This window comes from Mycobacterium sp., assembly GCF_052144515.1.
Lineage (GTDB): Bacteria > Actinomycetota > Actinomycetes > Mycobacteriales > Mycobacteriaceae > Mycobacterium.
Genome location: NZ_JBKQQD010000307.1, coordinates 1 through 44803, shown reverse-complemented (window position 1 = coordinate 44803; position 44803 = coordinate 1). Strand labels below are relative to the sequence as shown.

The 44803-nt window shown below is 64.1% G+C and carries 50 protein-coding genes and 2 pseudogenes; 32 read left to right on the top strand and 20 right to left on the bottom strand.

The window, feature by feature from the left end; all coding sequences use genetic code 11:
* From ACLP9N_RS21090 to ACLP9N_RS21075, 4 genes are all read left to right on the top strand, one after another.
* A partial coding sequence (locus ACLP9N_RS21090; protein ID WP_442409243.1) for a phosphorylase family protein occupies positions 1-290 on the top strand: 290 nt, incomplete at its 5' end.
* Between the two features lie 71 nt (positions 291-361).
* Positions 362-778, top strand: coding sequence for a Fur family transcriptional regulator (locus tag ACLP9N_RS21085; protein ID WP_442371785.1), 417 nt, complete (start codon positions 362-364; stop codon positions 776-778).
* A gap of 36 nt (positions 779-814) precedes the next feature.
* Complete coding sequence (gene katG / locus ACLP9N_RS21080; protein WP_442409242.1) at positions 815-3022, top strand: catalase/peroxidase HPI; 2208 nt, start codon at positions 815-817, stop codon at positions 3020-3022.
* A 138-nt stretch (positions 3023-3160) separates the two neighbouring features.
* On the top strand, positions 3161-3736 hold the full coding sequence (locus tag ACLP9N_RS21075; RefSeq protein WP_442409241.1) for a hemerythrin domain-containing protein: 576 nt from the start codon (positions 3161-3163) through the stop codon (positions 3734-3736).
* Between the two features lie 33 nt (positions 3737-3769).
* Here the strand turns inward: ACLP9N_RS21075 and ACLP9N_RS21070 are convergent, their stop codons facing one another.
* Together ACLP9N_RS21070 and ACLP9N_RS21065 are read right to left on the bottom strand one after the other, a co-directional pair.
* The gene (locus ACLP9N_RS21070; RefSeq protein ID WP_442409246.1) at positions 3770-4018 is read right to left on the bottom strand and encodes an acyl carrier protein; all 249 of its coding nucleotides are present in this window, start codon (positions 4016-4018) and stop codon (positions 3770-3772) included.
* Between the two features lie 14 nt (positions 4019-4032).
* Positions 4033-4593 carry a carboxymuconolactone decarboxylase family protein gene (locus ACLP9N_RS21065; protein ID WP_442409240.1) on the bottom strand — a complete coding sequence of 187 codons (561 nt, stop codon included), beginning with the start codon at positions 4591-4593 and terminating at the stop codon, positions 4033-4035.
* Positions 4594-4631: 38 nt separating this feature from the next.
* Here ACLP9N_RS21065 and ACLP9N_RS21060 point away from each other — a divergent pair, with 38 nt between their 5' ends.
* Both ACLP9N_RS21060 and ACLP9N_RS21055 read left to right on the top strand, forming a co-directional pair.
* Positions 4632-4982, top strand: a complete 351-nt coding sequence (locus ACLP9N_RS21060) for a winged helix-turn-helix transcriptional regulator (RefSeq protein ID WP_442409239.1) — start codon at positions 4632-4634, stop codon at positions 4980-4982.
* 121 nt (positions 4983-5103) lie between these two features.
* Positions 5104-5979 carry an alpha/beta fold hydrolase gene (locus ACLP9N_RS21055; protein ID WP_442409238.1) on the top strand — a complete coding sequence of 292 codons (876 nt, stop codon included), beginning with the start codon at positions 5104-5106 and terminating at the stop codon, positions 5977-5979.
* Between the two features lie 22 nt (positions 5980-6001).
* On the opposite strand, the gene ACLP9N_RS21050 is transcribed toward ACLP9N_RS21055, so the two are convergent.
* Together ACLP9N_RS21050 and ACLP9N_RS21045 are read right to left on the bottom strand one after the other, a co-directional pair.
* A complete protein-coding gene (locus tag ACLP9N_RS21050) occupies positions 6002-6787 on the bottom strand; it encodes an LLM class flavin-dependent oxidoreductase (RefSeq protein ID WP_442409237.1) in 786 nt (261 codons plus the stop codon).
* A complete protein-coding gene (locus tag ACLP9N_RS21045; RefSeq protein WP_442409236.1) occupies positions 6784-7053 on the bottom strand; it encodes a hypothetical protein in 270 nt (89 codons plus the stop codon). Before ACLP9N_RS21045 ends, ACLP9N_RS21050 begins: the two co-directional genes overlap by 4 nt.
* Positions 7054-7101: 48 nt before the next feature.
* Between ACLP9N_RS21045 and ACLP9N_RS21040 the strand changes: the two genes are divergently transcribed.
* Positions 7102-7815, top strand: coding sequence for a TetR/AcrR family transcriptional regulator (locus ACLP9N_RS21040; RefSeq protein ID WP_442409245.1), 714 nt, complete (start codon positions 7102-7104; stop codon positions 7813-7815).
* A 171-nt stretch (positions 7816-7986) separates the two neighbouring features.
* Entirely contained in the window at positions 7987-9030 is a 1044-nt protein-coding gene (locus tag ACLP9N_RS21035; RefSeq protein WP_442409235.1) for a class I SAM-dependent methyltransferase, read from the top strand.
* 9 nt (positions 9031-9039) lie between these two features.
* Here ACLP9N_RS21035 and ACLP9N_RS21030 read toward each other — a convergent pair whose 3' ends face one another.
* The gene (locus ACLP9N_RS21030; protein WP_442409234.1) at positions 9040-9921 is read right to left on the bottom strand and encodes a DUF1906 domain-containing protein; all 882 of its coding nucleotides are present in this window, start codon (positions 9919-9921) and stop codon (positions 9040-9042) included.
* 192 nt (positions 9922-10113) lie between these two features.
* Between ACLP9N_RS21030 and ACLP9N_RS21025 the strand changes: the two genes are divergently transcribed.
* The 3 genes from ACLP9N_RS21025 to ACLP9N_RS21015 are packed head-to-tail and all read left to right on the top strand — an operon-like array spanning position 10114 to position 13185.
* Positions 10114-11370, top strand: coding sequence for a glycosyltransferase family 4 protein (locus tag ACLP9N_RS21025; RefSeq protein WP_442409233.1), 1257 nt, complete (start codon positions 10114-10116; stop codon positions 11368-11370).
* Complete coding sequence (locus ACLP9N_RS21020; RefSeq protein ID WP_442409232.1) at positions 11364-12122, top strand: class I SAM-dependent methyltransferase; 759 nt, start codon at positions 11364-11366, stop codon at positions 12120-12122. The genes ACLP9N_RS21025 and ACLP9N_RS21020 overlap by 7 nt, the downstream gene beginning before the upstream one ends.
* The gene (locus ACLP9N_RS21015) at positions 12109-13185 is read left to right on the top strand and encodes a prenyltransferase (RefSeq protein WP_442409231.1); all 1077 of its coding nucleotides are present in this window, start codon (positions 12109-12111) and stop codon (positions 13183-13185) included. Before ACLP9N_RS21020 ends, ACLP9N_RS21015 begins: the two co-directional genes overlap by 14 nt.
* On the opposite strand, the gene ACLP9N_RS21010 is transcribed toward ACLP9N_RS21015, so the two are convergent.
* Together ACLP9N_RS21010 and ACLP9N_RS21005 are read right to left on the bottom strand one after the other, a co-directional pair.
* Positions 13166-13819, bottom strand: a complete 654-nt coding sequence (locus ACLP9N_RS21010; RefSeq protein ID WP_442409230.1) for a class I SAM-dependent methyltransferase — start codon at positions 13817-13819, stop codon at positions 13166-13168. The genes ACLP9N_RS21015 and ACLP9N_RS21010 overlap by 20 nt on opposite strands.
* Before the next feature lie 50 nt (positions 13820-13869).
* Complete coding sequence (locus tag ACLP9N_RS21005) at positions 13870-14712, bottom strand: class I SAM-dependent methyltransferase (RefSeq protein ID WP_442409229.1); 843 nt, start codon at positions 14710-14712, stop codon at positions 13870-13872.
* A gap of 85 nt (positions 14713-14797) precedes the next feature.
* Between ACLP9N_RS21005 and ACLP9N_RS21000 the strand changes: the two genes are divergently transcribed.
* Complete coding sequence (locus ACLP9N_RS21000) at positions 14798-15811, top strand: NADP-dependent oxidoreductase (RefSeq protein ID WP_442409228.1); 1014 nt, start codon at positions 14798-14800, stop codon at positions 15809-15811.
* Between the two features lie 69 nt (positions 15812-15880).
* Here the strand turns inward: ACLP9N_RS21000 and ACLP9N_RS20995 are convergent, their stop codons facing one another.
* The gene (locus ACLP9N_RS20995; protein ID WP_442409227.1) at positions 15881-16087 is read right to left on the bottom strand and encodes a hypothetical protein; all 207 of its coding nucleotides are present in this window, start codon (positions 16085-16087) and stop codon (positions 15881-15883) included.
* A gap of 34 nt (positions 16088-16121) precedes the next feature.
* Positions 16122-16376, bottom strand: coding sequence for a hypothetical protein (locus ACLP9N_RS20990; RefSeq protein WP_442409226.1), 255 nt, complete (start codon positions 16374-16376; stop codon positions 16122-16124).
* A 109-nt stretch (positions 16377-16485) separates the two neighbouring features.
* Between ACLP9N_RS20990 and ACLP9N_RS20985 the strand changes: the two genes are divergently transcribed.
* The 8 genes and pseudogenes from ACLP9N_RS20985 to ACLP9N_RS20950 all read left to right on the top strand — a co-directional run bounded on the left by ACLP9N_RS20985 (position 16486) and on the right by ACLP9N_RS20950 (position 22459).
* Positions 16486-17268 (top strand): sulfite exporter TauE/SafE family protein, encoded by a 783-nt coding sequence (locus tag ACLP9N_RS20985; protein ID WP_442409225.1) that lies wholly within the window; start codon positions 16486-16488, stop codon positions 17266-17268.
* Between the two features lie 153 nt (positions 17269-17421).
* Positions 17422-18881, top strand: a pseudogene (locus tag ACLP9N_RS20980) (amino acid permease).
* A gap of 139 nt (positions 18882-19020) precedes the next feature.
* Positions 19021-19275, top strand: a complete 255-nt coding sequence (locus ACLP9N_RS20975) for a hypothetical protein (protein ID WP_442409224.1) — start codon at positions 19021-19023, stop codon at positions 19273-19275.
* 99 nt (positions 19276-19374) lie between these two features.
* The gene (locus ACLP9N_RS20970) at positions 19375-20682 is read left to right on the top strand and encodes a hydroxyacid-oxoacid transhydrogenase (RefSeq protein WP_442409223.1); all 1308 of its coding nucleotides are present in this window, start codon (positions 19375-19377) and stop codon (positions 20680-20682) included.
* A 123-nt stretch (positions 20683-20805) separates the two neighbouring features.
* Complete coding sequence (locus tag ACLP9N_RS20965; RefSeq protein ID WP_442409222.1) at positions 20806-21051, top strand: hypothetical protein; 246 nt, start codon at positions 20806-20808, stop codon at positions 21049-21051.
* A 7-nt stretch (positions 21052-21058) separates the two neighbouring features.
* Positions 21059-21283 carry a hypothetical protein gene (locus ACLP9N_RS20960; protein WP_442409221.1) on the top strand — a complete coding sequence of 75 codons (225 nt, stop codon included), beginning with the start codon at positions 21059-21061 and terminating at the stop codon, positions 21281-21283.
* A complete protein-coding gene (locus ACLP9N_RS20955) occupies positions 21280-21462 on the top strand; it encodes a tautomerase family protein (protein WP_442409220.1) in 183 nt (60 codons plus the stop codon). The genes ACLP9N_RS20960 and ACLP9N_RS20955 overlap by 4 nt, the downstream gene beginning before the upstream one ends.
* Positions 21463-21622: 160 nt before the next feature.
* Positions 21623-22459, top strand: a complete 837-nt coding sequence (locus tag ACLP9N_RS20950) for a glycoside hydrolase family 16 protein (protein WP_442409219.1) — start codon at positions 21623-21625, stop codon at positions 22457-22459.
* 10 nt (positions 22460-22469) lie between these two features.
* Here ACLP9N_RS20950 and ACLP9N_RS20945 read toward each other — a convergent pair whose 3' ends face one another.
* Positions 22470-23372 carry an NAD-dependent epimerase/dehydratase family protein gene (locus ACLP9N_RS20945; protein ID WP_442409218.1) on the bottom strand — a complete coding sequence of 301 codons (903 nt, stop codon included), beginning with the start codon at positions 23370-23372 and terminating at the stop codon, positions 22470-22472.
* 61 nt (positions 23373-23433) lie between these two features.
* Here ACLP9N_RS20945 and ACLP9N_RS20940 point away from each other — a divergent pair, with 61 nt between their 5' ends.
* The 4 genes and pseudogenes from ACLP9N_RS20940 to ACLP9N_RS20925 all read left to right on the top strand — a co-directional run bounded on the left by ACLP9N_RS20940 (position 23434) and on the right by ACLP9N_RS20925 (position 26885).
* Positions 23434-24453: a cation diffusion facilitator family transporter gene (locus tag ACLP9N_RS20940; protein WP_442409217.1), complete on the top strand. Its 1020-nt coding sequence runs from the start codon at positions 23434-23436 to the stop codon at positions 24451-24453.
* An 88-nt stretch (positions 24454-24541) separates the two neighbouring features.
* Entirely contained in the window at positions 24542-25288 is a 747-nt protein-coding gene (locus ACLP9N_RS20935) for an alpha/beta fold hydrolase (RefSeq protein WP_442409216.1), read from the top strand.
* A 201-nt stretch (positions 25289-25489) separates the two neighbouring features.
* On the top strand, positions 25490-25876 hold the full coding sequence (locus ACLP9N_RS20930; RefSeq protein ID WP_442409215.1) for an NYN domain-containing protein: 387 nt from the start codon (positions 25490-25492) through the stop codon (positions 25874-25876).
* An 89-nt stretch (positions 25877-25965) separates the two neighbouring features.
* Positions 25966-26885: pseudogene (locus ACLP9N_RS20925) on the top strand (NAD(P)H-dependent flavin oxidoreductase).
* Between the two features lie 54 nt (positions 26886-26939).
* On the opposite strand, the gene tpx reads toward ACLP9N_RS20925, so the two are convergent.
* Positions 26940-27437, bottom strand: a complete 498-nt coding sequence (gene tpx / locus ACLP9N_RS20920) for a thiol peroxidase (protein WP_442409214.1) — start codon at positions 27435-27437, stop codon at positions 26940-26942.
* A 113-nt stretch (positions 27438-27550) separates the two neighbouring features.
* On the opposite strand from tpx, the gene ACLP9N_RS20915 reads away from it, so the two are divergent.
* Together ACLP9N_RS20915 and ACLP9N_RS20910 are read left to right on the top strand one after the other, a co-directional pair.
* On the top strand, positions 27551-28501 hold the full coding sequence (locus ACLP9N_RS20915) for a GlxA family transcriptional regulator (RefSeq protein ID WP_442409213.1): 951 nt from the start codon (positions 27551-27553) through the stop codon (positions 28499-28501).
* Positions 28502-28517: 16 nt separating this feature from the next.
* On the top strand, positions 28518-29246 hold the full coding sequence (locus ACLP9N_RS20910) for a DJ-1/PfpI family protein (RefSeq protein ID WP_442409212.1): 729 nt from the start codon (positions 28518-28520) through the stop codon (positions 29244-29246).
* 7 nt (positions 29247-29253) lie between these two features.
* Here ACLP9N_RS20910 and ACLP9N_RS20905 read toward each other — a convergent pair whose 3' ends face one another.
* Positions 29254-29730 (bottom strand): nuclear transport factor 2 family protein, encoded by a 477-nt coding sequence (locus ACLP9N_RS20905; protein ID WP_442409211.1) that lies wholly within the window; start codon positions 29728-29730, stop codon positions 29254-29256.
* A gap of 173 nt (positions 29731-29903) precedes the next feature.
* Here ACLP9N_RS20905 and ACLP9N_RS20900 point away from each other — a divergent pair, with 173 nt between their 5' ends.
* Positions 29904-30671, top strand: coding sequence for an SDR family oxidoreductase (locus tag ACLP9N_RS20900; protein WP_442409210.1), 768 nt, complete (start codon positions 29904-29906; stop codon positions 30669-30671).
* Between the two features lie 8 nt (positions 30672-30679).
* On the opposite strand, the gene ACLP9N_RS20895 is transcribed toward ACLP9N_RS20900, so the two are convergent.
* Positions 30680-31453 carry a YqjF family protein gene (locus ACLP9N_RS20895; protein WP_442409209.1) on the bottom strand — a complete coding sequence of 258 codons (774 nt, stop codon included), beginning with the start codon at positions 31451-31453 and terminating at the stop codon, positions 30680-30682.
* 180 nt (positions 31454-31633) lie between these two features.
* Between ACLP9N_RS20895 and ACLP9N_RS20890 the strand changes: the two genes are divergently transcribed.
* On the top strand, positions 31634-32113 hold the full coding sequence (locus tag ACLP9N_RS20890; RefSeq protein WP_442409208.1) for an MPT63 family protein: 480 nt from the start codon (positions 31634-31636) through the stop codon (positions 32111-32113).
* A gap of 14 nt (positions 32114-32127) precedes the next feature.
* Here the strand turns inward: ACLP9N_RS20890 and ACLP9N_RS20885 are convergent, their stop codons facing one another.
* The 4 genes from ACLP9N_RS20885 to ACLP9N_RS20870 all read right to left on the bottom strand — a co-directional run bounded on the left by ACLP9N_RS20885 (position 32128) and on the right by ACLP9N_RS20870 (position 38007).
* Positions 32128-32814, bottom strand: coding sequence for a hypothetical protein (locus ACLP9N_RS20885; RefSeq protein WP_442409207.1), 687 nt, complete (start codon positions 32812-32814; stop codon positions 32128-32130).
* A gap of 36 nt (positions 32815-32850) precedes the next feature.
* On the bottom strand, positions 32851-33453 hold the full coding sequence (locus tag ACLP9N_RS20880; protein ID WP_442409206.1) for a GAP family protein: 603 nt from the start codon (positions 33451-33453) through the stop codon (positions 32851-32853).
* Positions 33454-33565: 112 nt separating this feature from the next.
* Complete coding sequence (locus ACLP9N_RS20875; RefSeq protein ID WP_442409205.1) at positions 33566-35896, bottom strand: arylsulfatase; 2331 nt, start codon at positions 35894-35896, stop codon at positions 33566-33568.
* 266 nt (positions 35897-36162) lie between these two features.
* Complete coding sequence (locus ACLP9N_RS20870) at positions 36163-38007, bottom strand: fatty acyl-AMP ligase (RefSeq protein WP_442409204.1); 1845 nt, start codon at positions 38005-38007, stop codon at positions 36163-36165.
* A 77-nt stretch (positions 38008-38084) separates the two neighbouring features.
* Between ACLP9N_RS20870 and ACLP9N_RS20865 the strand changes: the two genes are divergently transcribed.
* The gene (locus ACLP9N_RS20865; RefSeq protein ID WP_442409203.1) at positions 38085-39491 is read left to right on the top strand and encodes a TIGR00366 family protein; all 1407 of its coding nucleotides are present in this window, start codon (positions 38085-38087) and stop codon (positions 39489-39491) included.
* Between the two features lie 157 nt (positions 39492-39648).
* Complete coding sequence (locus ACLP9N_RS20860) at positions 39649-40116, top strand: SRPBCC family protein (protein WP_442409202.1); 468 nt, start codon at positions 39649-39651, stop codon at positions 40114-40116.
* A 32-nt stretch (positions 40117-40148) separates the two neighbouring features.
* Here ACLP9N_RS20860 and ACLP9N_RS20855 read toward each other — a convergent pair whose 3' ends face one another.
* On the bottom strand, positions 40149-40520 hold the full coding sequence (locus tag ACLP9N_RS20855; RefSeq protein WP_442409201.1) for a hypothetical protein: 372 nt from the start codon (positions 40518-40520) through the stop codon (positions 40149-40151).
* Between ACLP9N_RS20855 and ACLP9N_RS20850 the strand changes: the two genes are divergently transcribed.
* Positions 40504-40698: a Tn3 family transposase gene (locus tag ACLP9N_RS20850; protein ID WP_442409200.1), complete on the top strand. Its 195-nt coding sequence runs from the start codon at positions 40504-40506 to the stop codon at positions 40696-40698. The two genes, ACLP9N_RS20855 and ACLP9N_RS20850, sit on opposite strands and share 17 nt — an antisense overlap.
* A gap of 440 nt (positions 40699-41138) precedes the next feature.
* Positions 41139-42233: a YncE family protein gene (locus tag ACLP9N_RS20845; RefSeq protein ID WP_442409199.1), complete on the top strand. Its 1095-nt coding sequence runs from the start codon at positions 41139-41141 to the stop codon at positions 42231-42233.
* A gap of 230 nt (positions 42234-42463) precedes the next feature.
* Here the strand turns inward: ACLP9N_RS20845 and ACLP9N_RS20840 are convergent, their stop codons facing one another.
* Positions 42464-44350 carry a hypothetical protein gene (locus tag ACLP9N_RS20840; RefSeq protein ID WP_442409198.1) on the bottom strand — a complete coding sequence of 629 codons (1887 nt, stop codon included), beginning with the start codon at positions 44348-44350 and terminating at the stop codon, positions 42464-42466.
* 283 nt (positions 44351-44633) lie between these two features.
* The coding region (locus tag ACLP9N_RS20835) for a transposase (RefSeq protein WP_442409244.1) at positions 44634-44803 on the bottom strand (170 nt) is incomplete at its 5' end.

Here is a 44803-nt window from a genome sequence, read left to right as displayed (position 1 = left end):
CGCGCGGTGTCGTGGCTCTGGACATGGAGACGGCCGCGGTCGCGAAGGTGTGCGAGCAGCGCGGTGTCGCGTGGTCCGTGGTGCGGGCAATCAGCGACCGGGCCAGCGTGGACGCCGAGATCGCGGGCCTCATCCACTCGGATGGCACGGTGAACCTGGCGGCCGTGGCCGGCTTCCTGGTCCGGCGCCGCGGCGCTCTCCCCCGCCTGATCCGGCTCGGCAGACACGCCACGCTGGCGACCAGGAGGGCGGCCGAGGCCGCGATCATCGCGGTTGCTGAAAAGTCTTGACTGATTCCAGATAAGAGCGGCATATTGGGTTCGTGTCGTCGACGTCGACGGATTACTCGGCACAGCTGCGGATGGCCGATCTGCGGGTGACCCGGCCCAGGGTCGCCGTCTTGGAGGCGGTCCACGCTCGTCCGCATGCTGACACCGAGACGATCCTGTCGGCGGTGCGGACCGGGCTTCCCGATGTCTCTCGCCAGGCCGTGTACGACGTTCTCAACGCGCTGACCGCCGTGGGTCTTGTTCGGCGGATCCAGCCGTTAGGCATGGTCGCCCGCTATGAATCGCGGGTCGGCGACAACCATCATCACGTCGTGTGCCGATCCTGCGGGATCATCGCCGACGTCGACTGTGCAGTCGGTGAGGCGCCGTGCCTGACCCCGTCGGACGATGACAACGTGCTGGATGGTTTCGTTCTCGACGAGGCCGAAGTCATCTACTGGGGTCTATGCCCCGACTGCTCGACGGCAAATTCCGGATCACAGCCGTGATCACAGCTCAATTCACCTAACCCTGAAAGGAATACTGTGTCATCCGATACAACCCATGGTGGCAGCGAAAGCGAAAACCCGGTGATCTCCGCCCCCACACCGAAGGCGCATGCTCCCCTGACGAATCGCGACTGGTGGCCTAACCAGATCGACGTGTCGAAGCTGCACTCGCACCCGCTCCAATCCAACCCGCTCGGCGAGGACTTCGACTACGCCACGGAGTTCGCCAAGCTCGACGTCGAGGCGCTCAAGGCTGACGTAATCTCGGTGATGACCACCTCGCAGGACTGGTGGCCCGCCGACTACGGTCACTACGGCGGCCTGTTCATCCGGATGAGCTGGCACGCCGCGGGTACCTACCGCATTCACGACGGCCGCGGCGGCGGGGGCCAGGGCGCCCAGCGCTTCGCCCCGATAAACAGCTGGCCGGACAACGTCAGCCTGGACAAAGCTCGCCGGCTGCTGTGGCCGGTCAAGCAGAAGTACGGCAACAAGATCTCCTGGGCGGACCTGATCATCTTCGCCGGCAACGCAGCCCTGGATTCGTTCGGGTTCAAGACCTTCGGCTTCGGCTTCGGCCGCCCTGACATCTGGGAGCCCGAAGAAATTCTCTTCGGCGAAGAGGGCACCTGGCTGGGCACCGACAAGCGCTACTCCGGTAAGCGGGACCTCGCGCAACCCTACGGTGCGACCACCATGGGTCTGATCTACGTGAATCCCGAAGGCCCCGAAGGCAAGCCGGATCCAGTCGCCGCGGCAGTAGACATCCGCGAGACGTTCGCCCGGATGGCAATGAACGATGAAGAGACCGCCGCACTCATCGTCGGCGGCCACAGCTTCGGCAAGACCCATGGCGCCGGCGACGCCGATCTGGTCGGCCCCGAGCCGGAGGCCGCCCCGATCGAACAACAGGGTCTGGGCTGGAAGAGCTCCTACGGCACCGGCAAAGGCAAGGACGCCATCACCAGCGGCCTGGAGGTCGTCTGGACCACGACCCCGACCAAGTGGGGCAACGGGTTCCTGGAGAACCTGTACGGCTACGAATGGGAGCTGACCAAGAGCCCCGGCGAGGCGTGGCAGTTCACCGCGAAGGACGGCGCCGGCGCCGGCGCCATCCCCGACCCGTTCGGCGGGCCGGGCCGCGCCCCGACGATGCTGGTCACCGACATCTCGTTGCGCGAGGACCCGATCTACCGCGAGATCACCCGGCGCTGGCTGGACCACCCCGAGGAGCTGTCCGAGGCCTTCGCCAAGGCGTGGTACAAGCTGCTGCACCGCGACATGGGCCCGATCAGCCGCTACCTCGGGCCGTGGATTCCCGAGCCACAGTTGTGGCAGGACCCGGTTCCGGCCGTGGACCACGCGTTGGTCGACGACCAGGACGTCGCCGCGCTGAAGGCCAAGGTGCTCGACTCCGGTCTGTCCGTTTCTCAGCTGGTCAAGACAGCCTGGTCAGCGGCGGGAAGCTACCGCAACACCGACAAGCGTGGCGGTGCCAACGGTGGACGGCTTCGCCTTGAGCCGCAAAAGAACTGGGAGACCAACGAGCCCGCCGAACTGGGCAAGGTGCTGCCGGTCCTGGAGAAGATCCAGCAGGACTTCAACGGTTCGGCCTCCGGCGGCAAGAAGATCTCGCTGGCGGACCTGATCGTGCTGGCCGGCTCGGCGGCCGTGGAGAAGGCGGCCAAGGACGCGGGTCACACCGTCACGGTGCCGTTCACGCCGGGTCGCACCGACGCCTCGCAGGAGAACACCGACGTGGAGTCCTTCGCCGTGCTCGAGCCGCGGGCCGACGGGTTCCGCAACTACGCTCGGCCGGGCGAGAAGGCTCCGCTCGAGCAGTTGCTGCTGGAACGGGCCTACCTGCTGGGTGTGACCGGTCCGGAGCTGATGGTGCTCATCGGCGGTCTGCGTGCCCTCGGCGCCAACCACGGCGGCAGCAAGCACGGCGTGTTCACCGACAAGCCGGGCCTATTGACGACCGACTTCTTCGTCAACCTGCTCGACATGGGCACCGAGTGGAAGCCGTCGGAGACTGCGGAGAATGTCTACGAGGGCCGCGACCGGGCCTCGGGCGCTCTCAAGTGGACGGCTACCGCGAATGACCTTGTGTTCGGCTCGAATTCGGTGTTGCGCGCACTGGTCGAGGTGTACGCGCAGGACGACAACGCGGGGAAGTTCGTGGAGGACTTCGTCGCGGCATGGGTCAAGGTCATGAACAACGATCGGTTCGACGTCAAGTAACACCGGCCTGTTCGTCGACAACGGTGCGACACCCCCGCAAGCCAGTGGCTCGCGGGGGTGTCGTCCTCTGTTCGATTGACTGGTTCCGTCAGCATGGAACAGGATGACCCCAAGCGGTCAGGGGAGGCTGGGAGTCGAATGGCTGACATCACCACGTTGATCCTCGCCGACCATGATTGGTTCCGCGAACAATTCGCCGAGCTGGATTATCTGCAGGCGCAGACGCCGGTTAACCGCGCTGCACTCGAACGGGTTTGGCGTCCGCTTGCCGACAAGCTGGATGTGCACGCCTACATCGAAGAGAAGATCTTCTACCCGCAACTGCTGAAGCGGGGCGCCGACGATCCCGAAGGCGAAACGCTCGATGCCATCGGTGATCACAATGACATTCGCGATGGAGTCCGCACCGCCAACGCGGCCCGGGTCGGCACTGAACAGTGGTGGACGGCGGTCGGCCGCACCCGGGTGGCCAACGACGACCACATGGGCGAAGAAGAACGGCAAGGACTCTCGGACTTCCGTCGCCATGCCCCCGTAGGCCTTCGCGAAGCACTCGGACGGCAGTACAGCGAGTTTATGGATCAGCACCCCACCACCGAGGGATTGCCGATCGTCGATCGCGACCCGCAGCGCTACGTCGAGGACCTCGAGAACCCCTCGCCGAAGCGCACCGACGGTTCCCTTAACATCGGCAGCCTGAAGGGCGTCAAATAGCCCCAAATAGCGCGAGCCGCAGCAGGTTTCAAATTACGACGACGTCAACTCGGCAAGAAGCTCATGACAGTGGTGCGCCCGTTGTGAGTCTTGGGACATGACATCTTCAAAAAACGAGGCAACGTCATCCAGCCCAGCGTTTTTCGCATCACGGACATAGTGTCCGTAGTCATGGCCGGCTTTGAGTGAGTGACATTGCAGTGGGATGAGGTCGAACGTGACGTCGCTCAATCCGGCTGACCCAGTGGTGCGTCCCGTTCGTCGATGACCTAAACGCGTCAGCTCGCTGAACCGCACTATGTCGGAAACGTGCGGGCGCCGTGTTCGAGCGGCAGACGCACCGCATTCACGAGATAGCTTACGGTTCTATAGGTTCCGGCAAGCATGAGTAGCTCGAGGATGGCCTCGTCGCTGTGGTGTGTGCTCAACTGCGCCCATAGCTCGTCGTCGACCGTGCAGTTGGTTTGCAGGCTGTCGCAGAGCCGGATCAGGACGCGATCCCCGTCGTCCCAGCACGCATCCTGTGGTCCTCCTGTCGTCAGCGAAGTGATCTGCTCCTCGCTCAACCCGGCTTTGGCGGCGAAGGTGCTCACGTGCACTCCCCACTCGTACTCGGCGCCGCAGGACGCGGTGACCCGATCGATGACGATCTCGCGCTGGCGGATCGTCAGGTGCCCCCGGTCGAGCAGGCCGGAGTTGAAGAACTTGAAGAACAACCGGTGGTCGCGGGCCAACGTGGTGAACAGCACCAGCGGGGGGTTGCCACGCATGATGGCGTCGATGGCCTGCTGGACGTCGGCGGGCAAGGGTTGCGGAGCGGGCGCAATGCGCGCGCTATGGTTTTTATAGCAATTCATCCTGGCACTCTACGCCGCGATGCTACAAAATATGAAGCATGTCAGCTCCGCGGATCGGCAAGCCAGTACGGGGATCCATCTCCGGACGGCCCATCATGGTCGCCCTCGATGCCCTGGGCCGGCGCGGCGCATTGCGCATCCTGTGGGAATTGCGCGGCGATCCGTTGACCTTTCGCGCTCTTCAGGCGGCGTCCGAGATGAATCCCGGCTCGCTCAACACCCGCCTCAAGGAACTGCGAGCGCTGCACATCGTGGAGCACTCCGATGGCGGCTATCACCTCACTGATCACGGCCAGGCACTCATGAACGCATTGAAGCCACTCCAAGCCTGGGCCGACGACTGGGCGCAAGGGAGCTGTGAGCCCCGCCACGATATTACCTACCAGTAACCTACGAAGGCGTAAGTTATTCAATATGCGTATGCCTCGGTCCTTGTCGCCGCAGCGCGACTCCGATTAACGCTTCCAGCCGCCGAGGCGACTGACCACCGAGACGGATGAAACGATTCACATGAGCGAATTGACGTACCTCGAATTGCACGGAGACCGGATCGCCTACCGGGATGCCGGCGTGAATCCGGAAGGCCCCGCGCTGTTGCTGATCCACGGGATGGCCGGGAGTTCGGCCACCTGGCGGGCGATCATTCCGCAGTTGTCCACGAAATACCGTGTCATCGCGCCGGACCTGCTCGGCCATGGCATGTCCGCGAAACCGCGTGGGGACTACTCGCTGGGCGCCTTCGCGGTCTTTCTTCGCGACCTCCTCGACGAGCTCGGGGTGCACCGGGCAACCGTGGTCGGCCAGTCACTCGGCGGCGGTATCGCGATGCAGTTCGCCTACCAGCATCGGGATTACTGCGAACGGCTGGCCCTCATCGGCAGCGGCGGTCTTGGCCCCGACCTCAGTCCGATGCTGCGACTTCTGTCTGCCCCCGGCGCAGAGTTGGTGCTTCCGGTGGTCGCGCCGCAATCGGTGCTCAACCTCGGCAACAAGCTGGGCTCTTGGCTGACCTCAGCCGGGATCCGGGCGCCGCGTGCCGGTCAGATGTGGCAGGCGTACTGCTCACTGTCGGATTCAGCGGGCCGCCACGCGTTCTTGCGCACATTGCGCTCGGTGGTGGACCACCGTGGTCAGGCCGTCAGCGCGCTGAACAAGCTTCACCTGACTGCCGGTCTGCCCGTCGTGCTGATCTGGGGAGATCACGATCGCATCATTCCGGTCTCGCACGCCTACGCCGCACACGACGCGCTAACCGGCAGTCGTCTCGAGGTGCTCGAGGGGATCGGACACTTCCCTCACGTCGAGGCGCCGATGGCCGTGGCGAACATTCTCGAAAACTTCATCGCCACAACCACACCCGCGACGGACCTGGCAGCCCTGCATTGATGTTGCCGAGGCGGTAGCCGACTCAGCGCAGGTTGGTCGGGTTGAGATCCTCGGGCATCTGCTGGCCCGCGTCCTCGTAGGCCTTCTTGATCGCCGCCATCGCCGGCGCGCCGTAGTCGCGCTTCTTGGCCACCACCATGTCGTAGCTGGCCCTCAGCGGGTCCAGGTGCCCGCGAAACTCGGGAATCACGTAGCGGCCCATCAACTCGTAGCTGCGCAGCGTCGCCTCGCGGTCGGCCCAATCGCCGGCCAGCACCAGGAACCCGCCGAATCCGCCGGTGATCTTCTGCAGTCGGTGCAGCGCCTCGATCATGTCATCGGGCGTGCCAACGATCGCGGCGTCTTTGGCGATCTCCTGCTCCAAGGTGTAGTCGTTTTTCAGCCCGGCGACGCGCTTGAAGTAGCCGACGCGTTCGGTTTCCCGCCCTTCCCGCACCTCGGCGATCGCCTGCTCTCGGGTGTGCGCGAGATGCGCGCGAATCACCAGTCGCCATTCTTTGCGGCGAAGCTGCTTGCCGCTTTCAGCGGCGGCCTTCTCCCCCAACGCCCAGTGCGCGGCCAGATCCTTTTTGCCGCCGATCAGCCCGGCGCCCAGCGAAAGCACACCCACTCCGTGCATGCCCGCGGCCGTCATCCCCGACGGTGAGGTGCTCGATGCGACCGCGATCGGCATCGAGCCGTTTACCGGAAGCATTTGCAGCCGAGCCTCATTCAAGGTGAACCAGTCACTATGGTGGGTGACCGTCTCACCCGCGAGCAGCCGGATGATCACGCCGAGCGCCTCGTTCATCCGCGGCCGTTGCGTCACGGGATGATGCCCATCATGGTCGCGTCGGAGATCAACGCTCCGGGGCCGACACCCAGCATCGCCCGGCCGTGCGTGAGGTAATCGAGCTGGAGGCCGACGTGCTTCCGGCGGCGATGTCGACCGCCGTCCGGCTCACGCAGCTGGCGCCCCAGGCCGTAGAGGGCACGAAGATGGCGGTCAACCGCCTGCTCGCCATGGCGTGGGCGCGGTGCTGCCGTTGTCCCTGGCGTTGGAGGTCGCCGCGATGACTCGGCATCAGTCGGCACGCTACGACGCCGCCACCAGTTTGTCAGCGTCAACGTTCACGTTGATAGCTGTGTCTTTCCGCAGCTCCGGGCCCTGATGGCGTAGGTTTATTAGCGCGATACGCACGAGGAGGACGAACGATTCCAGCCACACGCCCGCAGAGCGACAACGCACGTCGGCGCCATGAACGGCGCAACGCCGACCGCCGAGCCTCCGGCGAGCGGTGGCAAACCATCCTCAAAGGAGCTGCCGAGGTCTTCCGCCGTGAAGGATTCGCGCGAGCACGCCTCGAAGACGTCGCTGTCGAGGTCGGCATCAACCGTGCCTCGCTCTACTACTACGTCGGCACCAAGGAGGAGTTGCTCGTCGCACTGATCGAGCAGCCGGCCTACACGATGACCCGGCACTGTCGCGAGGCCCTTGAGTCCGATGCGCCGGCGGACGAGAAGTTGCGGCGCGCACTGCGGGCCTACATCGAGGATCTGGTCGCCAATCCGGAAGTCTTCCTGCTGTTCAGCGAAAGCCAGCACCTTGCGGCCATTCCCGAAGCGCGTGACATCGTCACCAACGCCGACGCGTACGGCAAAACGCTGCTCGCGATTGTCGAGGAGGGCATCGCGTCGGGCGTCTTCCGCAAAGACCTCGACCCGCGGCTGGTGATGCTCGGCATTCTGGGCATGCACAACTGGATTCACCGCTGGTATGTGCCCGGTGGACGCAACACGCTGACCGAGATCGGCGATGCCTTCGCCGCCATGGTGCTCTCCGGCCTGCGCCCCTGAATCCGCGAACTGTACGCAATCGAGGCTTCTGATTGAAGCTTGAGCTGCTGGATTGACGGGTTTCAATAGGGACTACGGCGGCGTTTCGGGCGCCGTTTGCGGCTTTGTATGCAATTACGCCCTTCGGTCCCACCGCTGGTGTGAACCGGTCGGGTCGTGTACAAGAGTCTGGTGGAGGACCCGCCCCCCAGATCTTTCGACGCGTCGGTGCTGCGCGAAGCGATGGCCCGACGGTTGCATCGCCGAGCCGAGGCCGAAGGCAAAATCACGGTACCGGCGGTTCCCAGCCTGGTCGATGAGTACGTCAAGATGTGCGAAAAGGTCTTTGCCGGCATGGGCATTCAGTACACGGTCGAGCAATCCGCTCAGCTCAAGAGGGTGCTGAAGGGCGAATTAACGAAGGCCTACAAGACCTCCCCTCGTTCGGTCGTCGTCATCGAGTTCAACGCGCCCTGGGGCACCACCCTCAACTATCGCGTCAAAGCGGATTGGCTGACGATCGAGGAGGATTACGACCGCTGGGTTGCGGTTCGCCCGCCGCCGCTCTTCGGCAGCGAACCGGACGCACGGGTGTGGGCGCTGGCCGGCGAAGCAGCCGATCCCGCCACCTACCGCGTGCTCGATATCGGCGCTGGTACCGGGCGCAACGCCCTGGCCCTGGCGCGACGCGGGCACCCGGTGGACGCGGTCGAGATGACCGCAAACTTCGCCGACACCATTCGCTCGGAGGCCGGAAGCCAATCTCTCGACATCCGCGTCATCCAGGGCGATGTCTTCACGGCCACGGATGGTGCCGAGTCGGAATATCAGCTGATCGTGGTCTCGGAAGTTGTTCCCGACTTCCGCACGCCGTCGCAGTTGCGCGGGCTGTTCGAACTCAGCGCCCAGTTGCTGGTTCCCGGCGGACGCTTGGTGCTCAACACCTTCTTGCCGCGCCCCGGCTACACCCCCGACGACGCGGCGCGCGAACTCGGGCAGCAGTTCAACAGCATGATCTTCACCCGCGACGAAGTGACCGGTGCCGCTGACCAGCTACCTCTTGAGCTCATTGCCGACGACCCCGCCTACGAGTACGAGAAGGCCCACCTGCCCGAAGGCGCTTGGCCGCCCACGGGCTGGTTCGACGGATGGGCCAGTGGCCTCGACATCTTTGACGTCGAGCGCGAGGAATCCCCGATCGAATTGCGCTGGCTCGTCTACCGGAAAACGGGTTGAGGCGTCAGGTCACCGATCGAGATCCCACTGCCCATAGTCGGGCGCAAGGACGTCGTCGACGTCCACGTTGATGCCGCCCAAGAGGGGACCGTTGATGATCGCCTGGTAAAGCACCGCCGTGGGCTCGCGCTCGCCATTCGACCATGCCTTCGTCTGCCACGCCCACCGGAACCCCGGGGTGGTGGAGTGCCCAATCACACCGTCCCTGACTGCCCACCCACACGCGTTGGAGTGTCCGTAGATACCGGTGCGCTCCACGCCCAGTACCGAGTTGATCCCCCGAAACCATTCGACCGCAAGGCTATTCCACGTGTCGAGGTCGATGTTGTCGTCGACGCTGAAAAAGATCGGAGCCGAATTCGTGCCACCGGCCGCACCGTGCAGGCGCAACGCCGTCTGAGCGTCGGCCACGCCGCCGTCATGCCCGCGGGTGAAATCCGACGGTGTGGGCCAACCTGGCTTGCCGTACTGGAAGTTGCTGACGATGTGTAGCCCCGCTGCGCGCAGCGCGTCCGCGTAATCCCGGGTGATCGGCTTTGCCTCGAAGTGCGCGCCCGGGCGCTCTTCGGACACGTAGTTGACCACTCCGTCATAGCCGGCCGACTTGATTTCATCCGGCGCGATCCTGCGCTCCGCAAAATCGATCAGCCTCGTGGCGGCGGCTGATGCTCTAGGCCCGCCGGGCGTTGCGGCAAGCGTCCCCAGGCTGAGCAGAGCCGGTGAAAGCGCATACTTGAAGACGTCGCGTCTCGAGACGGATCGCCGTCCGTCGCGTTCACCTGAAGTAGCCGAACCGGGCACCGCGCGATGGTAGCAAAACCGCAGGAGCACCTGTTCCGGCCGCCGAGCGGGAGTATCGACTACCTCTGCCGATCCGAAGAACCGGCCCATGACATGCTGGTTCAGCTGATTGCGTGGCGCGTGGCGGCGGTGTCCCGGGGGGCCCGCGTTGCGTCGATTAGGTGATCGAACTATAGTCTGGACAGGTGTCCAGTTTGCTATCGCGGAGTCGGGAGTCCGGTTGATCGCGATGGATGGGGGGCACACTTCCGCCGTCGTTCATCCAGCGCAGAAGGGTTGAGTATGCGGATTGCCCTGCTGTCCTATCGGAGTAAGACCCATTGTGGCGGACAGGGCGTCTATGTGCGCCATCTCAGCCGCGGTTTGGTGGAACTCGGCCACGACGTCGAGGTCTTCTCCGGCCAGCCCTATCCGGACCTGCTCGACCCGCGGGTGCGCTTGACCGAAGTACCCAGCCTTGACCTCTATCGTGAGCCCGACCCATTCCGGGTGCCGCGACCCAGCGAGATCCGCGACTCGATCGATCTGTTGGAACTTGCCACCATGTGGACCGCGGGCTTTCCCGAACCACGCACGTTCACAATGCGTGTCGCGCGGCTATTAGCCGACCGTGCGGGCGATTTCGACCTAGTCCACGACAACCAGAGCCTGGGAACCGGGCTGCTCACCATTGCCGACGCCGGCCTGCCGGTGGTGGCCACGGTGCATCACCCCATCACCCGCGATCGGGTGCTCGACCTGGCAGCGGCACGATGGTGGCGAAAACCATTGGTGCACAGGTGGTATGGATTTTCCAATATGCAGAAGCAGGTGGCGAGCCAGATTCCCGACCTGCTGACCGTCTCGTCGTCGTCTGCGGCGGACATCGTGACCGACTTTGGTGTCTCGCCGGATCAACTCCACGTGGTGCCGTTGGGCGTGAACACCGAGTTGTTCAAGCCGGGATCGCTGCCGCGCCAACCTGGCCGGGTGATGGCCATCGCCAGCGCCGACACCCCGCTGAAGGGCGTCAGTACCCTGCTTCACGCGGTCGCCAAACTTCGCACGAGCCGGGATCTCGAGTTGCGGCTCGTCGCCAAGGTGGAGCCCAACGGGCCCACCGAGAAACTCATCGCCGAGCTGGGTATTTCCGACATCGTCCACATCAGCAATGGGCTGACCGATGCCGAGTTGGCGGCGCTGTTCGCATCCACCGAGGTCGCCTGTATTCCGTCGCTCTACGAAGGGTTTTCGCTGCCGGCGGTGGAAGCCATGGCGAGTGGCACTCCGATCGTGGCCAGTCGGGTGGGCGCGTTGCCGGAAGTGTTGGGGACGGATGGCGCGTGCGCGGAACTCGTGCCGGCTGCCGACGTCGATGCGCTGACCCACGCGATCGGCGAGCTCCTCGACTCGCCGGAAAAGCGCCGCCGCCTGGGGAACGCCGGCAGGGTACGTGCGGTCAACGTGTTCAGCTGGGAAGCCGTGGCCGCCCAAACCGTGCGGGTCTATGAGCGGGCAATCGCGCGAAAGGCCGTCTCCGAAGGCGAATCGCAGTGCTGACAGTCGATTTCGACCGGCTGGGCATCGGGGCGTCCACCAGGGTCATCGACGTCGGTTGCGGAGCCGGCAGGCATGCCTTCGAAGCCTATCGGCGCGGCGCCGACGTCGTCGCGTTCGACCAAGACGAGTCCGAACTGCGCTCAGTGGACACCATCCTGCGGGCGATGGCCGAAGACGGTGAGGCGCCGCCTACGGCGTCGGCCAAGGTGATCGTCGGTGACGCGCTGAGCTTGCCGTACCCCGACGAGACCTTCGATTGTGTCATCGCCTCCGAAATCCTGGAGCATGTGCCCCACGACGACGCCGCCATCGCCGAACTGATCAGGGTGCTCAAAGTCGGTGGCACACTGGCGGTCAGCGTGCCGCGGTGGCTGCCCGAGCGGGTGTGCTGGTTACTCTCCGACGAATACCACAGCAACGAGGGCGGCCATGTGCGTATCTACCGGGCCAGCGAATTGCAGGACAAAATCGCCAGCGGCGGAGTGGAATTAACGCATTCCCACCATGCGCATGCCCTGCACTCGCCGTTCTGGTGGCTGAAATGCGCTGTGGGCGTCTCGAAGCCCGACCATCCCGTGGTCGCCGCGTATCACAAGCTGCTGGTGTGGGATCTGATGCAGCGTCCGAAGATAACGCAGGTCGCCGAGTCACTGCTCAACCCGCTGGTGGGCAAGAGCGTGGCTATGTATTTCATCAAGCCTCAGACGGCAGAAAGCCAAGCGACAATGGGACGTTCAGTTGCGTCGGTTTAACTCGCCGGCGGTTCCGGGCGTGCTCACTCGCGAGCAGTGCAGGCAAACCGCAGAATCTATCGCCGCCGCGCAAGAACCATCGGGCGCTATCCCCTGGTTCGTCGGCGGGCACACCGATCCATGGGATCACGTGGAATGTGCGATGGCACTCACCACGGCCGGATTGCTGGAGCCGGCGCGGGCCGCCTTCGAGTGGAGCCGTCAAACGCAACGGCCCGACGGCTCCTGGCCCATCCAGACCCGTTCTGGCACAGTCGAAGACGCTAACAGCGACAGTAACTTCTGCGCCTACATCGCCGCCGGCGTCTGGCACCACGTGCTGATCACCGGCGACAAGTCTTTCGCCGCGACGATGTGGCCGGTCGTGCACAAGGCGATCGACTTCGTTATCGACTTGCAGGTCGGTTACGGTGAGATCTGTTGGGCCCGAAGCGAATCCGGTGCCCTTCCGGAAGCACTGATGACCGGGTGCGCCAGCATCTTCCACAGCATCCGGTGCGCGCTGGCCCTTGCCGCCCTGATGGGCGAACCGCAGCCGGAGTGGGAACTGGCGCTGGGGGCGCTGGGCCACGCGATCGCCGCACATCCGGAGGCCTTCACCGAAAAGGACCGCTACTCGATGGACTGGTACTACCCCATCCTGGGCGGGGCGCTGCGCGGCCCGGTGGCCGCCGCGCGGATCAAGCAGCGCTGGGACACCTTTGTGATCGACGGTCTGGGAATCCGCTGTGTGAGCGACCGACCGTGGGTGACCGGCGCCGAGACGTGCGAACTGGTGATGGCGCTCGATGCCATCGGCCACCGGTCGGCCGCGCATCGTCAATTCGCCGCGATGCAGCACTTGCGCGAAGACGACGGCTCGTATTGGACGGGGCTGGTGTTCGCGGACGGGAAACGGTGGCCCGAGGAGTGCACCACCTGGACTGGGGCGGCGATGATCCTGGCGGCCGACGCGTTGTCGGACACCACCGCGGGCGCGGGGATCTTCCGGGGCGACCGCCTGCCGATGGGCCTGCAGACCGACTTCGATTGCGAATGTGTCGCTACTGGGCCGGGCCGCTGATACGCTCGAGCACCCGCAGCGACCCGGTGGCCGAGACTTCCCGAAACTGACCGGAATCGATTGCGCGGCAATAGATGTGATAGGGCGGCCGACCGCCGTCCTTCGGATCGGGAAACACGTCGTGGATGAGCAGCGCGCCGCCGACGGCGACCCACTTCGCCCAGCCGTCGAAGTCCTGATTAGCGGCGGCTTCGCTGTGGCCGCCGTCGATGAACAACAACTGCAGCGGCGACCGCCAACCCTTGGCCACGATCGGTGACTTGCCCACAACGGCGACAACGTGGTCGTCCAACCCGGCCGCGTCGAGCGTGCGACGGAAGGTCGGCAGCGTGTCGAACAGGCCGGTGACTTCGTCGACCAGCGACGTGTCGTGATACTCCCAGCCGGGCTGGTGTTCCTCCGAGCCGTGATGGTGGTCGATCGTGTACAGCACGCTGCCGGTTTGCTGCGCCGCCGCGCCGAGCAACAGGGTGGACTTGCCGCAGTAGGTGCCGATCTCGACAGCGACGCCGCCGTCGAGGTATCGCAGCGCCGCGTCGTGCAGCGCGCGTCCCTCGTCGGCCGGCATAAAGCCCCGCACCTGTTCGGCTAGCGCGAACAAGCGCTCGGTGGAACTTGCGTCGACATGGCTCATCAGCCGAACCTATCGGTCGACGTTTGGGCCCGGTCGGGTGGTAGCGCAGCTCAGTGAGTCAGGAGGGCGACCGCACTCCATCGCCAGCCGCCCGGGTTCCGCAGATCCGGCTGTGGCAGCCGCGCAAGCGGGCGCATGAACAGCGGGAGCCGACGGAGCCGGTGGGCCGCCACAAACGCCGATTGCGCTTCGACGACGCGCCAGCCGAGGTCTTCGAAGTAGGCGACTCCGTTGTCGGGTGCGAACTTGAACGGCGCATTCTGCAGCAAGCCGGCCATCTTCTTGTTCATCATCTTCTTCAGGCCCGGGAAGGCGAAGTCCAGCATCCACCAGGCGACCTCGGGTCGGGTCAGCGCTTCCGATAGTGTGGCGATGTCACGGTCTTCCAGATACATCGACAGGCCTTCGGTGAGCACTAGCGCTTTCGTCGCACCGGCCAGCGCCTCGTTGAGGAAGTCGTCTCGGGCGCGTGCGTCGGCCAGGTCGACGGCTGTCCGAGTCAACCGGCAGCGCGGTGTCTGGTCGGCGAGAAGCTCTGTTTTCTCCTTGAGCAACTGCGGAAGATCCGCCTCCACCCAAGCGAAATCAGACGGAAGGTCCAAACGATAGGGTCGCGTGTCCAGGCCGGCAGCCAAGTTCAACACCCGGTCGCAGCCGTCGGCGATCGATTGCGCAATGACGTCGTCGATGATCTTGGTGCGCGCGACGAGCCACCAACCGTTGCGGCTCGTGCGAGGAGTCCTGGCGACGATGGCGTGGCCCTGTTCACCGGCGAGGCGCTCGGCGAGCGGGTCGCTGAACAACGCATTCGGACGTGCCGTTTCGGCCGCGCGATACAACGCGGTCCATCGGGCGGTATCGGAAACGTGGGTGATGTGCCCAGTGCCTGACATACATTGCGTTATAGCACTCACCGACTCCCCGCCTTCCTCAGCTCGTGGGTGTCGCAACCAGGGCCGCCTTCGGTACGGTTCGCTCATGCCCGCTCGAAACCGTCGCTTCCTCCTCCGCGAACGCCCCACTGGACGCATCGGTCCCGATACCTTCGAACTCAGCGAGGAAGCGGTGCCCGAGATCGGCGACGGCGAGGCGCTCGTGCGAGTCGACTGGATCTCACTCGACCCAGCGAACCGTGGGTGGATCAACGACACACCGTCGTACCTGCCTCCGGTCGGCATCGGGGAGGTCATGCGCGGGGGCGGGCTCGGCGAGGTTGTCGCGTCGAAGAATCCGAACTATCCGGTCGGTCAGACCGTACAGGGTCTCGTTGGCTGGCAGGAGTACGCGGTGGTTTCGGACGCGATGCCTTTGTTCCCCGTCGATGTTGCCGAGGGTGTCTCGCCGTCTGCCTATATGGGTGCGCTCGGGGTGACCGGGCTCACCGCATGGATAGGGATCCGCGACATCGGCAAGCCGCAGCCGGGTGAGACGGTCGTCGTGTCGGCCGCTGCCGGCGCGGTGGGTTCGGTCGCCGGTCAGCTTGCCAAGGCCGACGGCGCACGTGTCGTCGGGATCGCCGGTGGCCCGGAGAAGTGCGCGTTGTTGACCGAGCAGCTCGGCTTCGACGCAGCCGTCGACCATCGCGCCGACGACTGGCGCGCCCAGCTCGCCGCGGCGACGCCCAACGGCATCGACGTCGACTTCGAGAACGTTGGCGGCGACATCATGGACGCGATCTTCGCGCGCCTCAATATCCGCGCGCGCGTGGCGCTGTGCGGCCTGGTCTCCGGCTACAACTCTGCCGACCCACCGCCGGGACCACGCGCATTCGGGAACCTGCTGATCCAGCGTGCGACACTGCAGGGCTTCATTGTGTTCGACCATTTCGGCCGCGCGCCCGAGGTGAGCGCTGAAATCGCCAGCCTGATCACCGACGGCAAGCTCATCCCGCTCGAAACGGTCGTGGAGGGCTTCGAGCAGCTACCGACGGCGATCAACATGCTGTTCGACGGCAAGAACGTCGGCAAGCTCGTCGTGAAGACGTCCGGCTAGGCGCGGTGCTACCGGCTCGACGCGGCGATGAGTCTTTGATTTCCAAACGCGCACCGTCTGTTTGGTGAGTCAGTCCTGCGCTTCGTACGTAACGTGGTACCAGTGCCGGACCGGCTTGTGGTTCTTGTCGGCTTGACCCGTGTCCGTCGCGCTCAGCACGTTGACGTCGGTCACGTCGGGATTGTGGGCCTCGATGTAGCGCTCCAGCTCGCGGACGAGCGCGCTATGCGGCAGATCGGGGTTGGCGAGGGCCTTCGCTGTGCGGGTTCGCGTCACGCAACTAATTATGCCGAGCACCGTGCAGGGGCGCTCAATGGAAGCGCTGCAGCGAAAGACCACTCCGCAGGAGGTGAAGCGGCTCAGCGAGTTTCAGCGCCAAGGTCAAATGGTTTCGCTGGACACGGCGAGCACTCATCAACAGGATCAGGCTCAGCGCTGCCCTGGCCAGCGCCGCGCGGGATGTTCGTTTCTTCCAGGTCGCAGGCGTCGAGCCCGCGCGGCGGCCGAAGTGGTAGCCGATACACAGTGCTGTCAGCGCTACACAGATAACCGCGATCGGCGTCATGAAGATGAGGGTCCTTTGTTGCTGTAGCGGGCAGGTCACGGCCAGCCAACAAGTAAGGCAAGAAGGGTGGGGCCGATCGCGTGATGCGGCGAACTACTAAGGTGCCCGAGTGTCGGTTTCCGGCGTTGTCTTGATCGTCTTGGCCGGGCTCGGCGCCGGTGCGATCAACGCGCTCGTTGGATCCGGAACCCTGATCACTTTCCCGACGCTCGTCGCTCTGGGCTATCCGCCGGTCACGTCCACCATGTCGAACGCGGTCGGGCTGGTGGCCGGCAATGCCTCGGGCACCTGGGGCTATCGCGCCGAGCTTTCCGGTCAGTGGGATCGCTTACGGTGGCAGATCCCGGCGTCGGTGACCGGAGCCGTGCTGGGCGCCTTCCTGCTTCTGCATCTGCCCGAGAAGGTGTTCGCTCAGGTGGTTCCGGTGCTTTTGGTGCTGGCTTTGGTCCTCGTCGTACTCGGGCCGCGGATCCAGGCGTGGGCGCGCCGGCGGGCCGAGGAGGCGGGGCGCTCCGCCGAGCACATCACCCCGGCGCGGATGACCGCACTGGTGGTCGGCACGTTCGCTGTCGGTGTCTACGGTGGCTACTTCACCGCCGCGCAGGGCATCCTGCTGGTTGGCGTGATGGGGGCACTGCTGCCGGAGTCCGTGCAACGCATGAACGCGGCGAAGAACCTCCTGGCGCTGCTGGTGAATATGGTTGCCGCGGCGGGCTATACGTTGGTCGCCTTCGACCGGATCAGCTGGCCGGCGGCCGGGCTGATCGCGGTGGGTTCGCTGGTCGGGGGATTTTTGGGCGCGCGCTATGGGCGTCGGCTGTCGCCGAATGCACTGCGCGCGACGATCGTGGTGGTCGGCCTGATCGGGCTTTACCGGCTGCTCACGGTGTAGGGCCCGGCCGCCGTGGGATCGCGAGATCTCTTCGCTTGACGCAATCAGCAAACAGCGGAGGACGCCGACCTTTATTGTCATCGCCAAGACGGCGCTGCGCGATTTCTCGTTCCGGTTGGAACCGGCGCTCCACCACTGACAAGGACGCCATAAATGTTGAACGAGGTCGCCGCCCCCAATCCCGGCGGAGTCCCCGAAGCTGCCTCGCATCTCCGCCGGGGCCTTTCCAACCGCCAAATTCAGCTGATCGCGATTGGAGGCGCGATCGGCACCGGTTTGTTCATGGGATCCGGGCGAACGATCTCCCACGCCGGCCCGGCCGTACTCGTGGTGTACGGAATCATCGGTTTCTTCGTGTTCTTCGTGCTGCGCGCGATGGGCGAACTGCTGCTGTCGAACCTCAACTACAAGTCGTTCGTCGACTTCGCGGCCGACCTGTTGGGGCCGGCCGCGGGGTTCTCGTCGGGTGGTCGTACTGGTTTGCCTGGGTTGTCACTGGTGTCGCCGAGATCATCGCGATCACCGGCTACTCGAAGTTCTGGTGGCCCGACTTGCCGCCATGGCTACCGGCCGTGGTCACGGTCGGTTTGGTTCTGCTATTCGACTTGTTCAGGGTCGCTAACTTCGGAGAGATCGAGTTCTGGTTCGCCTTGATCAAGCTCGCCGCGATCTTCTGCCTCAACATCGTCGGTGCGATCTTGGTGGCCACCAGCTTCGTTTCCCCGCACGGTGACCGCGCGACGATCGAAAACCTTTGGAACGATGGCGGATTCTTTGCCACCGGATTCATGGGCGTGATCAGTGGCTTCCAGATCGCGTTCTTCGCATTCGTCGGTGTGGAGCTCGTCGGCACCGCCGCGGCCGAGACGGCCAACCCGCGCCGCGCCCTCCCCCGTGCGATCAATGCCGTCCCGGTGCGCGTTGCGGTCTTCTACATCGCCGCGCTGCTGGCGATCCTCGTTGTCATCCCGTGGCGGCGGTTCTCCAGCGGCGAGTCGCCGTTCGTGATGATGTTTTCCCTGGCAGGTCTTGGCGCCGCAGCGTCGATGGTGAACTTCGTCGTGATCACGTCCGCCGCGTCGTCGGCCAACTCGGGCGTATTCTCCACCGGGCGCATGCTTTTCGGACTTGCCGACGAAGGCAGCGCGCCGTTGATCTTCGGCCGACTCAACCGCGGCGGTGTGCCCGCGCCGGCGCTGCTCGTCACGGCTCCGCTGCTGCTGCTGACTTCGGTCCCGCTGTTGTACGCGGGCGGTTCGGTGATCGCCGTTTTCACGTTGGTCACGACCGTCGCGTCGCTGCTGTTCCTGTTCGTGTGGACGATGATCATCGTCAGCTACCTGGTCTACGCTCGCCACTACGCTGACCGTCGCGCCGGCTCGACGTACAAGATGCCCGGCGGAGTGGGGAGCTGCTGGGCCGTCCTGGCCTTCTTCGTGTTCGTCATCTGGACGCTCATCACCGAACACGAAACCGCGATCGCCTTGGCGTGGTTCCCGCTGTGGTTCGTCGCCCTCGCTGTCAGGTGGCTGGTCGCTCGGCGCCGCCCGGGCCGTGCGGAGCGATACCGGCAGTTCCAGGCCGAGATGAACCAACCCTTGGACGTGAGGTAGCCGCGAGGTAGCGGGACGGCCACCACTGCTCAGCGGCGGGCCCGGACGGAGTTGTTGGGATCGGTAGCCACTCCGACGGTCTGTACTTGCCGTAATGACGACGCCAACAAGGCGGCGCATCACGAAAGGAAGACATCACATGCAACTCCTGCCGACCAGCATCCAAGAACACGTCAACCGCATCGATCGCCAACGCAGCCTGATGATCGGGATCAGCGCCGGACTCGTCGCGGCGTGGAGCTTCTTCCGCCTGATCTGGCTGCTGTACATCGCCGCCACTTTCGGTTTGTTCCTGGGCTCGCTGGTGTTCCAGTTTGTGCTGTGGGGCGTGGTCGGTACCGTCGCGGCGATCGCGGCCATCGCGTTGCTGACCCGCTATAGCAAGGGATCTTGACTCTCTCGCCAGACACCGGGATGGTTCCGAACCTGCCCTAGGTTCGGAACTTTTCGGTTTTGCGGTAGATTGCCGTCGCGACCGGCTCAGGAGGACGCGATGGCGTGCTGCGAATTCCCAACCGCTCCCGAGGGCTGCGACGGAGCCTTCACCGTCGACGCGTCCCGGGTCACCTTCGGGCGCGGCTGCCTGGCGGAGGTGGGTGACCGAGCCCGCGCGCTCGGGCTGCGGCGGGTGGCGCTGTTCTCCGACGCCACCGTGGCCCAACTGCCCATCTTCGCCAAGGCGCATGGTTCGCTTGTCGCGGCGGGGCTGGACGTGATCACCTACACCGACGCGCACGTCGAGCCCACCGACGCGTCGTTCCTCGATGCGGCGCGCTTCGCGCAAGAGTCGAATCCCGATGGCTACGTGTCGCTGGGCGGCGGATCCGTCATCGACACCTGCAAGGCCGCCAATCTGTATGCCACCTATCCCGCTGATTTCCTCGCCTATGTCAACAAGCCCGTCGGCGAGGGCAAACCCGTACCGGGTCCGCTCAAGCCGCACATCGCGTGCCCCACGACGGCGGGCACCGGCAGCGAGGTCACCGGCATCACGATCTTCGACCTGCTGTCGCTCAAGGCAAAGACGGGCATCGCTTCTCATGCGCTGCGTCCCACCGAAGCGCTCGTCGACCCCGACTGCACCGCGAGCCTGCCGCCCGAGGTCGTCGCCTCGGCGGGCCTCGATGTGCTGTCTCACGCATTGGAGTCCTACACCGCGAGGCCCTACGTCCTCCGGTCGGCTCCCGAACGACCGAGCCTGCGGCCCATGAGTCAGGGCGCCAATCCGTGGAGCGATCTGGGCTGCCGAGAAGCGCTGCACCTGTTGGGCAAGTACCTGGAGCGAGCGGTCAATGACGCCGCCGACACCGAGGCCCGCGAGCAAATGATGTGGGCCGCAACGCTTGCGGGCATCGCCTTCGGCAACGCGGGCGTTCACGCCCCACACGGCATGGCCTACGCGGTCGCGGGGCTGGTACGAGAATTTCGCCCGCCGGGCTACCCGGTCGACGAGCCGCTGGTGCCGCACGGGATGGCCGTGATCGTCAACGCGCCCTCGGCGTTTCGTTTCACGGCGGAGGCGAGCCCCGAGCGGCACTTGGAGGGCGCACGGCTGCTCGGCGCGGATACGAATGGCGCCGATGCCAAGGATGCGGGCGAGGTGCTTGCCAACGAACTCATCCGCGTCATGCGGGCGGTCGGCATGCCGAACGGGCTGAGCGGTGTGGGCTACACCGAAGACGACGTGGCGGCCCTGACGGAGGGGGCTTACCCTCAGCAGCGCCTGTTGCAGAACGCCCCGCGAGAGATGCCCAAACCGGTTCTGGCGGAACTGTTTCGGCAAGCCATGCGCTACTGGTAGCCAGCCAAAGTCAGCCGTCATGTATCGAATACGGCGGGTTCCCGGTTAAGCAGGGACACCGCACTGCATGTCAAAGATTATCGACCCATCAAGCTTGCGCAAGATAGATTCCGGGGATGGACCTTGACGGCAGGAAAGTTCTTCTCACCGGCGCGACGGGACGCCGCCAAAGTTCCCCGCTCGCTGGTGGAAGAGTTGTTCGCGGTAGGAACGCCAGATGAGGTCATCGCACAGATCGCAGAGTTCCGCGACCGCGGCATGCGCCATGTCGTGGTGGGCAATGGAGGCGCGCTTCAACCGAGTCTGCGCAAGAGCGCGGCGACCACCGCGCCGTATATCAAGGTGGTGCGAGGTTTGAGAAAGCTGTGATCCCCCAATGCCGATGATCGATTTGACGTTCGTGCGTGGTTCGTTGCACGACGAGGCCCTCAGCAAGCTGACCGACGAACTGGTAACAGCACTGCTGCGTGCCGAACGCGCCCCGGACACCGCGTTCATGCGGGATAACACGGTGGTCTACCTTCACGCGCTGGAGCCCGCCGCGCAGTTGCTGGGCTGGGTGGCCGCCAACCTGGCGAGCCCCGATTTCGGGCCGACATGACGGTGTTCGAAGGAGCGCTGAACAAAGAGCGCAAGGAACGACTCGCCGCCGATGTGCACGCGGCGATCTGCGCCGCGGCAGACATCGACCCGTCGGGCCCCCGCGCCTATCACGTGTGGACGTTGATTCACGAGATACCCGAAGGCAATTGGGCGGGCGCCGGCAAAATCGTCTACTAACAACAGGTGAAGGGACTCGTCGCAGACGAGTAGGCTGGCCGGCTAGTTGCTGAACACGGGCGCATACTTCATTCAAGAGCAATGATCACCATCGCACTGGTTTGCTAGCGCAAATCGCGTTTTAACTTCGTCCGGGGTGGGCTGCTATCGTCGCTTGCTTATGCGAGAGATGGATCGTCGCACCATGATGTTGGTGGCGGGTTTCGGGGGGCTGGCAGCCGCGGTTCCCACTCCCGCGGCGAGCGCTAACCCGTCCCGTCCGGCGCCGCCGCCCGCCGCGCCGTCCGGTGCCGGTGCCGGTGCCTACATATTCCAGGACGAGTTCGACGGCCCCGCCGGCTCGGCCCCCGACGGCTCGAAGTGGCACGTGGCGCGAGCCCGCGAGCCGATGAAAGATCCGACGTATTGGGAGTTGCCCGAGCATGTCGGGCAGTACCGGGACGATCGCCAAAACGTATTCTTGGATGGCAACTCCAACCTTGTCATCCGCGCCGCGAAGGACGGTCCCACCTTCTACAGCGGCAGGCTGACCAGCAACTGGCGTGGAGGCGTCGGCCACACCTGGGAGGCCCGGGTCAAACTCGACTGCCTGACCCCCGGCGCCTGGCCCGCCTGGTGGCTGGGCAACGACGATCCCGGTGGCGAAATCGACATCCTCGAGTGGTACGGCAACAGGAGCTGGCCCTCGGCCACCACCGTCCACGCGAAGTCGAACGGGTCGGAGTGGAAGACCCACAACATCGCGGTCGACAGCGGATGGCACACCTGGCGATGCCAGTGGGACGAGGCCGGGATCCGCTTCTGGCAGGACTACTCCGACGGCGCGCAGCCGTACTTCAACGTTCCGGCGAACTCACTGCCGGACTGGCCATTCAACAACCCCGGCTACACCGTGTATCCGGTCCTGAACCTCGCGGTCGCCGGTTCCGGTGGCGGCGACCCCGGGCCGGGGACCTACCCGGCGCAGATGCTCGTCGACTACGTCCGCGTCTGGTAGCGGGGGCCGATCACGAGCCGACCAACGCCGGGTGGAACTTGGCCGCCATCCGTCGCAGCCCGTCGCGCCAATCGACCGTGGTTTCGCCGATGAGCTCGTGCATCCTGCTCGCGTCGGTGGGGTTCCCGCGCAGCGCCTGCTCGCTCTCCTGGAATACCGGCTCCTTGCCGACGAGCGAGCCGAGATAGCCGCACCACTCTTGGATGCTGACGGTCTGGTGGCCACACCAGTTGACCGTGGTCGCCGGGATCGACGCCACCTCGAGCAGCTTCGGGAGGGTCGCGATGATGTCGTCCTCGTGGATCGGGTTGTAGCGCGCCGGGCCGCCGGGCGGAACCGGGATCGGGATCCCGGCCAGGATCATTTCCATGTGATAGAACGGCCACCCGCCGTTGTCGCCGTAGGGGACGTTGAGGCGGGCGATGGTTGTGGGCAGGCCCAGGACGCGCGCCATCGACCGGGCAACGACCTCGCCGGCGATCTTGGAGATGGAATAGGTGGGGAACAAGACCTTGTGGTTGTCACCGAGGGCGGCGTGCTCGGTCCGGGGTTCGTCGCCCGGCGGGTCATACACGGCCCCCGACGAGCAGTGCAGGAAGCCCTTGGCGCCGCGGCAGTGCGCCATGAGCAGGCCCACCGACTCCGCGTTGGCCCCGAGGTCCTTGTCCCAGCTGCCGCTCTTGGCCACCGCCAGGTTGAGCACGTAGTCGAAGTCGGACGGGATCTCGGTGAAGTCCCCCGCGGCCAGGTTGACCGTATGGCACCGCACCCCCGCCTTCTCGAGATCTTCCCGGACGGCGGGGTTGGTGAATCGGGCGATGCCCCAGACTTCGTTGTCGGTAGCGAGGGTCTTGGCGATGGGGGTGGCAACCTGGCCGGTCGGACCGGTGATGAGGATCTTGGAGCCGCGCATGGGCTGATGGTAGGCGACCTTCCGTTGGCCATTCGGCGGCCCCATGACTTACTATCTGCGTATGCATGCAGATAGTTGCACGAGCCATGTCCATGCGGACGGTCATCATCGTCCGCACGGTCTGCGCGGGACGATCAAGGAGATCGTGACTCCCCATTCCCACGATGCGGCTGACAGTGTCGACGATGCTCTGGAATCCAGCGCCGCTGGGATCCATGCGGTCAAGATCAGCCTGTTGGTCCTCGGGTTGACCGCGATCGCCCAGATCGTGGTGGTGGTCATCTCCGGGTCGGTGGCGTTGGCCGCCGATACCATCCACAATTTCTCCGACGCCCTGACCGCGGTGCCGTTGTGGATCGCGTTCGCGCTGGGCACCAAGGCCGCGACGCGCCGATACACCTACGGGCTCGGTCGCGCCGAGGATCTGGCCGGGTTGTTCGTTATCGCGATGATCACGCTGTCGGCGATCGTCGCGGGATACGAAGCGATCATGCGGCTGACCAATCCCGAACCGATTGAACACATCGGCTGGGTCGCGCTCGCCGGGTTGATCGGGTTCATTGGCAACGAATGGGTCGCGGTCTACCGAATCAGGGTCGGGCGGCGCATCGGCTCGGCCGCCCTGGTCGCCGACGGACTGCACGCCCGCACCGACGGGCTCACCTCCCTGGCGGTGGTGCTCGCCGCCGGCGGTGTCGCGCTTGGGTTCCCGTTGGCCGACCCGATCATCGGCCTGGTCATCACCGTGGCGATCCTGGCCGTGTTGCGCACCGCGGTGCGTGATGTGTTCCGCCGCTTACTCGACGGAGTGGACCCGAAAATGGTCGACACCGCCGAACAAGCGTTGGCCGCCCAGCCCGGGGTGCAAGCGGTGCGCAGTGTGCGGATGCGCTGGATCGGGCACCGCCTGCACGCGGACGTCGAACTCGACGTCGATCCCACCCTCAACCTGGGGCAGGCGCACCGCATCGCACACGACGCCGAGCACGAGCTCACGCACGCCGTCCCCAAACTCACTACGGCATTGATCCACGCCTACCCCGCGGAGCACGACCTCGCCGCGCCAGGAGGTGCGGCGTAGAGTCCACAGGGCCATGGTTGATGGGATCAACTTCGTCGACGCGAACGGGCTGAGATTCGCCTATCTCGAGGAGGGGTCGGGACCGCTGGTGCTGCTGCTGCACGGGTTCCCGGACACGGCGCACACGTGGGACGAGTTGCGCCCGCGTATCGCCGCGAAAGGGTATCGGGCGGTGAGCCCGTTTATGCGCGGGTACTCCCCCAGCGGCATTCCGGATCGCGACACCGATCAGGAGACCTTGGCACGCGACCCGCTTGCGTTGATCGAAGCGCTGGGCGCCCGCGAGGCCATCGTCATCGGACACGACTTTGGTGCTTCGGCCGCGTACGGCGCGGCCGCGCTCGGCCCGGATAGGGTGAAAAAGCTCTTCGCTATTGCCATTCCGCACCCGGCGGCGCTCAAGCCGTCGCCGAAGAAGCTGTGGGGCGTTCGCCACTTCGCGGTCTATAAGCTGCCGGGTGCACCGAAACGTTTCGCGCGCAACGACTTCGCCGCGCTGCCCGCCATTTGTCGGCGATGGTCTCCGACGTGGAATCCGGACCCAACGGAGTTCGACGCTGTGCGCGAGAGCTTTTCAGACCCGGCGAGCTTGAATGCGGCGTTCGGCTATTACCGAAAGCTCTCTCCCATACCCAGCGCATCGTTGAAGGCGCGGATCACAGTGCCGGTGGTCGCCTTTGCCGGGCTCGATGATCCGATGGCGGAGCCGTCGGACTATCGGGGCGCCGCCCGGATGTTCGACAATGAGTACATCGTCGAGGAAGTCCCGGGCGGGCATTTCATGCATCGGGAGCATCCCGAGGTGTTCGCCGAGCGGCTTTTGACTCATCTGTGAGCAGAGCGGAAGCGCTCCCAGCTAATTAAAAGGTGCATTAACCACCCCCGCAGGTCACTTAGAATTGTTTTAACGCCAGTTTCCCCATGCCGATCGGCCCGGTCCGAGGTCGCAGTTGCCCCCCAAGCGCATCCCCGGACCGGGCCGATCCTTTTCGCTGCGTGTCACCGCTGGCACATGAAGGTCGCCGTACGGTGAGGTGTGCGATGGATCGTCGACGGCATGAACGTGATCGGAACTCGCCCGGATGGTTGGTGGAAGGACCGCGGCGCTGCGATGATCGCGTTGGTGGACAAGCTCGACCGTTGGGCTGACGGGGCTGACGGCGACTTTGTGACGGTGGTGTTTGAGCGGCCCCTGTCGCAGGCCATCCCGACATCGCGGATCGAGGTAACGCATGCGCCTAGGGCGGCGGCCAATTCGGCCGACGACGAAATCGTGCGGCTCGTGCAAGCCGACGACCGGACGCACGAAATTCGTGTCGTGACATCGGACAAGGGGTTGGCCGACCGGGTCCGAAGCTTGGGTGCATCCGTCTACCCGGCGGATCGCTTTCGTGAACTCGTCGACCCGCGTGAGGTGCGATGAACGCCACAGTATTATCTGGCCCCGAGAGCCCGGCACCCAACCGGGTCTGCACGCTCGCCCGCATCGACATCCCGATCATTCAGGCGCCGATGACCTACATCGCCGGTGCGCAGTTGGCCGCGGCGGTATCCAACGCAGGTGCGCTGGGCATCATCGAGACCACCTCCGATCAGGGCCGTGCCGACCTCCGGCGGGTACGCGACCTCACTGACGGGTCGGTCGGAGCCAATATCGCCCTACTCTTCAACCGCGATCCGGGCATGGTGGACCTGCTCGTCGCCAACGGCATTCGCTTCGTGACCACTTCGGCGGGCGACCCCGCACTGTTCACGGCACGGCTCCACGACGCCGGCATCACGGTGTTCCACGTGGTGGGAACCCTGGCGGCGGCCAAGAAGGCCGTCGACGCCGGCGTGGACGGCCTTGTCGTCGAGGGCGTCGAAGGCGGCGGGTTCAAAAATCGGTTCGGAGCCTCGACCATGGTGCTGCTTCCGTTGGTGGCGGCCCATGTCGACGTGCCGATCGTGGCGGCCGGCGGGATCCGCGACGCCCGGTCGATGGCAGCGGCGTTTGTCCTCGGTGCCGAGGGCGTGCAGATGGGCACGCGGTTGCTCGCGTCGTCGGACTCGCCGGTGCACCGCAACCTCAAGGAAGCCGTTGTGCGCGCAGACGAGACCGCCACCGTGCTACTCCCCCTCGACGGCAAGCGGATGATGCGGGTGATCAGAACGGCCGCCGCGGAAAAGATCGACGCCTCAGCGTCTTTCGATGAGAGCGGTGCCGCCCTTCAACGTGTTCAGCGCCTCTACTCGACGGCGACATGGACGCCAGCGTCGCGAATACCGGTCAAGTGGCCGGGCGTATCGAAGACATTCCGCCGGCCGCCGACATCATCAGGCAGATGTGGACCGGGTGCCGAGAGGTGTTGGCCGCCACGGCGGATCGGCTGGGCCGGGGAAGTAAGACGCGTACAGGGCCTGGTGTCGGCGATCGGTGCCGCGACACTTAATCCACGTACACGACACGCCGGAAACAGCCGCGGCAGTTTAAGTCTCGGCGCAGGCTAGGCGTTCAGGGCTGCCAGAGCCGCGTCGTAATCGGGTTCCTGCGCGATTTCTGGCACCAGCTCCGCGTACGCGACATTGCCGTCGGCGCCAATCACCACGACGGCACGGGCCAGCAGCCCGGCAAACGGACCATCGGCAATGCTGACGCCGTAGTCCTCGCCGAAGCTATCCCGGAACGCCGACGCCGTCGTCACGTTCTCGATGCCCTCCGCGCCGCAGAAGCGCTTCTGCGCGAACGGCAGATCTTTTGACACACACACCACGGACACACCGCTTCCGCCCACGCGCTCGTTGAATTTCCGCACGCTCGTCGCGCAGACCGGGGTGTCCACGGACGGAAAGATGTTCAGCAACACGGGCTTACCGCTGAACTGCTCGCTGCTGACCGGGCTCAGGTCGGCGCCGGTCAGTGAGAAGCTCGGGGCCGAAGATCCGACGGCGGGCAGTTCGCCGACAGTGTTGATCGCGTTTCCGCGCAGGGTTATCTGTGCCATAGGCACACAGTCTGCCAAGGCCCGGGTGACCGCTGTCGGCCAGGTCCGGTATGTCCTGATTTGTGGGGTACATGGCGTAGACGACACGCCGTGGTCTGGCCAACACTGAGTCCATGGCTCGCAAGGTGGTGATCGTCGGCTTCCCCGGCGTGCAGGCGCTCGATGTGGTGGGGCCGCACGAGGTGTTCAGCGGCGCATCGCTGCTGACTAGGGGCGGATACGACGTCGTCATGGCCTCGATCGACGGCCAGCCGGTGACCACCGCGACCGGGCTGGGCTTCATATCGGTGCCGCTGCCGGAAGCCGGCGATCCTGTCGACACCGTCGTGCTGCCCGGCGGCGGCGGTGTGCATATGGCACGATCCGACGGCGAACTCGTCGACTGGATCAAAGCCGTCTCCCGCACCGCCCGCCGCGTCGTCACGGTCTGCACCGGCGCCTTCCTGGCGGCCGAAGCCGGCCTACTGGACGGCCACCGCGCGACCACGCACTGGGCCTTCGCCGAACGGTTGGCTAGCGAGTTCCCGGCCATCGACGTTGATCCAGACCCGATCTTCGTCCGTAGCTCGGAGACGGTATGGACTGCCGCCGGTGTCACCGCCGGAATTGACCTGGCGCTCGCGCTGGTCGAGGACGACCACGGCACCGAAGTCGCGCAAACGGTCGCGCGCTGGCTCGTCCTGTATTTGCGCCGTCCCGGCGGCCAGACCCAGTTCGCGGCGCCGGTGTGGATGCCGAGGGCCAAACGGAACTCCGTCCGCGAGGTGCAGGAAACCATCGAGGCTGAACCGGGTGGCTTACATAGCATCGATGAACTTGCCCGCCGCGCGGCAATGAGCCCACGCCATTTCACTCGGGTGTTCACCGACGAAGTCGGTGAGGCCCCCGGCCACTACGTCGAACGCGTCCGCACCGAAGCCGCGCGCCGGCAGTTGGAGGAAACCGACGACACCGTCGTGGCAATCGCCGCCCGCTGTGGCTTCGGTACCGCGGAAACCATGCGGCGCAACTTTATTCGCCGGGTAGGCATCTCGCCGGACCAGTACCGCAAAGCTTTCGCCTGACTAGTGAGGAACACCGATGACCCAAATCGCATTTGTCGCCTACCCCGGATTCACCGCGTTGGACATGATCGGCCCGTATGAGGTGCTGCGAAACCTGCCCGGGGCCGAGGTGCGGTTCGTCTGGCACGAAGCCGGACCAATCACCGCCGACTCCGGCGTGCTGATCATCGGCGCCACCCATTCGCTGGCCGAAACACCCTCCCCCGACGTGATTCTCGTGCCGGGCGGCCCGGCGACTCCGGTGCACGCACGCGACGAGGCGCTGCTCGACTGGCTGCGCCGGGCCCACCAGACCGCCAGCTGGACGACGTCGGTGTGTTCGGGCTCGGTGATCCTGGCGGCTGCCGGACTGCTGCAGGGCCGGCGCGCGACGTCACACTGGTTGACGATTCCGGCGCTCAAGGCATTCGGCGCGATCCCGGTCGCCGACGAGCGGATCGTGCACCAGGGCAACATCGTTACGAGTGCGGGCGTGTCCGCGGGGCTTGATCTCGCGCTGTGGCTGGCCGGGGAGATAGGTGGCGAAGGCCGTGCCAAAGCGATCCAACTCGCGATCGAATACGACCCGCAGCCCCCGTTCGATTCCGGTCACATGTCGAAAGCGTCGGGGACCACGAAAGCCGCCGCCACCGCGCTGCTATCCAAGGACAGCGTCAAGCCGGCCAACGTGAAGGCCGCGACGATGCTGGCATGGGACCAGGCCCTGGCGGCGGCGCGGTCGCGGCGACGGAAGCGTCCGGCCTAACCCGCAGTTAGGCCTTGGGCTGCAGAAACTCGTTAGACGCGAACTTGCCGCCGGCCTGCAGCCAGGCGCCGACGACACCGGGTGCATCACGGTCGGGGTTGTAGATGTCTTCCTCACTGGAAAACAGGCCGTCACCCGCGTAGACCAGCCGCGTCCAGTTCGGGAACCAGAAGGGCTCCCCGTTCTCGTCGGTCGGATGGTCGAGCAGGTTCTTGATCATGATGACCACGGCGTCGTTGTCGTCGTCGTAGGCAATCCAGTCCGAGGGAAAGCGCATGTGCGGGAAAGGGGCCATGACGGCGACGATCCAGTCGCGCACCTCTTCGCGTCCGTGATAAACGCCGTAGTGGTGCTCGGTGTAGACGACATCCTCGGTGAATAGGTCTGCAAAAGGCCGCCAGTCGCCCGAAGCGCTGCACCCCTCGACGACGGTTGTGTAGTGCCTGACAGCTTGCTCAACCTCAGCCCTGCTGAACTTGCCCATAGCGGACAGACTAGAACGTGTTCCGGTTTGTTGGCGACAAGATCGTCGCCGACGAATCGGCCCAGTCGGCTGGGTCGACCTCCAACATATAGTGCGGAGCGTCAATCGCCGATCAAATTCCAGACCGCACAAGAGTTTCAGCGGGCTGACGTACTGGAAGGTGCCGATAACGAATGAGCGTGTTGGACTTGTTCGACTTGCATGGCAAGAGGGCCCTGGTCACCGGGGCGTCCACTGGCATCGGCAAAGGGGTGGCCATGGCCTATGTCGAAGCCGGGGCTCAAGTGGCCCTGGCAGCGCGGCATGCTGAGGCCCTGCAGATGGTCGCCGACGAGATCGCTGCCGCCGGCGGTCGAGCCGTGCCCATCCGTTGCGATGTGACCCAACCAGAGCAGGTCAGCCGGATGCTGGACCAGGCGACCGCGGAGTTGGGTGGAATCGACATCGCGGTCTGCAATGCCGGCATCATCACAGTCACCCCGTTGCTGGACATGTCACTGGAAGAGTTCCAGAACATTCAGGACACCAATGTTGCCGGCGTATTCCTCACGGCCCAGGCGGCGGCCCAGGCAATGGTTCGGCAAGGACGGGGCGGGGTCATCATCAACACCGCCTCGATGTCGGGCCACATCATCAACATCCCGCAGCAGGTCGGCCACTACTGCGCGTCGAAGGCCGCGGTCATTCATCTGACCAAGGCCATGGCCGTGGAGTTGGCTCCGCACAAGATCCGGGTGAACAGTGTCAGTCCGGGTTATATCCTCACCGAGCTCGTGGAGCCCTATTCCGAATACCACTCGCTGTGGGAGCCGAAGATCCCGCTGGGGCGGCTAGGCCGCCCGGAAGAACTCACCGGGCTGTACCTCTACCTGGCCAGCGAGGCTTCCAGCTACATGACCGGTTCCGACATCGTGATCGACGGCGGCTACACCTGTCCCTGACTTGAACGTCACGCAACGAGGCACGGGCGGCCGAAACGGGTTCGGACACCTGGCGAAAACAGCGCGCGCAAGCGATCGCCGGCGGGTTGCACGCCGCTGGCATCGAGTAGCTCGTCGTCGAGTTCGATGATCTCCGCCGCGTACAGCGGCCACGGTCCATGCTCGTTCGGTATCCACCACGTCCGGCCGGCTTTGCGGGTGTGCGCGCCCCATCGGGCGGTAAGCCAGACCTCCAGCGGAGTCGCTTCGACCACGTCCCCAACGGTGATCGTCAGCCGGCTGTGCAGGCCGCGGCGCGGCCAGCGCCGCACACTGTGATACGTGATCTGGTCGCCAGAGCGCGTCATCCGCATCTTCGCCCAGGTGTAGGGGACGCCGAGGCCGATACGGGTGACGGGCACGACTGCCAGCCGGGCAGTTTCCAGCGACCGGAACAGGACTCCGTGGCGCCCGGCGTCATCAATCGAATACAGCCGAATGTTGGTCTCCAGGAAGCTGCCGAAATACGGAAGCGGCAGTGCGGTAACCAGTTTGGTGCTGCTCATGACGAACGGGACCAACCCCACGTAGGTCATTCCGTCGGCGAAGACGTCGGGACGGGTCCCCGGCGGGTACAGGTGCGCGACGCTCTCGGGCCGCACCGGCCAGTGGACGAACGTCAGCTCACCCCAGCGCTGGTCGAAGGTAACCGGTCCGGGCAGGGGCGGCGGAGTGACCGGGTAGCCCGCAAGGGCTGGGCTCCCATCCGACTCGGCCGCGGGCGGGCCGGGCATCGCGGTCATCTCACCATCCTGGCACGCGCGGATTTGCCGACATATCAGGAGTTTGCTCGTGGCGGCCGCGCAATTTTCATTCACTCAGACGAAGAATTTCGGGAAACATCGGTCATTTGCAGCCTAAAGTGTGCATTACGGCGGGTGACTTTGAAGGCTGTAGTCGCCCGAATGAGTGATGGAGCACAAATGAAGATCACCACGATGATAAGAACGGCAGTGGCGACCGTGAGCATGGCAATGATTGCTGTCGCCAGCGCACCGATCGCGACATCTGCCTATCCCGTCAACGGTAAACTCGGCACTGAGTTGACGATGACTGATTCTGTTGGCCAAGTGATGCTCGGTTGGAGAGTCAGCGATCTCAAATCCAGCGCAGACACGATCCCGGGCTATCCGGTCGCCGGCCAGCTGTGGGAGGCCACTGCCACCGTAAACGCGATCCAGGGCACCGTCACCCCCGCCATCTCGCAGTTCAATGCCCGCACCGCCGACGGCATCAATTACCGGGTCTTGTGGCAAGCATCAGGTCCGAACACCATTAGCGGAGCCACTATCCCGCAAGGGGCACAATCGACCGGCAAAATCTACTTCGACGTCACCGGCCCTCAACCGACCATCGTCGCAATGAACAACGGAATGGAGGACGTGTTGGTTTGGGGGCCGTAGAACGCCGGCCCGCCCTATTCCTCTAGTTCACCGGAGATCCCACGCTCAATGCTGGCCTGCGTCATGGATGGAAACACGATGAGGCCGTCGAGTTCTTTACGCGCTAGGTCGTAAGCATTCTGGCGTTCGTGCGGTGCCGCGGCGGAGTCCGATGCCACGCGTAACAGGCGCTGAGCGCGGGCAATCCGCTGCTGGTCCTGTCGTGAGAAGTCGTTGCGGCGTCTGCGGATCGCTTCGGCCTCAGCGACGTTGAATGCCGTCACGTAGTCCTCCACGGCGGCCTGATACTGTGCCGCGGCGTCCCGGTCATCGAGGAGATCTTCGGCTTTGACAGGCCGCAGGAAGTCTGCCCGGAGCTTGGCTTTGTGGAAGCCGATCGTGAGCGGATCGCGCATGTCGGTCATGAGTGGGAAGTCGAGAAGCTTAGCGACGTCGAGTTCATACTCGAGCCAGCGTTTGTCGGTGCGACCGTGCTCCTCTATGACGCGTCTGATCGACCGCCACTGGTTGGCTTGATTGCCGCCGTTGGGTGCGGGAGGCACGGTAAGGGTGGTGTCGTCGGGGATTTGCGCCCGACCGGGATCGTGCGATTCCTCAACTCGCCGCCTGGCCGCACCGAACGCTTTTATTGCCGCGACGACCATGCCCGCCAGCGGCAGCATCACGATCAGCAGTTCCGCCAGCCGGATTAGCAAGCCCACATCGCCAGGATGCCACTGCAGGCTGGAAGAGGTCGTTTACCAGATCCCGAAGCCGTGCAGGGCCTTGATCCCGAACCAGATCCCGAACACCAGGCCCACAACGATCATGATGGGTCGGTTGTGCTCCTGCAGCCAGCGCAAGGTCCGGTCCAGCAGCGAGCGCGACCGTTCACCGAACAACGCAGCCATGCCGATGATGAGCAGATTCGCGCTCATGGCAAGCAGCACGAATACGCCATAGGAGACGACGTTTGCGACCCGCCCCAAATCGGCGTTGCCGATCACGCTGATCGCAGCCAGTGTGAAGACCCAGGCCTTCACCGAAACCGTGATGACGCCCACGCCGATGAAGAAGGCCTTGGCGGGAGTCGCGGACATCAGCATGGTCATCCATTTCGGCGGTGGCACATTGGGATCGTCGTCGCTGAATAGTTCCCGCGCCGCGGTGACCAGAAATAGCAGGGCCACCACCAAAAGGACGGTCGACACGATCCAGTGGTGCGAGCGATTCGAGTCGGCGCTGTGGGCTCCCCAATGCAGAATCGTTCCAAAAATGAGGCCCTGGAGCAGGCGCGTGCTGCCATGCCCCGCGATCCAAGCGCTGGCGGCGCGAAGGTGCGAAGGCGTGCCCAGCAGCATGATCGTGATTCCGATCTCGATCGGTTCCAGCGCGCTACCCAGAATCAGTGGGATCAGACTGCTCCACATATCGCCCACCGGCCGAGGATACGAGGCGGCGCATCTTTTGGACCTATTGCGCGCCCAGTGCCGCGCGTACCTCGGCCTCGGCCATCGCCGCGGCGAGATCAACGGGGTGGGGGCGAACGCTGACGTCGATCCGGTCGATGCGACCCGTGAACCGGAAACCGTGGCCGTACGGTGCCACCGGCGAACCGGTATCGACTCCGACATCCAAGGTTTCGCCGCTCATCGAGAACCGGAACGGAACTGTCCGCTCGATCCGGCCGCTGGCCACCGCGGCGTCGTTGACGCGCAGCGAAACCGAAGCACCCTTCCCCAGTCCGCCGCCGTCGTAGTCGAACGAAAGGCGTAGGGCAACTTGGCCTTCCCGCAGCCGTTCGGTAGCGGCAATCGTTGTGAGCTCGTGGCCCAGATAGTTGTAGGTGAAGGTTGGAACGCTGTCTTGCAGGTACAGTGTCCAACCGGCCATCGATCCGCCCATGCAGACGATCACTCCCTGTGCACCGCCCGGCGGTATCTGCAACTGTGCGCTTAGTTCGAACGAGGTGCTCGTGTAGGTCAGCGTCACCGATTCGGGGATGCGCACGTGTCCGGTGTAGTAGGTGGCCGAGGTGCGATCGCCGAGCAAGCTGGGCCGGTTGGCGGGCAGCGCGCGGGCCAGCGTTGCATCGCTGAGCGGGTAGACGTCGTATTTGCGCGCTTCAGCGTCAAAAACGGCCTTTAACTCGGCGAGCTTGTCGGGGTATCGCTCGGCGAGATCGACACCCTGACTGAAGTCGTTGCCGAGATGGTAGAGCTCCCAGCGCTCGGTATCTCCGAACGGGTTACTGCTCTGGGTACGGATCCAGGGCAGGCGCCCATGAAAGCACGACGCGATCCAACCGTCGTGGTACACGGCGCGATTGCCGAAGATCTCGAAATACTGCGTGGTTCGACGGCTGTCGGCGGCGGCGTCGTCGAACGAATACCGCATGCTGACGCCCTCGATCGGCTTCTGCTCGACGCCGTTAACGCGTGCGGGCATCGGGATGCCGGCGGCGTCGAGGATGGTGGGAACGATGTCGATGACGTGGTGGAACTGGCTGCGCTGCTCCCCTGCCGCACTGATCCCGCGCGGCCACGAGATGGCCAGTCCGTTGCGGGTCCCTCCGAAATGGGATGCCACCTGCTTCATCCACTGGAATGGTGCGTCGAGCGCCCAGGCCCAGCCGACGTTGTAGTGGTTCTCGCAGCGCGCGGTGCCGAAATCGTCTATGTGAGCGAGCAGCCATTCGGGGTCCTCGGGCAGCCCGTTTTGGAACGCCGGCGAACTCCGTGCGCCGTGTATCGTTCCCTCCGCCGAGGCGCCGTTGTCACCGCACACATAGATGAACAACGTTTCTTCCCACTGCCTGAGTTCGGCAATGGCGTCGATGACCCGTCCGACCTGCGCATCGGTATGGGCCAGGAAGCCCGCGTAAACCTCCATCAGGCGTCGGGCTACTGGCTTGTACCGGTCGTCGTAGTCCGCCCACGCGGGTATCTGCTCGGGTCGTGGCGTCAGCTCGGTACCGGGGGGAATGATGCCCATCTCGATTTGGCGGGCATATATCCGCTCGCGCAACGCATCCCAGCCATCGTCAAATTGGCCGGCGAACCCATCTGACCACTGCGGCCACACGTGGTGGGGGCTATGTGTCGCGCCGGGCGCGAAGTAAAGGAAGAACGGCTTGTCGGGCGCCGACGTCTTCTGCAGCCGGATCCACTCGATTGCCTTGTCGGCGAGGTCCTCACTGAGGTGGTAATCGTCGCGGCCAAGGAAGGGCTCAATGGGAGTGGTCTGGTCGTACAGTGCCGGCTCGTATTGGGAGGTGTCACCGCCCAGGAAACCGTAGAAGCGTTCGAATCCGAGTCCGGTGGGCCAGCGGTCGAACGGACCGGCGGGGCCGATCTCCCAGGTCGGGGTGAGGTGCGCCTTACCGAACAGCGCAGTGCCGTAGCCGCTCATGCGAAGAATCTGCGCGACGGTGGCTGTGCTCGGCGGTATCACGCTGTCGTAGCCCGGAAATCCGTAGGCGATCTCGCAGATGGTGCCCATGTGCGCACTGTGATGGTTGCGTCCGGTCAGCAGTGCTGCCCGCGTCGGCGAGCAGAGCGCGGTTGTGTGGAATTGGTTGTAACGCAGACCCGAACGGGCGATACGGTCAAGCGCGGGCGTCGGGATCGGGCCGCCGAACGTGGTTGGGGCACCGAATCCGACGTCGTCGAGCAAGACCACGACGACGTTCGGAGCGCCGGCAGGTGGGTAGGTGATCGATGGCTTGACCGGGATGGAGTCGGCCATTGACGGGTTGATGATCCCGGTGAACCGCTCATCCTCCCGTGGTAGGTCGACCACCATGCCTCCCTGAATCAATGTGTTGGAGCGGATTTTTCTCGGCTAGCCGCCCGCTCGATGGTGATCTGCCCAGATTTACACCTCTCGGAATTTGCTTGTTCACACACCTGTATTCAAAGCGTTGGCGGCGAGGATCCGCGATCTGTCGGACCCGATCCGAGATGGGGAGATTCGCGAGGCCACTGCCGCACGTCAAAAAGCTGAAAAGGGTCTGCACATGAAGCGAACTCGTGCTGTCAGCGAAAAACCTGCGGAGCGACGATCCCGCGCTAATGCGTGCCCAACACGCCGCTGAGGTATTGGGCGCGGCAGGCATGGCGAGCCAGCTTGCCGCTGGTGGTGCGCGGGATAGCGCCGGCGGGGAGGAAACGCATATCGGAGACGGCCAGACCGTGACGGTGTAAGACAGCGCCGGCGATCGCCTCGATCGCCGGCCGGGGATCGACGCGGCTGGTGCCCGCGGCGCGTTCAGAGATAATCACCAGGCGCTGGCCCGTGTCCGCGTCCGCCGGCACGGAGAACGCCGTCACGTATCCGCGCCGCACCATCGGCGAGGCGTCCGCGGCGGTGGCCTCGATGTCCTGCGGATAGTGGTTGCGTCCGTCGATGGTCACCAGATCCGCGATCCGTCCGGTGACGTACAGCTCGCCGTCGACATACACGCCCAAATCGCCGGACCGCAACCAACTGCCGTCGATGTCAGAGCCGTCCGCGTGGCTGTGTTCGGCGAGCGCCGTTTTCAGCTTGGCGCCGAACGCGAGTCGGGTTTCGTCGGGCATTCCCCAGTAGCCGCGGCCAAGGTTGTTGCCCTGCAACCAGATTTCGCCGACCTCACCGTCGGGTAGTTCCGCGTGAGTGTCGGGGTTGACGATCAGCGCCCACAGGCTGCGGGCCACCCGACCGACCGACACCTGCGCCACGGCGTTTGGGGCATCGGCCGCGACGCGCACCGCGTGACCGGCGCCCAGTTGCTCGCGGTCGAAATACGCGACCGTCGCCTCGGCGTCGTGATCGATGGTCGCGACGAACAGCGTCGCCTCAGCGATGCCGTAGGAGGGTTTGAATGCCGTGCGCGGTAATCCATACGGCGCGAACGCCTTATTGAAGGTCCTGATAGCATCGATGCTGACCGGTTCGGACCCGATGATCATTACCACATTGCTGAGGTCGATGTCCTCGCCCGGTGTGGGCAGGCCGCGCTGCGCGGTCCACTCGTAGGCGAAGTTCGGCGCGGCGGTGACCACGCGGCCCTGCCGCGACCCGTCGGACATGGCGTGAATCCACCGCTGCGGCCTGCGGACAAATGCGATGGGCGACATCAAGGTGGAGTGTCCGCCGTATACCGCCGGAAAGCCGATCATCGACAAACCCATGTCGTGGTAGAGCGGTAACCAGCTGACGCCGTGGGTGTTACGGTCCAGCAGGTCGATCGACAGGATCATCTGCACCAGGTTGGTGCCCACCGCACGGTGGGTGATCTCCACCCCGACCGGGGCCCGTGTCGCGCCCCCGGTGTACTGCAGGTGCGAAACATCGTCCATGCCTAGCTCGGTGTCGACGAAGTCCTCCCCCGCCGCATCCGGTATCTGATCGATGACGATGACCTGTGGTCGACGGATGCGCGCGACATTGATCAGGAAATTCTCGACGGCAACCTTGGCCGCCGCGGTCGTCAGCACGACGGTCGGCTCGGAATCGCGAAGCGTCGTATCGAGACGTTCGGCGTGCCCGGGCAATTCGGGTGCGAACAACGGCACCGCGATGGTGCCCGCCTCGATCGCCGCGTAGAACCCGGCGACATAATCGATGCCCTGCGGCGCGAGAATCGCCACGCGCTCACCGCGGCTCGCGGCCTGTTGCACGAGCGCACCGATGGCGTGCAAGCGGACGCCGAGTTGGGCCCAGGTCACTTCGAGGGCTTGCCCGTCAATCGCGCGGCTGTAGTCGAGGTAGCGATACGCGACCGTGTCACCGACATTCGCGATGTTGCGCTTGATCAGCGATATCAGCGTCGTGCCCGGCGGCATGGCGACGCCGCCGTCGGCATCCAAGCAGTCCTCGATCTTGAGCATGCCTTTCGGAGGCTCCAAGTTCTGCCGGGAACCGCTATCCATACCGGGCAGTCTAGGCAAGCCTGGTGCACTAGAGTCCGTGCCGTACCGCCCTGTCACGCGCTGATGAAGGTGGGTCGATGTCGAAAGAACAGGACCAAAAGGCCGAACGACCTGGCGTGATGCGCTGGCTCACCGCCCTGTGTGTTCGGTACGTCGAACGCTTGATGCCGGACCCGTACTTGTTCGCGGTCATCCTCACCGTGGTCGTGGTAGGACTCATCGCGCTGCTTGTCCGGGGCGCGACGCCGTCCGGCGTGCTCAAGGCGTGGTACGGCGGCGTATGGGGACCGCAGAACATCTTCACTTTCGCGTTCCAGATGGTCCTCATCCTGGTGACCGGCTACACCCTCGCCGAGGCGCCCGTCCTGAAGCGGGCCATCGTCTTTATCGCGAGTAAGCCGAGGAACCAGGTTGAAGGCGCCCTGTTGTGTTTCGGTGTCAGCGCCATCCTTTCCCTGCTGAACTGGGGACTGGGTCTGGTATCGGGCGCGTTGGTCGCCCGGCAGGTCGCGAAGCGGCTCACCGGTGCGCATTTCGGCTACCTCATCGCCGCGGCGTTTATGGGCTTCGTCGTGTGGCCGCAGGGCTTGTCGTCGTCGATCGCGCTGGCGAACACCGACGCGAGTAGCCCAATCAACGTGATACACAAGATGACTGGCGCGAACGTGCCGCTGACGCTCACGATCTTCCAGCCCTACAGCTGGGTGTCGGCGATCGTGGTGCTCGCCCTACTGGCCATCGCGATCTGGCGGATGGCGCCGGCGGAGAGCCTCGAACCCGATCCCGCGGTCTTCGAGGAGGAGCCGGAAGCTGCCCCGCCCGCCGGCAAGCAGACGTTTGCTGAGTGGCTGGAAAACCTGTGGATCCTCAACGTTCTCGTCTTCGCGGCGGGCATAACGTACTTCGTGCTGAGCGGCTTTCAGCTCAATATCTCGTCGATGATCATGCTATTCACCGTGACGAGCGCGTTGCTGCACCGCACACCGATTCGCTTCATCCGCGCATTCTCCGGCGCGGCGAAGGTGTCTGGTCCACTGCTCTTGCAGTATCCGCTCTACGGCGGCATCGTCGGTCTGCTGGGCTATCTGCCTACGGGTTCGGGGAAGCCGCTGCAGACCGTGCTCGCCGAGGCGCTCGTGACGGGCGCCAACCAGTACACGCTGCCGTTCCTGACTTTCGTGGGTTCGGTCACCATCTCGTTGTTCGTCCCATCCGGCGGCGGCCACTGGGGCGTGCAGGGGCCAATCGCCGTTGGTTCGGCACTTGCCCTGCACCAGCATTCGCCTGCCTACCTCGGGCTGATCTCCATGGCAGTCGCGGTCGGCGAGGGGGTCGCGAATATGATTCAGCCGTTTTGGCTGTTGCCCCTGCTCGCGATCGCGAAGCTGAATGTCCGCCAGGTGATGGGCTTTACGGTGATTGCGTTCCTGATTGGTTTCGCGGTGTTCAGCGCCGCGGTACTCATTGCGCCGCATGTGCTGTGAATGCGAGGTCGTTGGCGGCAGCGGATCCGCGCATCACGGGGTGCGTATGGGCCCCGGAGGCGTTGTCGTTGCAATATTTCGCGCCACTAGCCGGCGGGGTAGGGTACGCGGCAGTGCCATTCAGGGTCATTCGGCTGATCTCATTAGGGAGTCAGGCATGTCGGGTCGGAAGTTTACGTTCGAGGTCACCAAGACCAGCACCGCGCCCGCCGCAACGTTGTTCCGGCTGGAGACGGACGGTGCCAACTGGGCCAAGTGGGCCAAGCCGATCGTCGTTCAATCGAGTTGGGCGCGCCAAGGCGATCCGGCGCCGGGCGGTATCGGGGCTATTCGCAAGGTGGGGATGTGGCCGATGCTCGTGCAGGAGGAGACCGTCGAGTACGAGCAGGATCGGCGCCATCTGTACAAGCTGGTCGGGCCCGCGAGCCCGGCCAAGGACTACTTCGGTGAGGTGGTCTTTACGCCGAACGCGGCGGGCGGTACCGAGATCCACTGGAGCGGTTCGTTCATCGAGGGGGTTCCCGGGACCGGTCGGGTGATGCGGGCCGCGCTGGGAGGCGCGGTTCGGTACTTTGCGGGTCGGCTGGTAAAGGAGGCCGAGCGTCAGTCGGGTGGCGGGCGCTAGCTTCCTTATTGGGGTTCAACGCTTTTCGCCGGTCATTTGACCGCTGATCCGTAGATGAACCGCGATGTCGCGGCGAAGTCGCTGACCCAACCCAGCCGCCGCAGCCGCTCGGCGAGATCGTCTGGCTCATAGAACACCTTGACCACTCGATGCTCGGAGCCGTCGTTGAGTCGGCGTATTTGGACATCGTCGACTTCCTCGATGATGTAGGGATCTTGCGCTGCGCGAGTGGGGTCTCGCCGGTTATCGATCAGGAAGGCTCTTCCGCCGGGCCGCAGGCATGATCCCACTTGTGCCCAGAATGTCTCGAAGAGATGCCGAGGCACGTGTGACAGCCAAAACGAGAAGAACACCGTGTCATAGTGCCGGTCCGGGCGCCAGCCGAAGATGTCGTGGACCACCACCTATCTCGCCGACACGATCGGCGCGCTGCGGGCAGACGGCATCGAGGTCACCGAGGAGACCGCGGCGCACCTGACTCCTGCCCAGCATGACCACATCAACTTCTACGGCACCTGCTCCTTCGACATTGACGCCGAACTCCGCCGCAACGGCCACCGCCCTCTACGCATCCCCGCATAACCCTCGCGAAATCACGAAAACCTGACTTTTATCGCTGTCGGCGGTCCAGCAATTCTGTAGGGCTGTGACCTGGGTGTTCGTGGGTATCCCGGTGCGGATGTGCGCACTAGCCGGCGGCCGGTAGGGTGCCTGGGTGGCCTATGTGCGCACGGGGAAGACGTCTTCGGGGGCGACGGCGGAGGGGCGGAAGAGGTGCCCGAGCTTCGTGATTTGCCGGCGGCAATCTCGCTCCTCTCTATGTCTGATGCGCGCTTTCGAGTTCAACGACAGCAGGTCCGACCAAGACAGGACCTCACTGAACCGAACCGGGAAGTCGGTGTCGGTGTTGGCGACGTTGTTTACGAAAAGTTGCTATTCGGCTTTCGCGCCGGCGCTCAATCTGGGACACATACCTAGCCAAAGCGGGCGCTGATCACTCACCCGTGCGAAAATTGGAGGCTGTGGAGAAGACTCACTCCAGCTGGGTGGGCGCTATCGCGCTGACCGCGATGCTTATCGGCTGCACCGACGAAAAGTATTTTTATCACCCCCCGAGTTCCTCCACGTCCGCACCTGCGTCCGCGGAACCGACTGTGCCCCCGACGATTTCCGCAGCCGGCCCATCGCCGCTGACAGAAACCATAGCCGTGTCGTTTGATCCTTCGGGGCTGATATTTAGCGCCTCGGTCAACAAGTTGTACGTATTTGCTGTCTGGCCAACAGATATGGTGCTCGTCGTTTCGCTGTCCGCACCGACGCAGCCACTCAAGCGGCTCGATACGGCGATCGGCGCGTTGCCCCATTCCATCGTTATCAATGAGAAGCTGCGGCTTGGGTACGCCCTCACGATAACGGGGTCTATCAAGGTGTTCAGCACCGACTCGGACACGCTCGTGTCGACCAGCCGAGAGCCTTCGTGCCATGCAAACCTGCTTGCAATTAACCAGGCGACAGGCATGGTGTACGGCGGCGGATTGTCGGACAAGGGCGTATGTCTCGTTCAATTCGATTCCGACGGACGCATAGTCCGCGAGAATGTGTTGTCAGACGCCGGGACCAAGAACATGACGGTGCAGCGGCTCGCGGTGGATCCAGTGACTGGCGACGTCCTGTACACGAGTCCGTCCGCTGTCGGGCGAGCGGACCAGATGTTGACCGAGAAATGGCGCACGCTGATAGACGGGCCCGGCGAAGCACACGACCTGGGCTTTGAGCCCAAGACAAATACGGTCTACGTTTCAGTCGGCAACATCCCGGTCACTTCGCCCGCACGGATTGTTATCTTCGACGGTGGCACCGGCGGACAAAGAGGGGAGTTCGGCGGGCCGGGATGGACGAGCCAGTTTGCGGCAACCGGTGATGGGCGGTTGTTTGTCGCATTCCACGGCTCGAAGGACCTGTATTTGCTCTCCGACGGAACCAGTACCCTGACGAAATTCGCTTCACTCGACGACATTGTCGGATCGTCGCCCGACTTGACGGTCGATACTGCGGGGCGCCGACTGTTTGTCGTACCCCGCTTCGATGTCCGGAAAATCTTCGTCTACCAGTATTGACTTGCGCTTTTCGAGCGACACTTTCGCGCACGGTAAGCGGCCACATCGAAGCCACCGAACTCCCCAATAAGATCCACGGCGTAGGTGCGCACTAGCTTGATAAAAGTCAGGTCTACGCATCCCCGCATAACCCTCGCGAAATCACGAAAACAACCAGATTCGTTCGTTGCTAAGCCGACCCCCTGAAGCCACGCGTGCTTTCGCGTGAGTTCCGCGATAGCCTTCGCGATTCAGACGGCAGCTGCGGCCAGCCGTCCGCGGAAGCTAAGCTCCGCGATTCGCGCCCCAGTCGGCGGGCCGGCCCAGTTCCCGTCCGCGATGTTGTCAAGGACCTGGACTAGCGCCGAAACCGAATAGCCCGTCATTAGCGGAGATTGGCTCCAGATAGTAATAAGCGAATCGCTCTCGAGGTTACTGGTTTGAATCCCGTTCATGATGGTCCCGCCGATATTCATGATTGTGAATAGTTCTCGTGCCGACCAGTCCCCGGTGGCTATCGTGCCATCGCTAAGTGTCGGTTGGCTCTGGTTGCTCGGCTGACTCGGGTTGCTGAGGTATCGTAGCCGTTGAATAGTGGCCCACACCTGGTCGTAGCCGTTCAGTAGGTATATCGCTTTCCACCGCGCCATCCGTGCCAAGGTCAATTTGTTCTGCAGCCACGGAAGAACCCAGTCCTCTAACGTCGCCTGCATCATGTAATTAGGGCCGCCTTGGAGCTGCGCAGGCCATATATTAGCCTGTCGCCATTCGTCGAATAGGCTCTTCCCCGCAGCTTCGGCATCGATAATGTCGATCACGGACGAGGGCAAAGCCCCTGGGACGGGCACGGGAAGTGACGGGTAGAATCCATATTGTGGGTACGTGTCGATCGCCCCATATACGCCGTTCCAACAATATCCCGCGGTCGCCGCAGTTGTTTCGACGTTCGGCGGGAGTAAGTTTAAGTCCGCAGTCGGAAGTTCCGCGGGCGATGGCTGGGATCCGGAAAACATGGGAAACATAACGAAGCTAAGCATAAAGTTCACGAAACCAATGAGGTCCGCAATACCAGGAGCATCGCTCTTTAGGATTCCATTCACCCCCAACAAGTACTCTACATTGAGAAACTCCGCGTAATCCTTCAGGTCCGTGGGGCCATACTGTTGCAGGAACAGGTCGAACGTGAGTTGGCTAGGACTGATCAACGGAGCGAGCATTTGAAGTGATAGGTAGGATTGAATTCCCAGCAGCAAGTAGGGCAACATCGTCTTGGGATCGCACACATTCGCGGTGGCCGTCGCGGGTGCGGGCTGGGGTTGCGGCAAGTTGCCATACCACCCCATAGTGCTCCAGTTTTCGATCCCTCCTGGGTTAAGACCCGGTGCCGGATAAGGCACCATTTGCGCGAAAAACACTTGGGGAAGAACCGGTCGCAACCAGAACGTCGGCGGTCCGAGAGACCTTGGTGTAAAGTCGGCGGGCGCACCGGGAACAGCCTGGATGAATTGATTCACAAACCCCATCGCGTTAGTATGAAAATCGACGACATTCTGGTTTACATAAGTCGCCTGCGGTCCTATTCCCTCGGATGCAAGGTTATCGAGGTCGTCGCCCAAGCCGCCGTTTGAAGAAGTCCACAAGCTGTTCAAGTCAGTAAACTTACCCTGCCAATATTTACCCAAGTCGAGTGCGATGAACTCCTGCTGCAACTGGTCCAGGGCGTCAACCAACTCGTTTAGCGCTTCAGTCTGCGCCGATGCGGAGGTGTCCGACAGAGCGGCTAGAATGACGGAGAACACCAGCACGATGGCAGCTCCTATCCCCGCTGTCGTTGCCCCAGCCGCTAAATACGCCCCCTGCGTCGATAGCACGGCCGCCGTTCCAGCCGTAGTCGCCGTCGCCGCCACCGCCGCGGCTCCCCCCGAAGCCGCAAGAGCACCCCCGGAATACGCAATGGCGAGCGCTTGCTCAATGGGACCTGCCGCCGTACTGAGGAGCTGTGCGTAATTTGCCGCAGCGCCTATGAGGGAATTACTATCGCTTAACGCACTCGAACTCGCATTGACATTCTGGCTAGTATTTGATTGAGCTTCAGACAGAATACGCTGAATTAAGATGGCGGTAATGTCATCTGTCATTAGTATCGCTCCTCTTGTGCGCTGATCAGAGCGTGTCGACCCATTCAATTCCCCATCAGCGTGGGCTTACCAGAATCGGGATGAGTCCGATACCTGCATCCAAGTTCGCTAACCCGGATCTTTCGTACGGGTGATGTGGTGGCCTGACTGGTTTCGGATTGGCTTGTTGATCTTGAATTTTGTGGTTCGGGTTCGTTGAGGCGCCCGGTCAGCGGGTTGTGTCGGGTTCCCAGGCCCGGGGTGAGATTGTCCTTTCGGCTCGTGGTGATGGGTTGGTGCTTGGTCAGTCGGGCTGTAGTCGGGTCAGTGCGGTGGTGAGCAGGGCTGCCCAGGGGGCGTGGGCGGCGAGCCGGAGTCTGGTTCGTCGGGCATGTCGGGCGATGCGGCCGGCGATCGAAAACAGCCGCAGCCGTAGTCGTTTGGGTTCCCAGCGGCGCGCGTCGTGGCCATGCA

Coding starts and splice junctions, on each gene's coding strand:
- ACLP9N_RS20840 (WP_442409198.1), bottom strand. CDS start 44,350: ATGACAGATGACATTACCGCCATCTTAATTCAGCGTATTCTGTCTGAA.
- ACLP9N_RS21075 (WP_442409241.1), top strand. CDS start 3,161: ATGGCTGACATCACCACGTTGATCCTCGCCGACCATGATTGGTTCCGC.
- ACLP9N_RS21065 (WP_442409240.1), bottom strand. CDS start 4,593: ATGAATTGCTATAAAAACCATAGCGCGCGCATTGCGCCCGCTCCGCAA.
- ACLP9N_RS20880 (WP_442409206.1), bottom strand. CDS start 33,453: ATGCTGCTGGGCACGCCTTCGCACCTTCGCGCCGCCAGCGCTTGGATC.
- ACLP9N_RS20915 (WP_442409213.1), top strand. CDS start 27,551: ATGGCTCGCAAGGTGGTGATCGTCGGCTTCCCCGGCGTGCAGGCGCTC.
- ACLP9N_RS20975 (WP_442409224.1), top strand. CDS start 19,021: ATGCAACTCCTGCCGACCAGCATCCAAGAACACGTCAACCGCATCGAT.
- ACLP9N_RS21085 (WP_442371785.1), top strand. CDS start 362: ATGGCCGATCTGCGGGTGACCCGGCCCAGGGTCGCCGTCTTGGAGGCG.
- ACLP9N_RS21005 (WP_442409229.1), bottom strand. CDS start 14,712: ATGTCAGGCACTGGGCACATCACCCACGTTTCCGATACCGCCCGATGG.
- ACLP9N_RS20950 (WP_442409219.1), top strand. CDS start 21,623: ATGCGAGAGATGGATCGTCGCACCATGATGTTGGTGGCGGGTTTCGGG.
- ACLP9N_RS21000 (WP_442409228.1), top strand. CDS start 14,798: ATGCCCGCTCGAAACCGTCGCTTCCTCCTCCGCGAACGCCCCACTGGA.
- ACLP9N_RS20970 (WP_442409223.1), top strand. CDS start 19,375: ATGGCGTGCTGCGAATTCCCAACCGCTCCCGAGGGCTGCGACGGAGCC.
- ACLP9N_RS21030 (WP_442409234.1), bottom strand. CDS start 9,921: ATGGGCCGGTTCTTCGGATCGGCAGAGGTAGTCGATACTCCCGCTCGG.
- ACLP9N_RS21060 (WP_442409239.1), top strand. CDS start 4,632: ATGTCAGCTCCGCGGATCGGCAAGCCAGTACGGGGATCCATCTCCGGA.
- tpx (WP_442409214.1), bottom strand. CDS start 27,437: ATGGCACAGATAACCCTGCGCGGAAACGCGATCAACACTGTCGGCGAA.
- ACLP9N_RS20910 (WP_442409212.1), top strand. CDS start 28,518: ATGACCCAAATCGCATTTGTCGCCTACCCCGGATTCACCGCGTTGGAC.
- ACLP9N_RS20990 (WP_442409226.1), bottom strand. CDS start 16,376: ATGACGCCGATCGCGGTTATCTGTGTAGCGCTGACAGCACTGTGTATC.
- ACLP9N_RS21055 (WP_442409238.1), top strand. CDS start 5,104: ATGAGCGAATTGACGTACCTCGAATTGCACGGAGACCGGATCGCCTAC.
- ACLP9N_RS20875 (WP_442409205.1), bottom strand. CDS start 35,896: ATGGTGGTCGACCTACCACGGGAGGATGAGCGGTTCACCGGGATCATC.
- ACLP9N_RS21025 (WP_442409233.1), top strand. CDS start 10,114: ATGCGGATTGCCCTGCTGTCCTATCGGAGTAAGACCCATTGTGGCGGA.
- ACLP9N_RS20860 (WP_442409202.1), top strand. CDS start 39,649: ATGTCGGGTCGGAAGTTTACGTTCGAGGTCACCAAGACCAGCACCGCG.
- ACLP9N_RS20865 (WP_442409203.1), top strand. CDS start 38,085: ATGTCGAAAGAACAGGACCAAAAGGCCGAACGACCTGGCGTGATGCGC.
- ACLP9N_RS20895 (WP_442409209.1), bottom strand. CDS start 31,453: ATGACCGCGATGCCCGGCCCGCCCGCGGCCGAGTCGGATGGGAGCCCA.
- ACLP9N_RS20850 (WP_442409200.1), top strand. CDS start 40,504: ATGTCGTGGACCACCACCTATCTCGCCGACACGATCGGCGCGCTGCGG.
- ACLP9N_RS21010 (WP_442409230.1), bottom strand. CDS start 13,819: ATGAGCCATGTCGACGCAAGTTCCACCGAGCGCTTGTTCGCGCTAGCC.
- ACLP9N_RS20955 (WP_442409220.1), top strand. CDS start 21,280: ATGACGGTGTTCGAAGGAGCGCTGAACAAAGAGCGCAAGGAACGACTC.
- ACLP9N_RS20900 (WP_442409210.1), top strand. CDS start 29,904: ATGAGCGTGTTGGACTTGTTCGACTTGCATGGCAAGAGGGCCCTGGTC.
- ACLP9N_RS20890 (WP_442409208.1), top strand. CDS start 31,634: ATGAAGATCACCACGATGATAAGAACGGCAGTGGCGACCGTGAGCATG.
- ACLP9N_RS20945 (WP_442409218.1), bottom strand. CDS start 23,372: ATGCGCGGCTCCAAGATCCTCATCACCGGTCCGACCGGCCAGGTTGCC.
- ACLP9N_RS20870 (WP_442409204.1), bottom strand. CDS start 38,007: ATGGATAGCGGTTCCCGGCAGAACTTGGAGCCTCCGAAAGGCATGCTC.
- ACLP9N_RS20940 (WP_442409217.1), top strand. CDS start 23,434: ATGCATGCAGATAGTTGCACGAGCCATGTCCATGCGGACGGTCATCAT.
- ACLP9N_RS20905 (WP_442409211.1), bottom strand. CDS start 29,730: ATGGGCAAGTTCAGCAGGGCTGAGGTTGAGCAAGCTGTCAGGCACTAC.
- ACLP9N_RS20960 (WP_442409221.1), top strand. CDS start 21,059: ATGCCGATGATCGATTTGACGTTCGTGCGTGGTTCGTTGCACGACGAG.